The 55,507-nt window shown below is 67.5% G+C and carries 54 protein-coding genes (2 of these 54 only partly in view); 30 read left to right on the top strand and 24 right to left on the bottom strand.

Going from position 1 to position 55,507, the window contains the following annotated elements; translation table 11 throughout:
- Positions 1–2,159, bottom strand: the 5' portion of a protein-coding gene (locus DU478_RS06925; RefSeq protein WP_114510192.1) for a YhdP family protein. It extends 1,132 nt beyond the left edge of the window; the window shows 2,159 of its 3,291 coding nt (coding positions 1–2,159); the start codon lies at positions 2,157–2,159; the stop codon falls past the left edge of the window.
- Between the two features lie 84 nt (positions 2,160–2,243).
- On the opposite strand from DU478_RS06925, the gene DU478_RS06920 reads away from it, so the two are divergent.
- From DU478_RS06920 to DU478_RS06905, 4 genes are all read left to right on the top strand, one after another.
- Complete coding sequence (locus DU478_RS06920; protein WP_114510191.1) at positions 2,244–2,696, top strand: peroxiredoxin; 453 nt, start codon at positions 2,244–2,246, stop codon at positions 2,694–2,696.
- A gap of 23 nt (positions 2,697–2,719) precedes the next feature.
- Positions 2,720–3,511 carry a ferritin-like domain-containing protein gene (locus DU478_RS06915; protein WP_114510256.1) on the top strand — a complete coding sequence of 264 codons (792 nt, stop codon included), beginning with the start codon at positions 2,720–2,722 and terminating at the stop codon, positions 3,509–3,511.
- Between the two features lie 181 nt (positions 3,512–3,692).
- Positions 3,693–5,003 carry a M23 family metallopeptidase gene (locus DU478_RS06910; protein ID WP_114510190.1) on the top strand — a complete coding sequence of 437 codons (1,311 nt, stop codon included), beginning with the start codon at positions 3,693–3,695 and terminating at the stop codon, positions 5,001–5,003.
- Positions 4,993–5,526 carry a bactofilin family protein gene (locus DU478_RS06905; protein ID WP_114510189.1) on the top strand — a complete coding sequence of 178 codons (534 nt, stop codon included), beginning with the start codon at positions 4,993–4,995 and terminating at the stop codon, positions 5,524–5,526. The genes DU478_RS06910 and DU478_RS06905 overlap by 11 nt, the downstream gene beginning before the upstream one ends.
- Positions 5,527–5,708: 182 nt before the next feature.
- Here the strand turns inward: DU478_RS06905 and DU478_RS06900 are convergent, their stop codons facing one another.
- Positions 5,709–6,599, bottom strand: coding sequence for a DMT family transporter (locus DU478_RS06900; RefSeq protein WP_114510188.1), 891 nt, complete (start codon positions 6,597–6,599; stop codon positions 5,709–5,711).
- 178 nt (positions 6,600–6,777) lie between these two features.
- On the opposite strand from DU478_RS06900, the gene DU478_RS06895 reads away from it, so the two are divergent.
- Positions 6,778–7,800, top strand: a complete 1,023-nt coding sequence (locus DU478_RS06895) for a fatty acid desaturase (protein ID WP_114510187.1) — start codon at positions 6,778–6,780, stop codon at positions 7,798–7,800.
- Between the two features lie 35 nt (positions 7,801–7,835).
- On the opposite strand, the gene DU478_RS06890 is transcribed toward DU478_RS06895, so the two are convergent.
- Positions 7,836–8,420 (bottom strand): HNH endonuclease, encoded by a 585-nt coding sequence (locus DU478_RS06890; RefSeq protein ID WP_114510186.1) that lies wholly within the window; start codon positions 8,418–8,420, stop codon positions 7,836–7,838.
- 271 nt (positions 8,421–8,691) lie between these two features.
- On the opposite strand from DU478_RS06890, the gene DU478_RS06885 reads away from it, so the two are divergent.
- Positions 8,692–9,129, top strand: coding sequence for a VOC family protein (locus tag DU478_RS06885; protein WP_114510185.1), 438 nt, complete (start codon positions 8,692–8,694; stop codon positions 9,127–9,129).
- Between the two features lie 18 nt (positions 9,130–9,147).
- Here DU478_RS06885 and DU478_RS06880 read toward each other — a convergent pair whose 3' ends face one another.
- Genes DU478_RS06880 through DU478_RS06870 form a run of 3 tightly spaced genes read right to left on the bottom strand, consistent with a single transcriptional unit; the run spans position 9,148 to position 11,176 of the window.
- Positions 9,148–9,813, bottom strand: a complete 666-nt coding sequence (locus tag DU478_RS06880; protein WP_114510184.1) for an alpha/beta hydrolase — start codon at positions 9,811–9,813, stop codon at positions 9,148–9,150.
- Positions 9,810–10,448, bottom strand: a complete 639-nt coding sequence (locus DU478_RS06875; RefSeq protein ID WP_114510183.1) for a DNA-3-methyladenine glycosylase family protein — start codon at positions 10,446–10,448, stop codon at positions 9,810–9,812. Before DU478_RS06875 ends, DU478_RS06880 begins: the two co-directional genes overlap by 4 nt.
- Positions 10,424–11,176 carry a precorrin-6A/cobalt-precorrin-6A reductase gene (locus tag DU478_RS06870; protein WP_114510182.1) on the bottom strand — a complete coding sequence of 251 codons (753 nt, stop codon included), beginning with the start codon at positions 11,174–11,176 and terminating at the stop codon, positions 10,424–10,426. The genes DU478_RS06875 and DU478_RS06870 overlap by 25 nt, the downstream gene beginning before the upstream one ends.
- A 52-nt stretch (positions 11,177–11,228) precedes the next feature.
- Between DU478_RS06870 and DU478_RS06865 the strand changes: the two genes are divergently transcribed.
- The gene (locus tag DU478_RS06865; RefSeq protein ID WP_114510255.1) at positions 11,229–12,437 is read left to right on the top strand and encodes an MFS transporter; all 1,209 of its coding nucleotides are present in this window, start codon (positions 11,229–11,231) and stop codon (positions 12,435–12,437) included.
- Positions 12,438–12,730: 293 nt separating this feature from the next.
- Here DU478_RS06865 and DU478_RS06860 read toward each other — a convergent pair whose 3' ends face one another.
- The 5 genes from DU478_RS06860 to DU478_RS06840 form a co-directional block, all read right to left on the bottom strand.
- Complete coding sequence (locus DU478_RS06860; protein WP_233501140.1) at positions 12,731–13,513, bottom strand: squalene/phytoene synthase family protein; 783 nt, start codon at positions 13,511–13,513, stop codon at positions 12,731–12,733.
- Positions 13,510–14,232, bottom strand: a complete 723-nt coding sequence (locus DU478_RS06855; RefSeq protein ID WP_114510181.1) for a class I SAM-dependent methyltransferase — start codon at positions 14,230–14,232, stop codon at positions 13,510–13,512. The genes DU478_RS06860 and DU478_RS06855 overlap by 4 nt, the downstream gene beginning before the upstream one ends.
- On the bottom strand, positions 14,229–15,851 hold the full coding sequence (cimA, locus tag DU478_RS06850; protein ID WP_114510180.1) for a citramalate synthase: 1,623 nt from the start codon (positions 15,849–15,851) through the stop codon (positions 14,229–14,231). The genes DU478_RS06855 and cimA overlap by 4 nt, the downstream gene beginning before the upstream one ends.
- Positions 15,852–16,095: 244 nt before the next feature.
- Complete coding sequence (cysS, locus tag DU478_RS06845; RefSeq protein WP_114510179.1) at positions 16,096–17,562, bottom strand: cysteine--tRNA ligase; 1,467 nt, start codon at positions 17,560–17,562, stop codon at positions 16,096–16,098.
- Positions 17,563–17,750: 188 nt separating this feature from the next.
- The gene (locus tag DU478_RS06840; protein WP_114510178.1) at positions 17,751–18,137 is read right to left on the bottom strand and encodes a VOC family protein; all 387 of its coding nucleotides are present in this window, start codon (positions 18,135–18,137) and stop codon (positions 17,751–17,753) included.
- A gap of 340 nt (positions 18,138–18,477) precedes the next feature.
- On the opposite strand from DU478_RS06840, the gene DU478_RS06835 reads away from it, so the two are divergent.
- The 4 genes from DU478_RS06835 (at position 18,478) to DU478_RS06820 (ending at position 20,672) form a co-directional block, all read left to right on the top strand.
- A complete protein-coding gene (locus DU478_RS06835; protein WP_114510177.1) occupies positions 18,478–19,659 on the top strand; it encodes a pyridoxal phosphate-dependent aminotransferase in 1,182 nt (393 codons plus the stop codon).
- Between the two features lie 60 nt (positions 19,660–19,719).
- Positions 19,720–20,067: a TfoX/Sxy family protein gene (locus tag DU478_RS06830; protein ID WP_114510176.1), complete on the top strand. Its 348-nt coding sequence runs from the start codon at positions 19,720–19,722 to the stop codon at positions 20,065–20,067.
- A 66-nt stretch (positions 20,068–20,133) separates the two neighbouring features.
- Positions 20,134–20,307, top strand: coding sequence for a YqaE/Pmp3 family membrane protein (locus DU478_RS06825; protein WP_114510175.1), 174 nt, complete (start codon positions 20,134–20,136; stop codon positions 20,305–20,307).
- Positions 20,304–20,672 carry a DUF4112 domain-containing protein gene (locus DU478_RS06820; RefSeq protein WP_114510174.1) on the top strand — a complete coding sequence of 123 codons (369 nt, stop codon included), beginning with the start codon at positions 20,304–20,306 and terminating at the stop codon, positions 20,670–20,672. Before DU478_RS06825 ends, DU478_RS06820 begins: the two co-directional genes overlap by 4 nt.
- Before the next feature lie 329 nt (positions 20,673–21,001).
- Here DU478_RS06820 and ndk read toward each other — a convergent pair whose 3' ends face one another.
- The gene (gene ndk, locus DU478_RS06815; RefSeq protein ID WP_114510253.1) at positions 21,002–21,424 is read right to left on the bottom strand and encodes a nucleoside-diphosphate kinase; all 423 of its coding nucleotides are present in this window, start codon (positions 21,422–21,424) and stop codon (positions 21,002–21,004) included.
- Positions 21,425–21,576: 152 nt separating this feature from the next.
- Here ndk and DU478_RS06810 point away from each other — a divergent pair, with 152 nt between their 5' ends.
- From DU478_RS06810 to DU478_RS06800, 3 genes are all read left to right on the top strand, one after another.
- A complete protein-coding gene (locus DU478_RS06810) occupies positions 21,577–23,433 on the top strand; it encodes an ABC-F family ATP-binding cassette domain-containing protein (protein WP_114510173.1) in 1,857 nt (618 codons plus the stop codon).
- Positions 23,434–23,807: 374 nt separating this feature from the next.
- Complete coding sequence (locus tag DU478_RS06805) at positions 23,808–24,428, top strand: MarC family protein (protein ID WP_114510172.1); 621 nt, start codon at positions 23,808–23,810, stop codon at positions 24,426–24,428.
- A gap of 59 nt (positions 24,429–24,487) precedes the next feature.
- A complete protein-coding gene (locus tag DU478_RS06800; protein WP_114510171.1) occupies positions 24,488–25,069 on the top strand; it encodes a retropepsin-like aspartic protease family protein in 582 nt (193 codons plus the stop codon).
- A gap of 129 nt (positions 25,070–25,198) precedes the next feature.
- Here the strand turns inward: DU478_RS06800 and DU478_RS06795 are convergent, their stop codons facing one another.
- On the bottom strand, positions 25,199–25,657 hold the full coding sequence (locus DU478_RS06795; protein WP_114510170.1) for a DNA polymerase III subunit chi: 459 nt from the start codon (positions 25,655–25,657) through the stop codon (positions 25,199–25,201).
- 4 nt (positions 25,658–25,661) lie between these two features.
- The gene (locus tag DU478_RS06790) at positions 25,662–27,131 is read right to left on the bottom strand and encodes a leucyl aminopeptidase (RefSeq protein WP_114510169.1); all 1,470 of its coding nucleotides are present in this window, start codon (positions 27,129–27,131) and stop codon (positions 25,662–25,664) included.
- Between the two features lie 141 nt (positions 27,132–27,272).
- On the opposite strand from DU478_RS06790, the gene lptF reads away from it, so the two are divergent.
- The 6 genes from lptF to rsmA all read left to right on the top strand — a co-directional run bounded on the left by lptF (position 27,273) and on the right by rsmA (position 34,779).
- Positions 27,273–28,400: an LPS export ABC transporter permease LptF gene (lptF, locus tag DU478_RS06785; protein ID WP_114510168.1), complete on the top strand. Its 1,128-nt coding sequence runs from the start codon at positions 27,273–27,275 to the stop codon at positions 28,398–28,400.
- Positions 28,397–29,491 (top strand): LPS export ABC transporter permease LptG, encoded by a 1,095-nt coding sequence (gene lptG, locus DU478_RS06780; RefSeq protein WP_114510167.1) that lies wholly within the window; start codon positions 28,397–28,399, stop codon positions 29,489–29,491. Before lptF ends, lptG begins: the two co-directional genes overlap by 4 nt.
- On the top strand, positions 29,491–31,662 hold the full coding sequence (locus DU478_RS06775; RefSeq protein WP_114510166.1) for an LPS-assembly protein LptD: 2,172 nt from the start codon (positions 29,491–29,493) through the stop codon (positions 31,660–31,662). Before lptG ends, DU478_RS06775 begins: the two co-directional genes overlap by 1 nt.
- Positions 31,650–32,885: a peptidylprolyl isomerase gene (locus DU478_RS06770; RefSeq protein ID WP_114510165.1), complete on the top strand. Its 1,236-nt coding sequence runs from the start codon at positions 31,650–31,652 to the stop codon at positions 32,883–32,885. The genes DU478_RS06775 and DU478_RS06770 overlap by 13 nt, the downstream gene beginning before the upstream one ends.
- Positions 32,882–33,862: a 4-hydroxythreonine-4-phosphate dehydrogenase PdxA gene (pdxA, locus tag DU478_RS06765; RefSeq protein WP_114510164.1), complete on the top strand. Its 981-nt coding sequence runs from the start codon at positions 32,882–32,884 to the stop codon at positions 33,860–33,862. The genes DU478_RS06770 and pdxA overlap by 4 nt, the downstream gene beginning before the upstream one ends.
- Positions 33,863–33,936: 74 nt before the next feature.
- Positions 33,937–34,779 (top strand): 16S rRNA (adenine(1518)-N(6)/adenine(1519)-N(6))-dimethyltransferase RsmA, encoded by an 843-nt coding sequence (rsmA, locus tag DU478_RS06760; protein WP_114510163.1) that lies wholly within the window; start codon positions 33,937–33,939, stop codon positions 34,777–34,779.
- A gap of 11 nt (positions 34,780–34,790) precedes the next feature.
- On the opposite strand, the gene DU478_RS06755 is transcribed toward rsmA, so the two are convergent.
- The 6 genes from DU478_RS06755 to DU478_RS06730 all read right to left on the bottom strand — a co-directional run bounded on the left by DU478_RS06755 (position 34,791) and on the right by DU478_RS06730 (position 40,320).
- Positions 34,791–35,450 (bottom strand): DUF4167 domain-containing protein, encoded by a 660-nt coding sequence (locus DU478_RS06755; protein WP_114510162.1) that lies wholly within the window; start codon positions 35,448–35,450, stop codon positions 34,791–34,793.
- Positions 35,451–35,664: 214 nt separating this feature from the next.
- Complete coding sequence (gene prmC, locus DU478_RS06750; RefSeq protein WP_114510161.1) at positions 35,665–36,510, bottom strand: peptide chain release factor N(5)-glutamine methyltransferase; 846 nt, start codon at positions 36,508–36,510, stop codon at positions 35,665–35,667.
- Positions 36,507–37,556, bottom strand: a complete 1,050-nt coding sequence (prfA, locus tag DU478_RS06745; RefSeq protein WP_114510160.1) for a peptide chain release factor 1 — start codon at positions 37,554–37,556, stop codon at positions 36,507–36,509. The genes prmC and prfA overlap by 4 nt, the downstream gene beginning before the upstream one ends.
- A gap of 40 nt (positions 37,557–37,596) precedes the next feature.
- Complete coding sequence (locus tag DU478_RS06740; RefSeq protein WP_114510159.1) at positions 37,597–38,007, bottom strand: DUF1499 domain-containing protein; 411 nt, start codon at positions 38,005–38,007, stop codon at positions 37,597–37,599.
- A gap of 64 nt (positions 38,008–38,071) precedes the next feature.
- Positions 38,072–39,046, bottom strand: coding sequence for an agmatinase (gene speB, locus DU478_RS06735; RefSeq protein ID WP_114510158.1), 975 nt, complete (start codon positions 39,044–39,046; stop codon positions 38,072–38,074).
- 116 nt (positions 39,047–39,162) lie between these two features.
- A complete protein-coding gene (locus tag DU478_RS06730) occupies positions 39,163–40,320 on the bottom strand; it encodes a M20 aminoacylase family protein (protein ID WP_114510157.1) in 1,158 nt (385 codons plus the stop codon).
- 63 nt (positions 40,321–40,383) lie between these two features.
- Here DU478_RS06730 and mazG point away from each other — a divergent pair, with 63 nt between their 5' ends.
- Complete coding sequence (gene mazG, locus DU478_RS06725) at positions 40,384–41,190, top strand: nucleoside triphosphate pyrophosphohydrolase (protein ID WP_114510156.1); 807 nt, start codon at positions 40,384–40,386, stop codon at positions 41,188–41,190.
- Positions 41,191–41,528: 338 nt separating this feature from the next.
- Here the strand turns inward: mazG and DU478_RS06720 are convergent, their stop codons facing one another.
- On the bottom strand, positions 41,529–42,134 hold the full coding sequence (locus DU478_RS06720) for a biotin transporter BioY (RefSeq protein WP_114510155.1): 606 nt from the start codon (positions 42,132–42,134) through the stop codon (positions 41,529–41,531).
- Positions 42,135–42,200: 66 nt separating this feature from the next.
- A complete protein-coding gene (locus tag DU478_RS06715) occupies positions 42,201–42,656 on the bottom strand; it encodes a DUF6314 family protein (protein WP_114510154.1) in 456 nt (151 codons plus the stop codon).
- Between the two features lie 83 nt (positions 42,657–42,739).
- Here DU478_RS06715 and purB point away from each other — a divergent pair, with 83 nt between their 5' ends.
- Together purB and DU478_RS06705 are read left to right on the top strand one after the other, a co-directional pair.
- Positions 42,740–44,050 carry an adenylosuccinate lyase gene (gene purB, locus DU478_RS06710; RefSeq protein ID WP_114510153.1) on the top strand — a complete coding sequence of 437 codons (1,311 nt, stop codon included), beginning with the start codon at positions 42,740–42,742 and terminating at the stop codon, positions 44,048–44,050.
- Positions 44,051–44,133: 83 nt separating this feature from the next.
- Positions 44,134–44,292 carry a chitin-binding domain-containing protein gene (locus DU478_RS06705; RefSeq protein WP_114510152.1) on the top strand — a complete coding sequence of 53 codons (159 nt, stop codon included), beginning with the start codon at positions 44,134–44,136 and terminating at the stop codon, positions 44,290–44,292.
- Between the two features lie 531 nt (positions 44,293–44,823).
- Here the strand turns inward: DU478_RS06705 and DU478_RS06700 are convergent.
- A complete protein-coding gene (locus tag DU478_RS06700; protein ID WP_114510151.1) occupies positions 44,824–45,495 on the bottom strand; it encodes an SDR family oxidoreductase in 672 nt (223 codons plus the stop codon).
- Between the two features lie 156 nt (positions 45,496–45,651).
- Between DU478_RS06700 and DU478_RS06695 the strand changes: the two genes are divergently transcribed.
- Together DU478_RS06695 and DU478_RS06690 are read left to right on the top strand one after the other, a co-directional pair.
- Positions 45,652–46,734 (top strand): flagellar motor switch protein FliG, encoded by a 1,083-nt coding sequence (locus tag DU478_RS06695; RefSeq protein WP_114510150.1) that lies wholly within the window; start codon positions 45,652–45,654, stop codon positions 46,732–46,734.
- A gap of 381 nt (positions 46,735–47,115) precedes the next feature.
- The gene (locus tag DU478_RS06690; protein WP_114510149.1) at positions 47,116–48,054 is read left to right on the top strand and encodes a lysophospholipid acyltransferase family protein; all 939 of its coding nucleotides are present in this window, start codon (positions 47,116–47,118) and stop codon (positions 48,052–48,054) included.
- On the opposite strand, the gene DU478_RS06685 is transcribed toward DU478_RS06690, so the two are convergent.
- Positions 48,018–48,716, bottom strand: coding sequence for a DUF1223 domain-containing protein (locus tag DU478_RS06685; RefSeq protein ID WP_114510148.1), 699 nt, complete (start codon positions 48,714–48,716; stop codon positions 48,018–48,020). The genes DU478_RS06690 and DU478_RS06685 overlap by 37 nt on opposite strands.
- A gap of 255 nt (positions 48,717–48,971) precedes the next feature.
- Here DU478_RS06685 and acnA point away from each other — a divergent pair, with 255 nt between their 5' ends.
- The 5 genes from acnA to ppk2 all read left to right on the top strand — a co-directional run.
- Positions 48,972–51,746: an aconitate hydratase AcnA gene (gene acnA / locus DU478_RS06680; protein WP_114510147.1), complete on the top strand. Its 2,775-nt coding sequence runs from the start codon at positions 48,972–48,974 to the stop codon at positions 51,744–51,746.
- Positions 51,747–51,895: 149 nt separating this feature from the next.
- The gene (locus DU478_RS06675; protein WP_114510146.1) at positions 51,896–52,915 is read left to right on the top strand and encodes an endonuclease/exonuclease/phosphatase family protein; all 1,020 of its coding nucleotides are present in this window, start codon (positions 51,896–51,898) and stop codon (positions 52,913–52,915) included.
- Between the two features lie 74 nt (positions 52,916–52,989).
- A complete protein-coding gene (locus DU478_RS06670) occupies positions 52,990–53,910 on the top strand; it encodes a homoserine O-succinyltransferase (protein ID WP_114510145.1) in 921 nt (306 codons plus the stop codon).
- A 4-nt stretch (positions 53,911–53,914) separates the two neighbouring features.
- Positions 53,915–54,880, top strand: coding sequence for an alpha/beta fold hydrolase (locus DU478_RS06665; protein WP_233501138.1), 966 nt, complete (start codon positions 53,915–53,917; stop codon positions 54,878–54,880).
- A gap of 91 nt (positions 54,881–54,971) precedes the next feature.
- Positions 54,972–55,507, top strand: partial view of a polyphosphate kinase 2 gene (gene ppk2 / locus DU478_RS06660; RefSeq protein ID WP_114510143.1) — the 5' portion only. The gene runs 334 nt beyond the window's last position; 536 of the gene's 870 nt are visible here — the first part of the coding sequence; its start codon is at positions 54,972–54,974; the stop codon falls past the right edge of the window.

Genomic DNA, 55,507 nt, shown 5'->3' with positions numbered 1-55,507 from the left:
GCCAGATCGAGTGTCAGCTCCGCCGGCCCGCTGCCCGACACCAGGCCCGGCGGCAGGGCGATCCCCAACGCGGCAAGGCTCTGCGCGCTCAGCGTCACGGTGCCGTCGACCCGGCTGCCCGCGCCCGGCTGTCCCAGCGGGAGGGTCCAGCTGCCGCTCACCGGCACGCCGGAGAAATCCACCGGGCCCGATATCTGCAGCTGCGACGGCGTCACCGAAAGCGTCAGATTCTCGCCCGCAAGGCGGCGGCCCGGCACGACGGTGTCGCTGGAGACGTCCAGCAGCCGGCCGGCGAAGGCAAAGTCCATGTCCGGCAGGCGTATCCCCTTGCGAAGCGGCAGGGTCAGCCGGCCCGAGACCTCGGCGCGCCCCTCGGCAAGGTCCACCGGACGCCCGGCCTTGGTGAGGATCTCCAGCGGTTCCTGGTCGAGAAAGGACAGGGCCGCGGTGACAGGCCCCGCGGCGCGCAGGGCAAGCTCTCCGGTGGCGGGCTTCTGGCGGGTGTCGGGGATGGCAAAACTCGACCCCGCGATGTCAAGCGCGCCACCCTCGGGCGGGGTCACGATCCCTGCGTCGACCATCACCGACAGACGGTTGTCGATCAGGGTGAACTGTCCCGCGCCGCCTGTCACCTCCGGCAGGGTCCGCGCGTAGCGCAGCCGCGCGTCCCGGAACCCGAAATCGAGATAGAGCGACGGGCGCGCGCCCTCCTCGGCGCGCAGGGCCATCTGCACGTCGCGCGCCTCTCCGCCCAGCACGTTGCGGGTGAACCAGTCGCGCGTCCGCGGCGACAACGTGGGCGGCCAGTAGGCCGCAATCTGGTCCGGCGCGGCGCGGGCGACCGAACCGTCGAGCGCCACCTGCCAGCCCGCCTCTCCGGCGGTGAACGCGCCGCTCAGGTGCACCGGCAGGCTGGGGTCGTCGATCCGCAGCCGGCCCAGCGTCAGCCGGAACGGCGCCAGTTCCAGGCGAAAATCCATCTCGGCGCGGGCGAGGTCGATGTCGCGGGCCAGAAATCCGCCCGGATCGGCGGTGAGGCCGGACAGGGTGAACTGCCCCAGCAACGCCTCGGGCCAGCCGCCATCGTCGTTCTGAATCGTGGCACGGCCCTCGGCGCTGGCGGCCCCCAGCTCGCTGTCCACCGAAATCTCGGCAAAGCGCAGCTGATCCTGCGCCGGGTCGTAGGTGAAATAGGTGCGCGCGCCGCGGAACGGGATCGGCTTGGTGCGCAGGTTGGGTTGCAGCACGCCAGCGCCGATCTGAAGCGTCGCGTTCAGCGGACCCAGCCCACCACCCGCGTCGAGCCGCCCGCGCAGCGCACCCGAGATCGGCGCCCGGAGCGCGCGCAGCCACGACAGGCCCGGGCTTTGCGTCGCGATATCGCCCGAAGGCAGGTCGGACAGGTTCAAACCGAACTCGACCCAGGACTGGCCGATCGGGCTTTCGGCATTGACCGCCAGCGACGCCACCGATCCGCCGCCGCCCAACACCGACAGCGTCCCGTCAAAGCGCAGCGTGGCCCCGTCGCGCACCAGCCGCAGTTGTCCGCCATCGGCTGTCCAGCCACGCCGCGCGCGGTCGTCGTCGTAGCGCAAAGTGACCGCCTCGGCCTCGATCCGGCGCAGACCCGCAAGCCGCGGATCGGTGAGCAACCGGTCGAGCCCCGCCACCAGCGTCGGCACGTCCGGGCGTTCGCGCGTCGGATCGAAGGCCTGCCCCAGCGCCAGCCCGAGCCGGCCGTCGGCATCGCGCTGCATCGACAGGAACACCCCGGCCACCCGTGCGTCACGCAGCGATAACTGCCCGCGCAGCAGCGCGCCCAGGGACAACGCCACCTCAACGCTTTCCAGCGATGCGACCGGCGCCCCGGCCGGGGTGGCGACATCGACCTCGCCCAGACGGATGCGCGCGTTGCCGCCGGGTTGCACCACCACGCCAAGCTCTCCGAAGGTGACCGCCAGGTCCGGTACCGCTGCCGCCAGCCGGTCCGCGATCCTGTCGCGCAGCCACTCGGGCGCGCTCAGCGGTTTGCCGACCGCGGCCCAGACGCCGACCCCCAGGCCCGACACCACCAGCACGAAGCACAGCAGAACCCAAAGCCCCGCCCGGCGCCTGCGGCGCGGCGGCGCGATGGGGGCACGGCTTTCAGGGTCGGTCACTGGACGGGCTGCCTCTTCGTTTTATTCTTGGCCTCGGTTCTACTATGAACCGATACGGGAAAAAATGCATTACGGAGCGCCAGCATGACCGACACCGCCCCCGATTTCACCCTGCCCGTCACCGGCGGAGAGGACGTGACCCTCTCGGCACTGCGCCCGTCGCCGGTGGTGCTGTTCTTCTATCCGCGCGACGATACCTCGGGCTGCACCAAGGAAAACGAGGCCTTCACGCACCTGCTGCCAGCCTTCGAAGAGATCGGCGTCAAGGTCTACGGCATCTCGAAGGACAGCATCGCCAGTCACGAGAAGTTCATGGCCAAGAAGGACCTGACCGTGCCGCTGCTGTCGGACGAGAACAGCGATGTCTGCGAAGAATATGGCGTCTGGAAGGAAAAGAAGATGTACGGCAAGACCTTCATGGGGATCGAACGCACGACCGTGCTGATCGACGCTCACGGCGACATCGTGAAGCGCTGGGACAAGGTCAAGGTGCCGGGCCACGCGGAAGAGGTGCTCGAAGCCGCCAAGTCGCTCTGAGTCCCGTGCAGACGCTGTCCCAGATGGCGGTCGAGGTTCTGTCGACCGCCGACGGGCGTGACAAGACCGCCATGTCGCGCCGCCACGCCGCCGCGTGGTTCGCCGCGCGCGACGCAGGCCATGCGCCGCCCGTCGGCACCGCCGCGCCGCCGCCCCGTCCCGCCCGGCCCGAGACACCGGAACTGCTGGATCCGCGCGACGTGCCCAAGCGCAAGCCGGGCAGCCCGCAGGGCCGCATCGCCCTGCTGCACGCCGTGGCGCATATCGAGCTCAACGCCGTCGACCTGCACTGGGACCTGGTGGCGCGCTTCGCCCATGTCCCGATGCCGCCCGGCTATTACGACGATTGGGTCAAGGCGGCGGACGAGGAGTCGAAACACTTCAACCTGATGTGCGATTGCCTCGAAGAGTTGGGCAGCTTCTACGGTGCGCTGCCCGCCCATGCCGGCATGTGGCGCGCGGCAGAGGACACGGCGGAGGACCACATGGGCCGTCTCGCAGTGGTGCCCATGGTGCTCGAGGCGCGCGGCCTCGACGTCACGCCGGGCATGATCGACCTCTTCCGCAAGGCCGGGGCCGACAGCGCCGTCGCCGCCCTGGAATCGATCTATGCCGAGGAAGTCGGGCACGTCGCCTATGGGTCGAAATGGTTCCATTTCCTCTGCGGCCGCGATGGCCTAGACCCCAAGCCTGTGTTCCACGAATTGGTCAGAAAATATTTTCACGGTGTGCTCAAACCGCCATTCAACGACGAAAAGCGCGCCGAAGCAGGGCTTCCTCCGGATTTCTACTGGCCTCTGACCGAGCCGCAGTAAGGAGCAGGAAGCCTTTGGGATCGGCGGATTTTTGCCAAATGAGCACAAATGCGCCGCAAGAAACGAATCAGACGGTCAAAAATGTTGCGATAACGCGAATGTCTGGGTAAGTCCCTGACCCAAGGTGCTGGGTTGGGGGACCACGTGCCGCTGATTGGGGACGGGATAGAGGACAGTACAGGTGAGAACGCGTTTCGCGATCAAAACACATGCGCTCATGGAGCGTTACTTTCCCGAACGTCGACTGTTTTTGCGGTCTGACACGGACACACGGTTCATCAGACTGAAATCGGAAACCCAGCTTCTGGCCTGTGTGGGCGGCGCGCTGGTCCTGTCCTGGACGATCGTCGCGACGGCGATCCTGCTGATGGACAGCATCGGTGCCGGCAACTTCCGCGAACAGGCCAAACGCGATCAGATGACCTACCAGATGCGGCTCAACGACCTCAGCCGCGAACGTGACGCCCGCGCCGCCGAGGCGCAGTCGGCGCAGGAGCGGTTCAACACCGCGCTGGAACAGGTGTCGATCATGCAGTCCCAGCTGCTCGACTCCGAAACCCGCCGGCGCGAGATCGAGACCGGCATCGAGGTGATCCAGGCCACCCTGCGGGACACCATGAAACGCCGCGAGGAAGTCAGCGCCAAGCTGGCCAGCCTGCAGGCGCAGATCGATGGCGATCCCGATGCCATCGCGTCGGGCGGCGGCGACGATGCCACGCTGGAATTCCTCAACGCGGCGCTGGCCCGGACCGCGGCAGAGCGCGACCAGGTGGTCGCCGATGCCCAGGACGCGCTGCTGCGCGCCGACGAGATGGCCTCCGAGCTTCGCCTGATGGAAGAAAAGAACGACACCATCTTCCGGCAGCTCGAAGAGGCGATGACCGTGTCGGTCAAACCGCTCGACAAGATGTTCGAAGCCGCGGGCATGGACCCCGACCGCATCCTCAGCCAGGTGCGCCGCGGCTATTCCGGCCAGGGCGGCCCGCTCACCCCTCTGTCGCTGTCCACCCGCGGCGAAGAGCCCTCCGGCGACACCCTGCGCGCCAACCGCATCCTGGGCGAGATGGACCGACTGAACCTCTACCGCATCGCGGCTCAGAAGGCGCCCTTCGCCTCGCCGCTCAAGGATGCCTTCCGCTTTACCTCTGGCTTCGGCTACCGCTGGGGCCGCCTGCATGCGGGAACGGATTTCGCCGCACCGCACGGCACCCCGATCTACTCCACCGCCGACGGCGTCGTCGTCCATGCCGGGTGGCAGTCGGGCTATGGCCGGCTGGTGAAGATCCAGCACGAATTCGGCATCGAAACCCGCTACGCGCACCAGTCGAAAATCCACGTGAAGGTCGGCCAAAGGGTCTCGCGCGGGCAGCACATAGGTGATATGGGAAATACAGGACGGTCGACCGGCACGCATCTGCACTACGAAGTGCGCGTGGGCGGTGAGGCTGTAAACCCCATGATCTATATCAAGGCTGCAAACGATGTTTTCTAAAAGCAAGATCAACGAGCCCGGACCGAAGGCGGAAGATCCGAAGCCGGCCGCGCCCGAGATGCCGCGCCCTGCCCCGCAGGACTTCAAGGCCTCCGCACCCAAGGCAAAACCGCCCGCATCGGTTCTGTCCAACGATCTGCACATCACCGGCAACCTCAAGACCACCGGCGACATCCAGGTCGAGGGCACCGTCGAGGGTGACATTCGCGCGCACCTGCTGACCATCGGCGAAAGCGCCACGATCAAGGGCGAAGTGGTTGCCGACGACGTGGTGATCAACGGCCGCATTGTGGGCCGGGTCCGCGGTCTCAAGGTCCGCCTCACCGCCACCGCGCGGGTCGAGGGCGACATCATCCACAAGACCATCGCCATCGAGAGCGGCGCGCATTTCGAAGGTTCCGTGCAGCGCCAGGACGATCCGCTGTCGCCGAAAGGCAAGGCGCCCGCGGGCGCGCCCCAGCAGCAGCAGGGCGGCGGCCAAGCGGCAGCAGCTCCGGCCAAGCCGCAGGCCAGCAACAGCTGAGCCCGTCCTGATCCGAACGATATCGAGGCCGCCTCCGGGCGGCCTTTTTCATGGCTGCGGATGCCAAGCGCGCCCGGCTGACGCCGCCGGGCTCGATGAATCCCATCGCGGAAAAGCGATGACACGACAGCCTTGGTTCCGTGACGCCCTGCTCCCGGACATCGCATCGGATGCACGCCGCCCTACCCCCGCGGCTTGCGCACCGGCCAGACTTCGAACAGCCCGGCGCAAAGGACCAGCGCGCCACCTGCGAGCTCAACGCTGTTGAGCGTCTCTCCGGCAAGCCAGGCCGCCGAAACGGCCGCCACCAGCACTTCGGACATCAGCAGGATGCCGACCCGCGCCGGTTCCAGCCGCGCCGTGGCCCACATGAGTCCCGCCATGGACAACGCCCACCACAGCCCCGCCGCCGCCAGCGCCCAGCCGAAGGCCGACGGCAGCGCCTGCGTCAGCAGGCCCGGCGTCCAGGGTGCGAACAGCGGAGCCGCGATGGCGGCCATGACGCAGGCTCCGCAGGCAAAGATGAACGTCGCCTCGGGCGGGGCCATGGCGGGCCGCAGGCGGATACCAGTCGTCGCCAGCGACCAGAGCAGCCCCGACACGAGCCCGCACCATTCGCCCGTACTGCGCGGCCAGGGCACCGTCCCGCCCGCGCTCAGCATTACGGCAAGACCGCAGAGCCCAAGGCCGATCGCCATGAGCCGCAGCCGCGGCGTGTGCCAGCCCAGAACGAAACGCGCCAGCAGCACGCTCCAGACCGGCGTGAGGAAGAACAGCAGCACCACGATGGCAACCCGGCCATAGACCAGCCCCACCGAGTAAAGCACGAAGGCTCCGCCGCCAAGCGCCACCGCCGCCAACGCGCCGGGATCGGCCGATCGCAAATGCGCCCGCCGGGCAAACGCCACCGGCATCAGCAGCAGCGCCGCCAGCGCGACGATGACCAAAGAGCCCCAGGCGCCGGACAGCCCCGCCTCTTCCACGCGGCGCACCGGCAGCCAGTAAAAGCCCCAGAGCATCCCGGTGCCCGCGGTGATGAAACTGGCAAGAAAGGACAGGCGCGCATCGGTCATCCCGCGCCTATACCGGGCGCCGCGTGCAACGCCAAGCCGGTTGCCGCCGGCGCCGCAAAGCGCCCCGAGCCGGGCGGGCCATAGCGGAAAAAAGCCGTCGTTGCAGGACAGGTTCTGCTTCTTTCCAACGGCGAAGAGCGCTAGGGTGCATCACTTTTCACAAGAAACCGAGCAGTAGATGACAGAGACTTCCACGCCGCCCGAACCGCGGGCCGCGCGCGACTGGGTACGGATCCTGGCGCAGTACCGGGATCCCGACACCGCCCGCAGCACTTTCGAACTTGCTGTGAGCATCCTGCCCTTCCTCGGGCTCTGGGCCGTGGCGATCTGGCTTATGGACCACAGCCTTCTCGCGGCGGTGCTGGTGTCGGTTCTCAACGGCGGCTTCCTGATCCGGCTTTTCGGCATTCAGCACGATTGCGGCCATGGCTCGTTCTTCAACAATCGCCGGCTCAGTGACTGGGTCGGGCGGACCCTGGGCGTGCTGACGGTCACGCCCTATGACGTCTGGCGCCGCGCCCATGCGATCCACCACAGCCACGCGGGCGACCTGTCGCAGCGGGGTATCGGCGACATCACCACGCTGACGGTCGCGGAATACCGCAGCCGCGGCTGGCTGGGACGGCTGCAATACCGCGCCTACCGGCACCCGCTGGTGATGTTCGGGCTGGGGCCGGGCTACCAGTTCCTGCTGATGAACCGGGTGCCGATGGGCCTGATGAAGGACAAACGCTGCTGGGTCAGCGCGATGGGAACCAACCTTGCGCTTGCCGTGCTGCTGGGCCTCGTCGCCTGGCAATTCGGCTGGCAGGCGCTGGCCTTGGTCTTTCTGCCCAGCACCCTGACGGCCGCGTCGATCGGTGTTTGGCTGTTCTACGTCCAGCACCAGTTCGAAGAAACCCACTGGGACGACGGCGCCGATTGGCAGCTGCACGAAGCTGCGCTGCACGGCAGTTCGCATTACGACCTGCCGCCGGTGCTGCGCTGGTTCACGGTGAATATCGGCATCCACCACGTTCACCACCTTTACAGCCGCATACCTTTCTACCGGCTGCCGCAGGTGCTCAAGGACCATACCGAACTCGTGGACTGTTCACGCATGACGTTGCTGGACAGCTTCCGCTGCGCGCGGCTGCACCTCTGGGACGAACAGGCGCGCAAGCTGGTGAGTTTCGCCAGCGTGCGACAGGCCGTGGCCTGAGAGCCTTCAAGCCGTCCGGCTTCGGCCGGGCGGTGTTACGCCTCGAGCTCCGCATCCCAGTACAGGAAGTCCATCCAGCTTTCGTGCAGGTGGTTCGGCGGAAACTTCCGCCCCATGTTCAGCAGTTCCTGCGATCCCGGCCGCCGCGGCGGCTTGCGCAGCGACAGGCCGGACTGTCGCAGGCTCTTCGATCCCTTGCGCAGGTTGCAGGGCGCACAGGCGGCGACGACGTTCTCCCACGAGGTGATGCCGCCGCTGGCGCGGGGCACGACGTGATCGAAGGTCAGGTCGCCCTTGCTGCCGCAGTACTGGCAGAGGAATTCGTCCCTCAGAAAAAGATTGAAGCGCGTGAAGGCCACGCGCTTCTGGGGTTTGACGTAATCTTTCAGCACCACCACGCTGGGGATGCGCAGGCTGATCCTTGGACTGCGCACCACCTCGTCGTATTCCGACACGATGTCGACCCGGTCGAGGAAGGCCGCCTTGACCGCTTCCTGCCAGGGCCAGAGGCTCAGCGGATAGTAGGACAAGGGCCGGTAATCCGCGTTGAGCACAAGCGCCGGGTAATGCCGCAGCGCCCCCGGTTCGCGTACAAAAGCCGTTCTGAAATCGCCACTCATCTGGGACTCGTCTCCTGCCCTGCCTGCCGGTCCATTCCAAGCACCAGAGCGGGACACCCCGCCCCAGTCACGATCACTATATATCGCGGAAGCCTTCTGGCAAGCCCCGCAATATGCGGTGTCTGCCGCAGGGGTAACCCGGTCATGTAACGCTCATTTGACAGGCGATCGGACGGCGCGGCGCAGGCCGGGAGGCGGCGCAGGGTGGCGGGGTTCCGCCACATCCTCCGCAGGGGATGCACCGGCTTGCTCAAGGCTCTAGATTGGGCGCATGACACCGCCCGACCTGCCCCCCGCCCCACTGCCGCCGCATCTTCTCGAAGCGGCGATCTACTGCGACGATCTCGACCGTGCCGAAGCGTTCTACGGCGACGTGCTTGGGCTGCCCCGGATCCAGCGCGTCGGCGACCGGCACGTGTTCTTTCGCGTGGGCACCGGCACGCTGCTGGTCTTCAATCCCCACGAGACCGCGAAGCCGCCGGGCAATCCCAGGATGCCGGTGCCGCCGCATGGTGCGCATGGGCCCGGTCACGTCTGTTTCGCCATGCCCGCCGAAGCCATCGCCCGGTGGCGCGACCGCCTCACCGCCGCCGGGATCGACATCGAAACCGAATTCGCCTGGCCCAACGGCGCCCAGTCGCTCTATTTCCGCGACCCCTGCGGCAATTCCATCGAATTCGCGGAGCCTTGGCTCTGGGACGACGGCTAGGCCGCGCTCAGCCACAGATCACAGGTTGCACTTGTCCCGCATGAAGGCCAGCGCCACCGACAGCCCGTCCGGCGCGATGCCATGCGCCGTGCCCTTCATGATATGGGCAAAGACGTCCGTCCAACCGGCCTCCTGCAGCGCCTCCGCCGCCGCGGGCAGCGATTGCGGCGGCACAACGTCGTCTTGGTCGCCGTGCACCAGCAGGACCGGCGGACGGCTGATGGCCTGGTCCGCCAGCAGTTCGGGCTGCAAGAGCCGCCCGGAAAAGGCGACGATCCCCGCCACCGGATCCTCGCGGCGCGGCGCCACGTGCAGGCTCATCATCGTGCCCTGCGAAAAGCCGAAAAGCACCACCTGCTCGGGCAACAGGTCCTCGTCGACCATCAGCGCATCAAGGAAGGCGTCCAAATCCTCCGCCGCACGCAATAGCCCCGCCTCGGCCTCTTCCTCGCTCGATCCGTCGATCCAGGGGATCGGGAACCACTGGAAGCCGAAGGGCGCGCCCGCACAGGCCTCGGGCGCGTCGGGCGCCACGAACAGCGTGTCCGGCAAGTGCTCGCCCAGCGGGTCGGCCAGGCCCAGAAGGTCCGCGCCATTGGCCCCGTAGCCGTGCAGGAACACCACGCAGGACCTTGTCTCTCCCGAGACCGGCGCCCGCTTTTCCGCCTGCAAAACCCGTGTCATGCGATGCCCTCTCTCTGTTTTCTCACGTGGTAGTAGGCCCAGAGCGTGCGCGCCGCAACCGATCTCCACGGGCGCCAACCTTCGGCCATCTGCCGCAGCGCCCGATCCTTCGGTCGCTCGGGCAGATCGAAGAGCAGCCGCGCGCCCTCTTGCAAGGCCAGATCGCCCGGGGCAAAGACATCCGCCCGGCCGAGGCTGAACATCGCATAGATTTCCGCCGTCCAGACACCGATGCCAGTCACGGCGGTCAGCTTCTTGACAACGTCGTCGGTGGGTTCGCTGCGCAGCGCATCGTAGTCGATCCCGGCCTCGGCCAGCGCCCGCGCATAGCGCGCCTTCTGACGGCTGAGTCCGAGGCCGCGCAGGTCGTCGTCGGTGACCGCGAGGATCGCCTCCGGCGTCACCATCCCCGCCGCCTCAAGCTTGGCCCAGATCGCGCGGGCGCTGGCGACGCTGACCTGCTGCGAGCAGATCGCGCTCAGAAGCTGCGCAAACCCGTCCGGGCGCAGCCGCAGCGGCAGCGGCCCGGTCTCTTCCAGCGCGCGGGCAAAGCGCGGCTCGTGCCGCGCCAGCCAGGCCGCGCCTTCCGCGACGCAGGCGTCGCCCCGGATCACCCGACCTGTGACTTCGTCCATCTCAACGCCTCTTCCACCGTCCCAACCCGCGGTCCCGGAGGCCGCGCGGGCCGCGCCACCATCGCAACTGGCAGGCCGAGCGCCCGTGCCGCGGCCAGCTTGGGCCAGCCCCCCGGCCCGCCGGCGTTGCGCAGCACCAGCCAGTCGATCCGCAGACCCCGCAGCAGCCGGATTTCATCGTCCAAGCTAAAAGGTCCGTCGCCGGGAATAAACCGCCCGTGCCGCAGCGGAAACGGCCGCTCCGCCTCGCCGATCACCCGCGCCAGCACCGTCGCGTCGAGCCGGCGCAGCTCCGGCAGCAAGCCCCGTCCCAGCGTGGCAAAGACCCGCGCGCCGGCCGGGATCACCGCAGCCACGTCCCGCGCCCGCCGGACCGGCACCCAGCGGTCGCGGCGGCCCGACCGCCAGGCCGGACGCACCAGTTGCAGATGCGGGAGACCCAGCTCCGCGCAGACCCGCGCCGCGTGCCACGCCAGCGCCACGTCGCAGGGATGCGCCGCCTCGATCACCGCGCGGACCCCCATCAGGGTCGTGGCATCCAAGGAGCCGGTGACCGGCGGCACCGGCCAGTGCCCCGCCTGCCGCTCCGGCACGCCCAGCCGCACCTGCGCCCCCGGCAGCGCACGGGCGAGCCGCCGCGCCTCGGCCGAGCCGCCGACGATCAGAACCCCGCTGTGATCCGTCCGTGCCATGCGCCGGTCATAGCCGCCCGGGCGCGCGCCCGCCATGACAATCACGTCGCCTCTTGCAGCCCTGCGCGCCGCGGTCTACGCCAGCGTCATGCAAGCCTCAGATACCCGCGCCCGGCGCAATGTGATCGTACTCGTGATGGCCCAGGCGCTGCTGGGCTCGCAGATGCCGATGATCTTCACCATCGGCGGGCTGGCCGGCCAGTCGCTGGCCTCCAACATCTGTTTCGCGACGCTGCCGATCTCGCTGATCGTGCTGGGGTCGATGCTGACCGCGACGCCGATTTCCTGGTTCATGCAGCGCTTCGGCCGCCGCGCCGGGTTCTTCGTCGGCGCGTTGGGCGGCGCGCTCGGGGGCGCCGTGGGCGCCTGGGGCCTGTACCTCGCCTCCTTCCCGGTCTTCCTCGCGGGCAGCTTCCTCACCGGCATCTACATGTCGGCACAGGGCTTCTACCGCTTCGCCGCCGCCGACACCGCGTCGGAGGATTTCCGGCCCAAGGCGATCTCCTACGTGCTGGCGGGCGGGCTCGTGTCGGCCATCATCGGCCCGCAGATGGTCAAGCTGACCGCCGATGCCTATGTGGTGCCCTTCATCGGCACCTACATCGCGGTGATCGCCGTCAACCTCGTGGGCGCGCTGCTGTTTCTCTTCCTCGACATCCCGAAACCGCCCGTCCCGGCCGAGGATGCCCCCAGGGGCCGCTCCCGGTGGGAGCTTCTCACCACCCCGCGCATCGCCGTGGCGGTGATCTGCGCCATGGTCAGCTACGCGCTGATGAACCTGGTGATGACCTCGACGCCGCTGGCGGTCGTCGGCTGCGGCTTCGACAAATCCGACGCCGCCGACGTGGTGACCGGCCACGTGCTGGCGATGTTCGCGCCGTCGTTCTTCACCGGCCACCTGATCGCCCGTTTCGGCACCGAACGCATCGTCGCCGCGGGCCTCGTGATCCTCGCCGCCGCCGGAGCCGTGGCGCTCAGCGGCGTAGCGCTCGAGAATTTCTTCGTGGCTCTCATCCTGCTGGGGTTGGGCTGGAACTTCGGCTTCATCGGCGCCACCACGATGCTGGCCGAAGCCCACGCACCACATGAGCGCGGCCGGATGCAGGGCATGAACGACCTGCTGGTCTTCGGCGGCGTGACGATTGCATCGCTCGCAAGCGGCGGGCTGATGAACTGCTCCGGCGGCTCGGCCGAGGCTGGCTGGACCGCCGTCAACCTCGCCATGGCGCCATTCCTCGCCTTGGCGGGCGGCGCGCTCATCTGGCTGCTGATGCGGCCCAGGGCGCAGCAGGCCTGACCCCGCGCCGCGACGCTCGCGCCCGACCCGCCCTCGACCCATTGTCCCGGAACCGGCCGCGCCGTCGCGACGCAATCGAGTCAAACCCGGTGCCCGCGCCGGCCAGTGACCTGCACAACGCCCCGACCACACGGATCGACGCGCAGCACAGGCAGCCCGATCCCGCTTCATCTTGCCATTAAACCTCCGGGGGGTCTGGGGGGCCGGCCCCCCAGCTTTACGACGGTCTGGGCGCGCCCCCAGTGTCCGATAGCGCCGCCCGGCAGAAGGATCCCACACTTCGACACAGACGGTCACACCCGTCCCGTCGCCGCCACCCGCAGCAACCGCAGCCGCTTGCCCAGTTCGGAAAGTCCGAGCGTCCCTTGCGACACGCGGCGCGGATCCCGAACCGCCTGGCGCAGCACCGGCCGCGCCGCCCAGGCTGACAGCAACGCGGGCCGTGCGGCCTGCGGCACCGGCACGCGCATCGCGCGGTCGAGGCGCATCAGCCCATCCTGTGCCAGCACCGCCACCGCCTCGGTCCGTCCGTCGACCAGCGGCACCCGGCCCTTGGATTCGAGCTCGGGCACCGCGCGCAGGAAGCCCGCCAGTCCCAGCGCATAGCCCGCATCCATCGCCTGCTCCGGCACATCCTCTCCCAGCGCCGCGACGGCCACCTGCATCAGGATGCCGCCGGTCCGTTCGAGGTACTGCGCGAAATGCCCCGCATCCTCGAAGGCATCGCGATACAAATCCCAGCGCCGCGCCGCGATCAGCGCATCGAGCCGCTCGGCAGTCCCGGGCGTCAGCACCCGCGCCAGAGGCGTGACCACCTCGTGCCGGCGCACCGTGCGCCCCTCGCGGATCTCGTCCAGCGCGTCGCGCCACCATTGCAGGCGCATCTCCCCGATCATCGGCTCCGAGGTCACCCAGGGCGCCCGCGCCACTTCGAGGTTGAAGGCATAGATCGGGAACAGCACCGCCCGCGCCGCCACAGGCCCGGCCATGACACTGGCAAAGCGCTCGGGATCGCCGCGCTCGACCAGGGCCGCGCAGGCGGTCACGTCGGCGTCGAAGGACGGCGTCGTGGTCACTCAGGCTGCACCAGCATCAGCGCATAGGCGATCTCGTCGCGGGCGGCCTCCCAGCGCGCGATTTCCGTCTCCGCGCCTTCGATGGCCGGGGCCAGTACCGCTGCCCGTCCGGTCGCCCGGGCCTCGGAGATGGCCGCGCGCAGGGCGTCGTAATAGGCTTTCCATGGCGCGCCGACGAGCATCCGTTCGCCCCGCAGGGCATAGCCCGCCCCGGCCACCCGCGCCCGCAGATCCTCGACCGTTCCGATCTCGCCTTCGCCCTGCCAAAAGGCCCGCGCCGCGGCGCTCGGGCTGTCCGACAGGTGCACGGGATGCGAAAACGCCACCCAGCCGCCCGGCTCCAGCGCCTCGCGCCAGGCGCGCAGCCCCTCGGTCACGCCGAGGAAATAGAGCGCCCCGGCACACCAGATCAGATCATACGGTCCCGGCGCACCGGCCATGTCGCCCTCCCGCACCGTGACCTGCGGACCGAAGGCGCGCAGCCGCGCTTGTGCCGCCTCCACGAAGGGCGCCGCCGTGTCGACGGCCTCGATCTGCGCCTCGGGCAGCGCCTGGGCCAGGGTCCAGCTGTCCGCCCCGGTGCCGCAGCCGGCGTCCAGCACCTTGATCCGGCCCGACAGCCCGCTTTCGTTCAGCGCCCAGACGACATCCGAGGTGGTGCCCGGCCCCTGTCGGTCGGCACCGGCGTAAAGCTCGAGGAATCCTTCGGGCAGGCTCATGGGGTCTCTCCTACATCGCGTATCAGTTTCCAGCGCACCGCCTCCAGCAGCGCCTCGAAGGACGCGTCGACGATGTTGGCGCTGACACCCACGGTGGACCAGCGCCGCCCGGCCCCATCTTCGCTGTCGATGATGACCCGGGTGACCGCTTCGGTGCCGCCTTGGGTGATCCGGACCTTGAAGTCAACCAGACGCATGTCCTCGATCGCGGTCTGGTAGCGCCCCAGGTCCTTGGCCAAGGCCTTCGACAGGGCGTTCACGGGCCCGCGATCCGACCCGGTCTCGTCCATCGACTCGCTCACCGACAGCTTCTTCTCGCCGTCGACCTTGACCACGACGACCGCTTCGGACAGCGACACCATGCGGTTGCGCTTGTTCTTGCGCCGCTCCACCGTCACACGGTAGCGCTTGACCTCGAAGAACTCCGGCAGGCGGCCCAGCTCGGCCCGCGCCAGCAGTTCGAAACTGGCCTCGGCGGTGTCGTAGCTGTAGCCCTCGGCCTCGCGCGCCTTCACCGCCTCGAGGATGCGGCCCAGCGCCGGATCGCCCGGATCGACCTCCAGCCCCGCCTCGGCCAGGCGGCGGCGCAGGTTCGACTGCCCGGCCTGGTTCGACATCGGCACGAAGCGGCGGTTGCCCACCAGCGCGGGATCGATGTGTTCGTAGGTCGCGGGGTTCTTGAGGATGGCGCTGGCGTGCAGACCCGCCTTGTGGGCAAAGGCCGACCCGCCGACATAGGCCAGCTGCTTCAGCGGCACGCGGTTGAGGATGTCGTCGAGCATCCGGCTGAGCCGCGTCAGCCCCTCCAGCGCCTCCGCCGTCACCCCGATCTCGAATTGATCCCGGTAGGGCGGCTTCAGCATCAGCGTCGGGATGAGCGACACGAGGTTGGCATTGCCGCAGCGCTCGCCCAGCCCGTTGAGCGTGCCCTGGATCTGCCGCACCCCGGCCTCGACCGCCGCGAGCGATGCGGCGACGGCGGTTTCGGTGTCGTTGTGGGTGTGGATGCCCAACCGGTTGCCGGGAATGCCCGCGGCGATCACCTCGGTGACGATGCGGTGAACCTCGGCGGGCAGCGTGCCGCCGTTGGTGTCGCAGAGCACCAGCCACCGCGCCCCAGCCTCGAGCGCCGCGCGCAGGCAGTCGAGCGCGTAGGCCGGATTGGCGCGGTAGCCGTCAAAGAAATGCTCCGCGTCGAACAGCGCCTCGCGCCCCTGCGCGACCAGATGCGCGACACTGTCGCGAATGGTCTCCAGATTCTCGTCCAGCCCGATGCCCAGCGCCGTCTCCACGTGGAACTCATGCGTCTTGCCGACGATACAGACCGCCCCGGTGCCGGCGTTCAGCACCGCCGCCAGCACATCGTCATTCGCCGCCGACCGCCCGGCGCGCTTGGTCATGCCGAAGGCGGTCAGCGTCGCCCGCGTCGCGGGCACGGTGTCGAAAAAGGCGCTGTCGGTGGGGTTGGCTCCCGGCCAGCCACCCTCGATGTAATCCACGCCCAGCGCATCCAGCGCCGCCGCGATCTTCAGCTTCTCGGCGGTGGAGAACTGCACGCCTTGCGTCTGCTGTCCGTCCCGCAAGGTGGTGTCGTAGAGATAAAGGCGCTCCCGGCTCATCCCATCCCCTCCTTCATCTTGCCACCCGCAAGTTTTGCCATGCAAAACTCGCGGTTAAACCTCCGGGGGTGTGGGGGCTGGCCCCCACTTCGGCGCAGCAACCGGCGCTCAGCTCGGGCCCAGAGCACATCGCACCGCACCCACCCCGTCCGCGGCCCTGCCGCGGACAGCGCCCGACCGCCCCCCCGGGCGGGCGCTTCACGCCCCCCCGGCGGCCGGACGCTGGTGTCTTGACCCATGACACTCACGCCAAGTCCTCCAGCTTGGACGGGTCGAAGTCCGGTCCCTCGACAAGTTCAACGTCGGTTTTGGACATGCGAACCTCGACACCCGCCGCAGTCAGAGCAGCCTTTAGTCGATCTACCTCGGAAAAATCCTTGCTCTGCATCGCCTCCGCTCGGGCCTCGATCAGGCTATGCTGATGCGCCTTCAAAACAGCTTTCTCGTGTGCCGTCTCGATTGCGCTTCGGCGCTGCAATCTTTCAACGTCCAAGTTCTTGAAACCGAGAAATTCAAGGGTCGCGAAAAAGGATCTCAGCTGGCGCGAGTCCAGCTCGGAAGTTTTAGCGGCAGCCGCCATCTCGAAAAGCCGATTGATCGCGCCGGATGTATTTAGATCATCACAGAGCGCGTCGATAACATTTTCATCCACCAACTCGGCTAACTGCAGCGCGCTCAACTCCTGTGAAAGGCCATGACGCTTTAGCCGATCCCATGCCGCGAGATGCCCGCGCGCCTCCTTCGCCTTCTTCTCCGTCCAGTCCATCGGCTTGCGGTAATGCGTCGACAGCATCACGAAACGGATCACCTCGCCCGGCACTCCCTGGTCCAGCAAATCCCGCACCGTGAAGAAATTCCCGAGGCTCTTGGACATCTTCTTGCCCTCGACCTGCAGCATCTCGTTGTGCAGCCAGACCTGCGCCATCTTCTCCGTACCGTTGGCGCAGCAGCTCTGGGCGATCTCGTTCTCGTGGTGCGGGAACATCAGGTCGTTGCCGCCGCCGTGGATGTCGAAGGTCTTGCCCAGCAGCGCCTCGGCCATGGCGGAGCACTCGATATGCCATCCGGGCCGCCCGCGACCCCAAGGGCTCTCCCACCCCGGCAGATCCACCGAAGACGGCTTCCACAGCACGAAATCCATCGGGTTGCGCTTGTAGGGCGCGACCTCGACCCGGGCGCCGGCGATCATGTCGTCCACCGACCGGCCCGACAGGCGGCCGTAGCCGTCGGTCCAGCTGTCCACGGCAAAGAGCACATGCCCCTCGGCGGCATAGGCATGTCCCTTGTCGATCAGCGCCTCGATCATCGCCACCATCTGCGCGATGTACTGCGTGGCGCGCGGCATTGCGCGTTCGTGATCGGCCCCGTTTCGGATCGACGGCTCCAGCGCCCCCAGCGCGCCCATGTCGTCCAGGAACCACTGCGTCGTCTCGGCGGTGATCTCGCCGATGGCGCGCCCGCTCTCCGCCGCCCGTGCGTTGATCTTGTCGTCGACGTCGGTGAAGTTGCGCACGTAGGTCACGTGCTCGGGCCCGTAGACATGCCGCAGCAGCCGGTAGAGCACGTCGAACACCACCACGGGCCGGGCGTTGCCCAGATGCGCCCGGTCATAGACCGTGGGGCCGCAGACATACATCCGCACGTTGCCGGGATCGAGCGGCGTGAACCGCTCCTTCTTCCGGGTGGCGGAGTTGGTGAGAGAGATATCCATAAGTCCGTCCTCGCGCGGGGTCGCGGCGGGCTTAGCAACTCTGTCCATGTTTGGGAATAGAAGACCGGCCCGCCAGAAGGGTTAGCGGGTAATGCAGCGAATGAGGGTGGCCACAGCGGTCATGGCCATGTCCTAGCACTCCCCGCCCGCCCCCACAAGCGAGGAGTGTCCGGCCAGGACACGAAGAGCTACGCCCCGTAGGCCACCACCTCGTATTCGACCCCGTCCGGCCCGTCGAAGTAGAACCGCCGGCCGGGTTCGTACGCGGCGTGACCGTGGGTCTCGTACCCCTCGGCCCGGACGCGCGCCTCGGCCTGATCGAGGTCGGAGACAACGACGCCCACGTGGTTCAGCCCCGCCCAGCGCCGATACCGCCCCGGGTCGGCCGCCTGCATCCCGTGGCCGGGCCGGTAGAGCGCCACATAGCCCTCCGTATCGCCCACATGTATCGAATAGCCATCCCCGGGCGATACGCCTTCCCAGCGGATGTGCCAATCGAACAGTCGCTCCAGCACCGCAGCGGTTGCCACCGGATCGGGGACGCAGATGTTCACATGTTCCAGTCGTGCGGGCATCGGTCCGCCTCCTTTTCAAAGCTTCGACGCGACTCACGCTAATTCCTCAAGCGCACTTCAGGTCAAGCCGTCTTTCCAAAGGCACATCCAAGCCGTCCGGAAAGGGCCCACCGGGCCCGCACCGAAGCAGCGGTGCCGCACCGTCCATGTGACGGCGCGCGGATGCAGCCTGTGAGACGCTCTGGCCCGGCCTGCACATCTCTTGCGTACTCCGCAGCCGACCGATCCGCAGGCCTACGCACCGAAATCCGGCAGCCCTGTCCGGTCCCGCCCTTGCCGAGCCCGCCCGGCCTCTGGCACAAGCGCAGTGTCAGCCCGCGCCGAATGCCAGAGGTCCCTCATGCCGCACCTGTCTCACCGCATCACCTCGATCAACGGCGGCGGCTCCGACGGCTGGGATGTGTTCTACCGGGCCCGCACCATGGTCGCCGCCGGAACCCAGGTGACCGAACTCACCATCGGCGAGCACGATATCGGCACCGACCCCGCCATCCTGGGCGCGATGCACCGCTCGGCCCTTGCGGGCCGCACCGGCTATGCCATGGTGCCCGGCATTTCCGCCTTGCGCGACGCGGTGGCGGCGCGGGTCCAGGCGCGCACCGGCGTGCCCACGACGCGCGACAACGTTCTGATCACGCCCGGCGGGCAGGCGGCAATCTTTGCCGCCCATATGGCGGTCTGCGATCCTGGGGACACGGCGCTCTACATCGACCCCTATTACGCCACCTACCCCGGCTCCATCCGCGCGGCGAGCGCCCGGCCCCGCGCGGTGCTCACCCGGGCCGAACACGCCTTTCTGCCGCAGCAGGAGGCGCTGGACACCGCCGCCCCCGGCGCGCGGTCGCTGCTGGTCAACACCCCGAACAACCCCACCGGCATGGTCTACGGCCGCGAGACGCTCGACCGCATCGCCCGGACGGCGCAGGCGCACGATCTCTGGATCGTCTCGGACGAGGTCTATGACACCCAGGTCTGGGAGGGCGCCCATCTCAGCCCCCGTGCCCTGCCGGGCATGGCAGAGCGGACGCTGGTCATCGGGTCGATGTCGAAGAGCCATGCCATGACCGGCAGCCGCATCGGCTGGATCGTGGGGCCCGCGGCGGTGATCGAACGGCTGGTGGAACTGGCAACCAACACCACCTACGGCGTACCGGGCTACATCCAGGAGGCCGCGCTCTTCGCCCTGAACCAGGGGGCGGAGGTCGAAACGCAGGTCGCCGCCCCCTTCTCCCGCCGCCGGGCGCTGGCCATGGACATCCTGGCCGGGTCCGACACCGTGCGCGCCATCCCCAGCCAGGGCGCGATGTACATCATGCTCGACATCCGCGCCACCGGCCTCAGCGGCGAGGCCTTCGCCAACGCCCTGCTCGACACGCACCGTATCGCGGTGATGCCCGGCGAAAGTTTCGGCCTGTCGGCAGCGGGCCATGTCCGCGTCGCGATGACGATCGAGGACGACCGCTTTGCCGCCGCGCTGCGCACGCTCTGCGCCTTTGCCGACGCGCGACGCTCCGCCGCCTGAAGCGCTTTTCCTGCTTCGCGGCACGCGGCATACTGCGGAAAATCCCTGCCCGAGCGCGCCATGACCCAGACCCCCGTGTCCACCATTCGCAATCTCGGCCCCGCCGTGGAGGCCGCCTGCACCCGCGCGGGCATCCACAGCGCCGAGGACCTGCGCGCACTGGGAGCGGACGCCGCCTACCGGCGCATGGTCGCCGCCGGCACACGCCCGCATTTCATCGGCTACTACGTGCTGCACATGGCGCTGCAGGGCCGCCCCTGGAACGACTGCAAAGGCGCCGAGAAAGCCGCGCTCCGCGACGCCTTCGACCGGATCAAGGCGGACCGCGCGGCGGACCCCGACCAGCCCTCGGACGCGCTTGCGGCCTTTCTCGACGACATCGGCCTTGGTCCAGCGCGGCGGGGTTGAGCGGGAACATATCGCACGGGGTCCGCGTTGTTAGCGCAAATAGACGCAACACGAAGGACCTCAACCATGGACCTCATTCGAATTATCCTGGCCATCATCCTGCCACCGCTCGGCGTGTTCCTGCAGGTCGGCATCGGCAAGCATTTCTGGATCAACATCCTGCTGACGATCCTCGGGTACATCCCCGGCATTGTTCACGCCGTCTGGATCATCGCCCGCACCGGCCCTGCTCGCGCATGACGCAGGAGCGTGACCTCAAACGGGTCGAAAAAGCAGAGGCGCTGGCCCATCGTATGGACAGCGCCTTTCGCCTGCCCCTGACCCGAATCCGGCTGGGCTGGGATTCTATCCTCGGCCTCGTGCCGGGCGTCGGCGACACCCTGGCGCTGATGCCTGCTGCCTACATCATCTGGACGGCGCATGACATGGGCGTGCCCATGCATCGCAAAACGGTCATGGCCTGGAACGTCTTCCTCGACTGGTTTCTGGGCCTCGTGCCGCTGGTCGGCGACATCTTCGACGTCGGTTTCAAGGCCAATCGCAAGAACGCCGCGATCCTGCGACGGCACTTTGAAGAGAAGCACGCGACAGCGATGGCCGCCTGACAGCGCAGCGGTGCGTTTTGCCAGAGCAGAGGTGCTGCCAGCCTGAAGCGGGTTTGCCAGGCAATGCTGTATTGCGATCGGGCCGAACTGAGGGCCACACCTGATACATCTGCGCCTTCGCCGGACATGCCGCGGATGCGGGCAGCTTCGCTCCGAAAGCCGCGCCTAGCGCGGCTACGAGAGACGCTGTCTCTCGTGCTCTCTGGAGTTTATCGGCAAGATGAAGCCGGGGGTGGCGCTTCGCGGCCGCCATGTCTTTCTGGCCCCCAGACAGCAAAACGGGGGACCGTAAGGCCCCCCGCACGCTTGAAACCCATCGAGTTGTCGGCTCAGCCGACCAGTTCGAGACCCGAGAAATAGTAGGCGATCTCTTCAGCAGCCGTTTCGGGCGCGTCGGAGCCGTGCACCGAATTCTCGCCCACGGATTCGGCGAATTCCGCGCGGATCGTGCCGGGGGCCGCGTCGGCGGGGTTGGTGGCGCCCATGACTTCGCGGTTCTTGGCAATGGCGCCCTCGCCCTCGAGCACCTGCACGACCACCGGGGCCGAGGCCATGAATTCGCACAGTTCGTCGTAGAACGGACGCTCCGCATGCACCTTGTAGAACTCGCCCGCCTGCGCCTTGGTCAGGTGGATGCGTTTCTGCGCCACGATGCGCAGGCCCGCTTCTTCGAACTTGGCGTTGATCTTGCCGGTCAGGTTGCGCTTGGTGGCGTCGGGCTTGATGATGCTCAGCGTGCGTTCGGTGGCCATTTTCGTCTGCTCCATGGTCAGCACCGGACCCGCGGCCCGGCTGCAATTACAATTGGCGCGGGCCATAGCATGGCGCGTCTGGCTTGGAAAGACCGCGCGGCGGCGCGGCGCGCCACATTGACAGTACCCCGCCGCTGGGGCATTGCGCGGCCATGCTGCAGATCAAGGACATCTCCTATTCCGTCGAAGGCCGGCCGCTTCTGGTCGAGGCCTCGGCGACGATTCCCGAGGGCCACAAGGTCGGCCTGGTCGGCGCCAACGGCGCGGGCAAGACCACCCTGTTCAAGCTGATCCGCGGCGAGCTGGTGCTGGACACCGGCAGCATCTCCCTGCCCAGCCGCGCCCGTATCGGCGGCGTCGCGCAGGAGGTGCCGGCCTCCGAGACCTCGCTGCTCGACACGGTGCTGGCCGCCGATACCGAACGCGCGCGGCTGATGGCCGAGGCCGAGACCGCGACCGACGCGCACCGCATCGCCGAGGTGCAGACCCGGCTTGCCGATATCGACGCCTGGTCGGCCGAGGCGCGCGCCGCGTCGATCCTCAAGGGTCTCGGTTTCGACGACGACGAACAGCAGCAGCCCTGCTCTGCCTTCTCGGGCGGCTGGCGGATGCGCGTGGCGCTAGCGGGCGTGCTCTTTGCCCAGCCCGACCTGCTGCTCCTCGACGAGCCTACGAACTACCTCGACCTCGAAGGCGCGCTCTGGCTCGAGGCCTATCTCGCGCGCTATCCCCATACGGTCATCATCATCAGTCACGACCGCGGCCTGCTGAACCGCGCCGTCGCCGGCATCCTGCACCTTGACGAGAAAAAGCTGACCTATTGGACCGGGCCTTACGACCAGTTCGCCCGCCAGCGCGCCGAACAGCGCGCGGTGCTGACCTCGATGGCGAAGAAGCAGCAGGCCCGAAAGGAGCACCTGCAGAAGTTCGTCGATCGTTTCAAAGCCAAGGCGTCCAAGGCCAAGCAGGCCCAGGCGCGGGTCAAGATGATCGAGAAGATGGACACGATCACGCCGCCCGAAGAGGCGGCCAAGCGCGTCTTCACCTTCCCGCAGCCCGACGAGCTGTCGCCGCCGATCATCCATATCGAGGGCGGCGAGACCGGCTACGGCGACACCCGTGTGCTGGGCCGGCTAAACCTGCGCATCGACCAGGACGATCGCATCGCGCTTTTGGGCAAGAACGGCCAGGGCAAGTCGACCCTGTCGAAACTGCTGTCGGACCGGCTGCCGCTGATGGCGGGCAAGATGACCCGGTCGACCAAGCTGCGCATCGGTTACTTCGCGCAGCACCAGGTGGACGAGTTGCACATCGACGAAAGTCCGCTCACCCACCTGCAACGGCTGCGCCCGGACACGCCGCCCAGCAAATTACGCGCCCGGCTCGCGGGCTTCGGCCTTGGCGCCGACCAGGCGGATACCGAGGTCGGGCGGCTCTCGGGCGGGCAGAAGGCACGTCTGTCGCTGCTGCTGGCGACACTCGACGCACCGCACCTGCTCATTCTCGACGAGCCCACCAACCACCTCGACATCGAAAGCCGCGAGGCGCTGGTCGAGGCGCTGACCGCCTATTCCGGCGCGGTGATTTTGGTCAGCCACGACATGCACCTGCTGGGCATGGTCGCGGACCGGCTGTGGCTGGTCAAGGACGGCACCGTGGCGCCCTACGACGACGACCTAGAGGCCTATCGCAAGATGCTTCTGTCGTCCGACAAGCCCGCGAAACCGCAGAAAAAGCCCGAGGCCGCCAAACCCGCGCGCCCCTCCCGCGATGCGATTCTCGCCCTGCGCGCCGAGGCCCGAAAATGCGAAGAGCGCGTGACCAAGCTCAACGACATGCGCGACAAGCTGGCGAAGAAACTCGCCAATCCCGAGCTCTACGAGGACAGCCGCAAGGGAGAGCTCGAAACCTGGAACAGGAAATACGCCGAGGTCATGGAGGGGCTGGGCCGCGCCGAAGGGCTCTGGATGGCCGCGCTGGAAAAACTCGACGCCGCCGAAACGGTCTGAGCCCGCCGGCGGCCAAGGCCGTGCCGCGCTTCATGTGGCGTCACGAGCTAAAAGACCACCACACGGTTGCCCACTGAAGGCGCCATCGGTTCGGGTGCGGTGGCGGCTCCCGCGTCAAGACGTGATGCAACGCGCCGATCCGACCGGTGTCCCGCTTGTCCTCGCCGGACCGCTTCGGCACGCGGCAAGAAGACCGTACGGAAAACACCAACGCTGCTCCCTCCCCGCGATCCCTCCGCCGCGGTCGCACCCCCCGCTTCATCTTGCCGATAAACTCCAGAGAGCACGAGAGACAGCGTCTCTCGTAGCCGCGCCACGCGCGGCTTTCCTGGACGTCTCTTGCTTCGCAGAGCGCCGCCCCCTAAAGCGGACCCATGGACAGTGCCTTCCTGATCTCTGCCTTCGTCACGTTGTTCGTGGTGATGGACCCGATCGGCCTTACCCCGGTCTTCATCGCGCTGACCTCGGGCGCCACTGCGCGCCATCGCCGTGCGGTGGCCCTGCGTGCCTGTGCCATCGCCGCGGCGCTGCTGTGTCTCTTCGCCTTTTTCGGCGAACAGGTGCTGGGCTTCATCGGCATCTCCATGCCAGCCTTCCGTATCGCAGGTGGCATCCTGCTGTTCCTGACGGCGCTCGACATGCTCTTCGAACGGCGCACCAGGCGGCGCGAGAACACCGCGGAGGCCGAAGAGGACTTTCCCGATCCCTCCGTCTTCCCGCTGGCGATCCCGCTGTTGGCGGGTCCGGGCGCGATCACCTCGGTGATCCTGCTGATGGGCCAGGCCGATGACGCGACCGGCATCGTGTCGGTGCTGGGGACGATGGTGGGCGTGCTGTTGATCGCACTCGCGTTCTTCCTGATGGCGGGCGTGATCGAACGCGCCCTCGGCAAGACCGGCATCACCGTGGTCACCCGGCTTCTGGGCATGCTGCTGGCGGCGCTTTCGGTGCAATTCGTGCTCGACGGGCTGCGCGCGGTGGGCGTCGTGGGCTGACGCCGCCCTTTTCCGCAAGCCTCCGGCACCCTAGATACCCCCTGAAGAGGAGGGATCACATGTCGTCGATGGAATATGGAAATCTGGCCTATCTGGGGCTCTTGGGCGCGGTGCTGGTGTTCTGGGTCTTCGTGCAGAACCGCGAATCCCTGGGTAAGAAGCTTCAGCAGATGGCGGCCTGGGGTCTGATCTTCCTGGGCACCGTGGCGGCCATCGGGCTTTGGGACGACATCCGCCAGACCGTGCGCCCGCAGCAGTCGGTCTTTGCCGAGGAAGGCAAGATCGAATTGCCGCGCGCGCCCGACGGGCATTATTACGTGACCCTCGACATCAACGGCGCGCCCACGTTTTTCGTGGTCGATACCGGCGCCACGGGCATGGTGCTGACCGAAGAGGATGCCGAAAAGGCCGGTCTGCGCACCCGCGACCTGAGCTATCTGTCCGAGGCGATGACCGCCAACGGGCTTGTGCGCACGGCCTCGGTGACGCTCGACCGGGTGTCGATCGGCCCCTTCACCGACCGCGATGTGCGCGCCTTTGTGAATTCCGGCGAAATGCAGCAGAGCCTGTTGGGCATGTCCTATCTCCAGCGCTTCGACCGGCTGGAGATCTCGGGCGGAAAACTTGTGCTCGAACGCTGACCCGGCATCGGTTTTCTCGAGAAAACCGGTGCGAAAATCTCGAGATTTTCGCTGCACCACAGGCCGGCCTCTTCGCAAGAGATGCGTTTTTCTCGAGAAAAACGTGCCGGACATCTCGAGATGTCCGGCTCACGCCTCCGCCTTCTTCTCCCAGCGCCCCGATTCCTCGGACCAGTATTGTGCCGAGCAGCCCGCGCCGGTCAGCGCCTTCCATTGGCCGCGCGCCACCTGTACCGCCTGCGCATCGTTGCCGTCGAAAAGGATGCACACCCGTTCCAGCCGCCTGACCTCTTCGGCACTCACCTCGGCGCCGTCGATGGCCATGACGCAGGCCGGATCGTTGCCGGCCTCGGCACGGTCGGTCAGCAACACCGGCTGCGCCGCATCATGCGGCCCGCCCGCCCGGCCGTGCGGCAGGAACCCGTCCTCGGGACCGAGCCAGAGCTTTTCGTCCAGCCAGTCGAGCCGCGCCGCGTCGGTGCCGCGCACCGCCACCCGCCAGCCGGCACCGCGCGCGCGGTCCAGAAGCTGCGGCAAGGTCGCCTCCAGCGGGCGGCGGGTCAGGTGGTAGAAATAGGCCGCGCCCATCGGGTCACCCTTCGAACCGCTCCGCCACCAGCCGGTTCAGCGACAGCACGCCCCAGCCGCTGGCGCCCTTGGGCGACAGCGTGAGGTCGCGCGGCACCTGTGCGACCCCGGCGATGTCGAGGTGGATCCACGGCACCTCCGGTTTCACGAAGCGGTGCAGGAACTCCGCCGCGGTGATCGAGCTGGCGGGCCGGCCGCCGGAATTCTTGATGTCGGCGATGGGCGATTTGATGAGGTCGGCATAGGGCTTGGCCAGCGGCATCCGCCAGGCGCCCTCCTGCTCGGCCTCGGCGGCCTTGAGGAACTGCGCGCAGAAATCGTCGTTGTTGGAGAAGACCGCCGCCTTGTCATGCCCCAGCGCCACGATGCAGGCGCCGGTCAGCGTCGCGAGGTTGATCATCGCCCTGGGCTTGTAGGTCTCCTGCGCGTACCAGAGCACATCGCAAAGCACGAGGCGTCCTTCGGCATCGGTCGAGATGATCTCGATCGTGTCGCCCTTCATCGACCGCAGCACGTCGCCCGGGCGCATGGCGGCAGCGTCGGGCATGTTCTCCACCAGCCCCACGAGGCCCACCACGTTGGCCTTGGCGCCGCGCCTGGCCAGCGCGTGCATCGTGCCCGCCACGACCCCGGCGCCGCCCATGTCCATGGTCATCGATTCCATGCCCGCAGAGGGCTTGAGGGAAATGCCGCCGGTGTCGAAGACCACGCCCTTGCCCACCAGCGCCAGCGGGGCGGCGTCCTTGTCGCCGCCGTTCCAGCGCATGACCACCAGCTTCGTCGGCGTGACCGAGCCCTTGCCCACGGCGAGGAAGGCGCGCATGCCCAATTCCTCGAGCCGGTCTTCCTCGATCACCTCGACCTCGACACCGACGTCCCGCAGACCCTCCAGCCGGCGGGCGAATTCGGTGGTCGAGAGCACGTTGGCCGGCTCGTTCACCAGGTCGCGGGTCATCACGATGCCCTCGGCCAGCGCAAGCGATGTCTGCGCCGCGGCCTCGGCCTCTTCGGGCTTCGCGCAGTGGAACACAGCCGCGGCGGGCGTGTCGCCCTTGTCGGTCTTGTGATCGGTGAAGCGGTAGCCGCGCAGCGCCAGCCCCAGCGCCATCTCCTCGGCCCGCTGGGTGCTTTCGGCCAGCACCAGCAGCGCCGAGGTCCCCGCGCGCCGCGCCAGCATCGCGCCCGCCTTGCGCGCCTCTTCCACCGCAGGGCGGCGCGACAGCTTCACCACCTGCACCGCCTCCGCGGCCATGCCGGTGGGCCAGCCGATGCTCAGCCCGTCGCCCTCGCCCAGTTTTTCCCAGGCGGCCCCCTGCACCGCGCGGTCCAGCGCGCCCTTGGTCAGGCGGTTGATCCGCCGCGCGCCGGGCGACAGCTTGCCGTCCGGCGTGACGCAGACGGCGACATGGCCCTCCGCCGCCGGCAGGTCGTCGAGGGTCACGGAGGTGAAGGAGATCGGGCGCAGGTCGGTCATGGCAGGTCCTTTCTGTTGCCCCAGAGGTAATGGCGCCGCGCGGCAAAGGCCAGAGCCACCTTTTCCCCGTGAACCCGATCCGCTAGGGTCCGGCAAGGTTCGATGTTTGGGGGGACCGTGTTGGCCAGATTCGACAGGTACATGCTGTCGCAACTCATGGTGCTGTTCGGCTTTTTCGCCCTGGTGCTGGTGTCAGTCTACTGGGTGAACCGCGCCGTGATCCTGTTCGACAGGCTGATCGCCGACGGCCATTCCGCCGGCGTGTTCCTCGAGTTCACTGCGCTCAGCCTGCCCAACGTGATCGCGCTGGTGCTGCCGCTGGCGGCTTTTGCCGCCGCGGTCTACGTCACAAACCGCCTGAGCTCCGAATCCGAGCTGACGGTGGTCCAGGCCACCGGCTATTCTCCGTGGCGGCTGGCCCGTCCGGTGCTGGTTTTCGGGTTGATCGCGGCGCTGATGATGACGGTGCTCACGCATTTCCTCGTGCCCGACTCGAACGCCCAGCTGCGCGAGCGCGAGGTCGAGATCTCGGGATCGGTCAGCGCGCGGCTGCTGCGCGAGGGCATGTTCCTGCATCCGGCGGACCGCGTCACATTCTACATCCGCGAAATCACGCCCGAGGGCGAATTGCGCGACGTCTTCCTGTCGGACAGGCGCCAGGACGGCCGGACGGTCAGCTACACCGCCGAACGCGCCTTCCTGATCAGTGACGCCGAAGGCGCCAAGCTGGTGATGCAGAGCGGGCTGGCGCAGACCTACCAGGCCGGGGACGACACGCTGTCGACCACCAATTTCACCGACCTCACCTACAACGTGAATTCGCTGATCGCGGCAGAGGGCAACAAGCGCCGCAAGATCGAGGACATCCCGACCAGGGAACTGATCGCCGACCCCGCGGCCATCGCGGAAGAAGCCGACGACACGCTAGGCGAGGTGCTGGAAGAGCTGCATTCGAGGTTCCAGCAGCCGCTCCTGAGCGTGGTGGCGGCGCTCATCGGGTTCTCGACGCTGATGCTCGGCGGGTTCAGCCGCTTCGGCGTCGGCAAGCAGATCGTCGGCGCGATCTTCCTTCTGGTGGTGGTCAAGCTGGTGGAATCGGCGGTGACCGACCCGGTGCGGGGCAACGCGGCGCTCTGGCCGCTGATCTACCTGCCGACGGTGGTCGGTCTGGGCCTGGCGATCGGCATGCTGCACCATGCCAGCCGCCCGTTCCGCCCGGCCCGCGCGGCGCCGCCCTCCGGCGGCCCGGACCGGGAGGCGGCGGCGTGATCCTGCACTACTACTTTGCCCGCCGCTTCCTGTGGGTGTTCCTCGGCATGTTCGCCGTCTTCTTCCTGTTCGTGGCGCTGCTGGACCTGGTCGAGCAGTTGCGCATGTTCGACGAGACGGTCAGCTTCGGGCAGGTTCTGCAACTGACCCTGCTGAACGCGCCGCAGTCGCTGTACCAGCTGCTGCCGCTGGTGGTGATCCTGTCGGCCATCGCGCTTTTCCTGGGCCTTGCGCGGTCGTCCGAACTGGTGGTGACGCGGGCGGCCGGGCGGCCCGGCCTCGCGGCGCTGATCGGGCCGGTGGGCGTGGCGCTGGTGGTCGGGGCGTTGTCGGTGGCGATGTTCAACCCCATCGTCGCCGCCACCTCGAAGCGCTACAGCGACCTGGCCGAAAGCTACGACAACGGCGGCGCGAGCACGCTGTCGATCGGGGCCGACGGGCTGTGGCTGCGGCAGGGCGATGGCGGCGCGCAGACGGTCATCCGCGCCTCGCGGGCCAACCCGTCGGCCACGGAATTCTACGAGGTCACCTTCGTCGCCTATGCCCCCGGCGGCGGCCCCATCCGCCGGATCGAGGCGGCGGAGGCGCGGCTGGACGACGGCGCTTGGATGCTGCGCGACGCGAAATCCTGGCCGCTGGGCAGCGGCGGCAATCCCGAAACCCAGGCAGAGACCTACGGGTTGCTGCGCCTTCCCTCGACCCTGACGCAGGACAGCATTCGAGACCGGTTCGGCAACCCGTCGTCGGTGTCGATCTGGGATCTGCCGGCCTTCATCTCGGACCTCGAGATCGCCGGGTTCTCGGCACGCAGGCATCAGGTCTGGCTGCAGATGGAACTGGCGCGACCGCTGTTCCTTGTGGCTCTGGTGCTGGTCGGCGCCGGCTTTACGATGCGGCACAGCCGGCTGGGGCGCACCGGCGTGGCGGTACTGGCGGCGATCCTGCTGGGTTTCGGGCTTTACTACATCCGCAACTTCGCGCAAATCCTCGGCGAGAACGGCCAGATCACTCCGGTCATGGCTGCCTGGGTCCCGCCCCTGTCGTCCTTGCTGCTGGCGCTGGGGCTGATCCTGCATATGGAGGACGGCTGATGCGGCCTTGGTCCCGGACGGCGCTTGCCACCCTGATCCTGACCGCCCTGGCCAGCCTGCCGCTGCGCGCGCAGGACACGGCGGCCCAGACCGAGGATGCCGCCCTGCTGGTCGCCGACAGCGTGCTGATCGAGGGCGAGAGCCGCCTGATCGCCGAAGGCAATGTCGAGGCGCTCTACGACGGCACGCGTCTGACCGCCACGCGCATCGTCTATGACCAGAGCACCGACAGCCTGTCGCTGGACGGCCCGGTGCGCGTTACCGATCCGCAGGGCAACGTACTGCTGGCCGACGGCGGCGAACTGGGCTCCGACCTCGAGGACGGGCTGCTGCGCGGCGCGCGGATGGTGCTCGACGAACAGCTGCAGCTCGCCTCGGTCGAGGCGCGGCGGGTCGAGGGCCGCTATACGCAGCTGTCGCGCGTGGCGGTCACCTCCTGCCAGGTCTGCGGCACCAAGGCCCCGCTCTGGCAGATCCGCGCGTCCCGCGTCGTCCACGACCAGGAGGAACGGCAACTCTATTTCGAGAATGCCAGCCTGCGCGTCGGCCGCGTGCCCATCTTCTGGGTGCCCTACATGCGCCTGCCCGACCCGACGCTGGAGCGCGCCCGCGGCTTCCTGATTCCGTCGGTGCGCTCGACGTCTCTGTTGGGGTTCGGGATCAAGGTGCCCTACTTCATCCCCATCGGCGATCACCGCGACGTGACGATCACGCCGTACTTTTCACCGGTGACACAGACATTCGAAGGCCGCTACCGACAGGCCTTCCGCAACGGGCGCATTACCCTCACCGGCGCGCTGTCGCGGGACACGCTGCTGCGGGACGAGATGCGCGGCTATCTCTTTGCCGAAGGCGAATTCGACCTCGGCCGGGACTTCAAGCTCGACTTCTCGCTGCAATCCACCACCGACGATTCCTATCTCAGCGATTACGGCTACGGCGACAGCGACCGGCTTTATTCCACCGTCACGCTCAGCCGGGTGCGCTGGAACGAACTGCTGTCCGCCGGGATCACCAATTCCGAATCCCTGCGCGACGACGAACCCGACGTCAGCCAGCCGTCGATCATCACCGACCTGCGCGCCGAACGGCGGTTCTTCTTTCCGCGCATCCCCGGCGAATTCCGCATCGGCGCCGTGGCGCACAACCACTACCGGCCCTCGGACCTGGATGTCGACGGGACGGATGACGACCTCATCGTCGACGGCCGCGACGTCACCCGCACCACCGCAGAGCTCAGCTGGCGCAACCGCTGGACCCTCGCGGGCGGGCTGCGGCTCGGGGCCGAGGGTTACATCTGGGCCGATGCCTTCTGGACCGACCAGGACAGCACCACACCGGAGCGGGTAAGCCAGATCACCCCCGCCGCGTCGCTGGAACTGCGCTGGCCGCTGATCCGGCAGGGGTACGGCGGCACCCGCTACCTGCTGGAACCGGTGGCGCAGCTGGGCTGGGTCGGGGGCGAGCGCTTGGGCCAGGCCAACGACGAAAGCACCGGGGTGGAGCTGGACCAGGGCAACCTGCTGTCGCTGTCGCGCTTTCCCGCCGCCGATCGCCGCGAGCGCGGGCGCATCGGCGCCGTGGGCCTGCGGTTCCTGCGCGACGCGCCCGCGGGCTGGAGCGCCGGGCTGACCCTGGGCCGGGTCTGGCGCGAAGAGGACGAGCCCGACTTCACCCGCTCCTCGGGCATGGACAGCCGCGTCTCGGACTACCTGATCGCCGGCTATATCCAGAACGCCGCGGGCCTCAACTTTTCAACCCGCGGGCTGCTCGACCTGGAGGATCTGCGCTTTTCCAAGGCCGAGGCCCGGGCGGGCTGGGTTGCCGACCGGTTCGATTTCTCGGCTTCCTACCTGCTGCTGGTCAACGACCCCGAAGAGAACCGGCAGGGCAGCGTGTCGGAATGGAGCTTTGACGGCCGCTACGACCTCAACCGGCACTGGACCGGCGAGGCAAGCTGGCAATACGACCTGTCGGACCGGCGTTTCGCCAAGGCGGCGCTGGGGCTTGAATACCAGAACGAATGCGCGCAGGTGAACTTTTCGGTCTCGCGCCGCTTTGCCTCATCGACTAACCTTGAACCATCCACAGATTTCGGCCTGACCGTCGCGCTGAAAGGCTTCAGCACCGGCGGCAGCGCCAAGGAGTACCGCCGCTCATGCAGCTACTGATCGCCCTCCTCATCCGCCTGCCCCTGGTCCTCTTCGTGGCTCTGGCCACGACGGTGCTGCCCGGTGCCGCATCGGCGCAGAACCTGTTTTCCCCGGCGATCGTCGTAAACGATTCGGTGGTCACCTATTACGAGCTCGATCAGCGCACGCGCATGAACCAGGTGCTGAACGCGCCCGGCAATCCCGCCGAAGCGGCACGCGAACAGCTGATCGACGACCGCATCCGCCTGCAGGCGGTGCAGCAGGCGGGCATCGTGCTGTCCGAAGAGGACGTTCTGGACGGCATGTCGGAATTCGCCGGCCGCGCCAACCTGACGCGCGAGGAATTCGTGCAGGCGCTGGAGGGGGCCGGCGTCGCCGAACAGACCTTCCGCGATTTCGTCCGGGCCGGTCTTGGCTGGCGCGAACTGGTGCAGGCGCGCTTTGTCGGCCAGGTGAACATCACCGACACCGAGATCGACCGCGCCCTGTCGTCGGGCGCCGGATCGAGCAATGTGCGCGTCCTGCTGTCCGAAATCATCATGCCGGCGCCGCCGCAGGAGGCCGAAGCGGTACGCGCCCGGGCCGAACGGATCTCGCAGATCACCTCCGAAGCGGCGTTCTCCGCCGAAGCGCGGCGGTATTCGGCCACCCAGTCGCGCGCCAACGGCGGACGGCTGCCCTGGCAGGACCTGAGCGAGCTGCCGCCGCAGCTGCGCCCGATCCTGCTGGGCCTGGCACCGGGCGAGGTCACCGATCCGCTGCCGCTGAACAACGCCGTGGCGCTGTTCCAGCTGCGCGCCATCGAGGAAGCCGACTATAGCGGCCCCGAGGTCGCAGCGGTGGAATACGCTGCCTACTACATGCCCGGCGGGCGCTCGCCCGAGACGCTGGCGCGGGCGCGGGTGCTGGCCTCTCAGGTGGACCGTTGCGACGACCTCTATGCCGTCGCCCAGGGCCAGCCACCCGAGGTGCTGGACCGCGGGTCGCTGCCGCCGTCGGAGATCCCCACCGACATCGCCTTCGAGCTTTCCAAGCTCGATCCCGGCGAGGTGTCGACGGCGCTGACCCGCTCGAACGGGCAGACGCTGGTGTTCCTGATGCTCTGCGGGCGGACCAACGCCATCGCCGAGGACGCCTCGCGCGAGGATCTGCTGATGGGTCTGCGCAACGAACGGCTGTCGGCCCTGGCCGACGGATACCTCGCGCAGCTCCGCGCCGACGCCCGCATCGTCGAGCAATGACAGCCGGCGCACCGGCGCCCATCGCGCTGACCTGCGGCGAACCTGCGGGCATCGGCCCGGAACTGGCCGAGGCCTGCTGGAAGGCATTGGGTGCCTCGGTGCCGTTCTTCTTTCTGGGCGATCCCGACCACCTGCCCGGCACCGTGCCGCAGGTGCGCATCGACCGTCCCGAAGAGGCGCGGACACGGGCCGAGGAGGGGCTGCCGGTCCTGCCCTACCCCTTTCCCGGCGCCCGCACCCCCGGCGTGCCGCAGCCCGCCCAGGCCCAGGCGGTGATCGACGTCATCGCCCGCGCGGTGGACATGGCGCAGACCGGCGCGGTCTCCGCCGTCTGCACGCTACCGATCCACAAGCAGGCCCTGCAGGACGGCGCGGGCTTCGCCTTTCCCGGCCATACGGAATACCTCGCCCATCTGGCCCGGGTGCCCGAGGTGGTGATGATGCTGGCCTCGGACCAGCTGCGCGTGGTGCCGGCGACCATTCACATCCCGCTGGCCGAGGTGCCCGCCGCGCTCACGCCCGAACTGCTCGAGGCGCGCATCCGCATCACCCATGCGGCGCTGATCGCGCAATTCGGCCTGCCCGCGCCACGGCTGGCCGTGGCGGGGCTGAACCCGCATGCGGGCGAAGGCGGCAAGATCGGCCGCGAGGAAATCGAGGTGATCGTTCCGGTGCTGGACCGGCTGCGCGGCGAAGGCATGGACCTGCGCGGACCGCTGTCGGCCGACACGATGTTCCACGCCGCCGCGCGCAGCCGGTACGACGCCGCGATCTGCATGTACCACGACCAGGCGCTGATCCCGATCAAGACGCTGGATTTCGACCGCGGCGTGAACGTCACGCTGGGCCTGCCGTTCCTCCGCACCTCGCCCGATCACGGCACCGCCTTCGACATCGCCGGCACCGGCAGCGCCAACCCGGCCTCGACCATCGAGGCGCTGAGGCTGGCCTGGCGGCTGGCGCAGGGCGCTGCGTGACCGGCCGCGCGGGCGGCGGCGCCGGACCGGGGCGCTGCCCCGGACCCCGAGGGTTATTGTAAACCGGAGAAGACATGAGCGGCATCGACGACCTGCCCCCGCTGCGCCAGGTGATCGCGGATCACGATCTGCGCGCAAAGAAGGCGTTGGGGCAAAACTTCCTGCTCGACCTGAACCTGACGGCCAAGATCGCGCGGCAGGCGGGCGACCTCACCGGGCTGGATGTGCTCGAGATCGGTCCCGGCCCCGGCGGGCTGACCCGCGGGCTCCTGGCCGAAGGCGCGCGGCGGGTGCTGGCGATCGAGAAGGACGCGCGCTGCCTGCCGGCGCTGGCCGAGATCGCGGCGGCTTACCCGGGGCGGCTGGAGGTGATCGAGGGCGACGCGCTGAAGGTCGACCCGCTGGCGCATCTGACGCCGCCCATCGCGATCTGCGCCAACCTGCCATACAATGTCGGCACCGAGCTTCTTGTGCGCTGGCTCACGCCCGCGGACTGGCCGCCGTTCTGGTCATCGCTGACGCTGATGTTCCAGCGCGAGGTGGCGGAGCGCATCGTTGCGCAGCCCGGATCCAAGGCCTATGGCCGCCTGGCGCTGCTGGTGCAGTGGCGCGCGGAGGCGCGGATCGTGCTGTCGCTGCCGCCCGAGGCCTTCACCCCGCCGCCCAAGGTCAGTTCGGCCGTGGTGCGCCTGACCGCCCTGCCAGAGCCGCGCTTCGAGGCGGATGCACAGGTTCTGGAGCGGGTGGTGGCCATGGCCTTCAACCAGCGTCGCAAGATGCTGCGCGCGGCCTTGCGCGGGCTGCATCCCGAAATCGAGGAGATTCTCGTCTCCGTCGGCATCGCCCCGACGGAACGGGCCGAGCGGCTGTCGCTGGAGCAGTTCTGCGCACTGGCCCGGGCGGTCAAGGCCGCCTGAGCCCGAGGCGCCTATTCCGCCGCGCTGGTGGTGGTGTCGCCACCGCCCGAGCCGGAGTCCTTGTCGGACGTGTCAGATTTCTTGGTGCGCGGCTTGCGCGCGCGCTTGGGCTTGGGCGCGCTTTCCGCGGCGCTCTCGGGCGTCTCGACCAGGGTGCTTTCCTCGGTGCCGTCCGACAGGTCGACCACGTCGTCCTGGCCGCCGAACCGGTTGCCGGACTGGGGCTGACCGTGATTGCCGGAGGGCTGGTCGCCGGACCCGGCGTCATGGCCGCCCTGTCCGTGGCCGTTGCCGTCGCTGTTGTTCTGGCCGCCCTGCTGGCCGCCGTTGTTTTGCTGGCTCTCGTTGCGGTCGCGGTCGCGCTGCGCCTGGCGTTCGCGGTTCTCGCGCTCCTGCTGTTCGCGGCGCTGGTCCATTTCGCGCTGCGCGTCGCTCAGCAGGCGCAGGTAGTGTTCCGCATGCTGCTGGAAATTCTCGGTCGCGACGCGGTCGTTGGCCAGTTGCGCATCGCGCGCCAGCTGGTTGTACTTGTCGATGATCTGCTGCGGCGTGCCGCGCACCTTGCCGTCCGGGCCGGAGCTGTCGAACACGCGGTTGACGACGTTCGCACCCGAATTGTTGGAACGGTTGCGGTTGTTCTTCGACCGCGAGCGGGATTTTGATGATCTCATGTTTCGAGCTTCAGCCTTGTCTTTTGACTGCCTTGCGATCCCGGGCGGTGCTGACGGGCACCTGCAAATTCGGGATCACGTCGATGTGTGGCTTGATGTCAGGCGGGACCACCGGGCGGTATCCACCGGCCTGACACCCTCGAATAACCACGTCCGGGCAGCGCACACAAGCAAAAATCGTCCGAAAATGCGCAAAATTGCCTCAATTCGGCGTTCAGCCGCCGGGCAAGACGGCCTGAAGCACCCGATCGCGACCGTCAAGGTCGGGAATGACGCGCAGCTTGTGCAACCCCTGTGCTGCCAGAATCGCCGTCACCTCGGTGGCCTGGGTCGGCCCGATCTCGACAAGCAGCCGCCCGCCGGGCAGCAGATGCGCCGCCGCACCCGCCGCGATGGCGCGATAGGCCGAGAGCCCGTCGGCGCCATCGGTGAGCGCCAGGGCCGGTTCGTGATCGCGCACTTCGGGCGCCAGGTCCGGCATTTCGACGCGGGCGATATAGGGCGGGTTCGACACGACCAGGTCGAAGCGGCTGCCGGGCGGATCGACCGCCTCGTACCAGTGACCAGTGGCCAGCCGCACCCGGTCCTCGAGCCGCAGCGCGTTGCGGTTCCAGTAGGCGACGTTCAGCGCCTCGGGGCTGATATCGACGCCCATACCGCGGCTGCCAGGGGTCTCGGCCACCAGCGTCAGCACGATGCAGCCCGACCCGGTCCCGAGATCGAGCACATTGGCGAAGGGTGCCGCCAGCGCCGCCTCGATCAGGGTTTCGGTTTCGGGCCGCGGGTCCAGCACCTCGGGGGTGACGAGGAAGTCGCGGCCGTAGAACAGCCGCCGCCCGGTCAGGTGCGACACCGGCACACGTTCGCAGCGCCGTTCGATCAGCACGTTGTAGATGACGCCGAGGTCCGGCGGCACCGGTTCGGGCAGGAATAGCGTCAGCCGTCCGGCAGGCACCTTGAGCACATGCGCCAGCAGGCGCCGGGCGTCGCGGCCCGCGTCCGGGATGCCCGCCGCGGTCAGGGCGCGGGTGGCGGCGGCCAGAGCCTCGGATCCGGTCATGCGCCCATCTCGGCCAGCAGCGTCGCCTGGGCATCGGCGGTGAGCGCATCGATCAGCTCGTCGAGGTCGCCCTGCATCACCTGGTCGAGCTTGTAGAGCGTCAGGTTGATGCGATGATCCGACAGCCGCCCCTGCGGGAAGTTGTAGGTGCGGATGCGTTCGGAGCGGTCGCCGCTGCCCACTTGCGCCTTGCGGCTGGCCGAACGTGCGCTGTCGGCCTTCTGTCGCTCGGCATCGAAGAGCCGGGCGCGCAGCACCTGCATGGCGATCTCGCGGTTGCGGTGCTGGGATTTCTCGGAACTGGTGACGACGATCCCGGTGGGAATATGGGTGATCCGCACGGCGGAATCGGTGGTGTTCACATGCTGCCCGCCCGCGCCGGAACTGCGCATGGTGTCGATGCGCAGGTCGTTCGGGTCGATCTGCACGTCGACCTCCTCGGCCTCGGGCAGCACCGCCACGGTGGCGGCCGAGGTGTGGATGCGCCCGCCGCTTTCGGTCGCGGGCACACGCTGCACCCGATGCACGCCGGATTCGAACTTGAGCCGGGCAAAGACGTCCTGGCCGGTGATATGGGCCACCAGCTCCTTGATGCCGCCCAGTTCGGTCATCTGCTCCTCGACGATCTCGAACTGCCAGCCGCGGGTTTCGGCATAGCGCTGGTACATCCGCAGAAGATCGCCGGCGAACAGCGCCGCTTCCTCGCCGCCGGTGCCGGGACGGATTTCCAGCATCGCGGGACGGGCGTCGGCGGCATCCTTGGGCAACAGCGCCAGTTGCAGCGCCTCTTCGGCGGCGGGAAGACGGGCGCGCAGGTCTTCGAGCTCGTCCTCGGCCAGCGCGCGCATCTCGGGATCCTCGAGCATCGCCTCGGCCTCGGCGATGTCGTCGGTCAGGCGCCGCCAGGCGGCGATCTGGTCCACGACGGGGCGCAGTTCGGCATATTCGCGGCCCAGGGCGGCAATGTCGCCGCCGCCCTCGGCCATGCGGGCCTCGAGGTACTCGAAACGCTGGGTGATCTGGACAAGTCGGGCAGAGGGAACCATGCCCGTCTGTCCCTTATCGCGCATGGCGCGTCAAGATCGCTCAGCTTTCGGGAGCGGCCTCAAGCTGCGACAGCCAGCCTTCGACGCGGGCCTTGTTGACCCCCATGTCGGCCATGCCGAACCGCTGGCGGGCATAGAGCTCGAGGTGGTCGTCGCTCAGTTGCACCGTGGTGTAGTCGGGGAAGCCCATCCATTTCGTCCGGGTGATATAGGTCATGCGCCCCTCTTCGACGCTGCCGGCCAGAAGCTCGGTGCGCGGGGTAGCAAGGATGATGCGGTCGAGCGCCTGCATGACCGGTGCGCCGCCGTCGATCCGCCGCCGCACGCCGCTGGCGAGGTCTTGGTCGGCGGTCACCATCGGATCCACGTTCCAGACGGCAGGGTCCGACGGGGCCAAGCGGATCCAGGCCAGACCCGCGACGACAGCCAGAACGATGAGCCAGAAAATCATCCGCACGCAAACCTTCCCTTCGATTTCGGGCCCATCGATCTCGGGGCGTCCGGCCCGGCCCTCCTTAGCTGGGGGCGCCGGGGCGCCGGGTCCAGCCCCAGAGGCACAATATTTCCATCGCCACATGGGCCGCGGCCACGGCCGTCGCGCCTGTCGTATCGAACGGCGGGCTGACTTCAACCACATCGCCGCCCAGCAGGGTCAGACCGGCGATTTCCCGCAGGATGATTGCCGCCTGGGCCGAGGTGAGCCCGCCCCAGACCGGCGTGCCGGTGCCCGGGGCATAGGCGGGATCCAGCGCATCGATGTCGAAGGTGAGGTAACATGGGGTGTCGCCGATGATCTGCCTGATCTTCGCGGCCACCGCGTCGGGGCCGCTGCGGTGCACCTCGAACGAATCGATGATCTGCACGCCCAGGGTGTCGGGATTGTCGGTGCGGATGCCGACGGCGACGGATTTCTCCGGCAGGATCAGCCCCTCTTTCACCGCCTTGTAGACAAAGGTGCCGTGGTCGATCCGGTCGGCATCGTCGTCGACCCAGCTGTCGGAATGGGCGTCGAATTGCAGCAGCGCAACCGGCCCGTACTTCTCCACGTAGGCGCGCAGGATCGGCAGGGTGATGAAGTGATCGCCGCCAATGGTGATTGTCGCGGCCCCGGCATCGAGGATGCCACGGATGTGCTGCGTCACCGCCGCGGGAAAGGCGCGGGTGTTGGCATAGTCGAAGGCCATGTCGCCGTAGTCGGCGACCGCGAAGGTGCCCAGCGGATCATAGCCCCAGCCATAGGGCGGATCGTAGGGCTGCAAGGTGCTTGCCTCGCGCACGGCGCGCGGGCCGAGCCGGGTGCCGGGACGGTTGGTCACCGCCTGGTCAAAGGGGATGCCGGTGATCGCCACATCGACGCCGCTCAGGTCCTTGGTATAGCGCCGGCGCAGGAAGGACGTCGCCCCGCCAAAGGCGTTCTCGTAGCTCAGACCGCGCAGATCGTTTCGGGTAAAAGCCTGATCGACTTGAGATTTCGCGTCTTCGAGTGCCATGGCGGGGATGCCCTTTCGGTGCCGGGGTGGGCGGGCGGGAGGCACCGAAAGGGCATCCCGCAGCGCGCGCATCGCGGGCACTCAACCACTCTGCGCGCGTCGCCGCAAGCCCGGCCTCAGCCGCGCGGCTGGCGGGTTTCGATCAGCCGGGCGAAGAAGGACGCGCCGAAGGGCGCCGCGGCATCGTTGAAATCGAACTCCGGGTGATGCACCGATGCGCCGATCCCCTGCCCCAGGAACAGGAACGCCCCGGGCCGCGCCTCGAGCATGTAGGAAAAATCCTCGGCCCCCATCTCGGGCGCCAGATCGTCCACCACCTGCCCGCTCACGCCGCGCGCCACGTCAGCGGCAAAGGCGGTCTGGTCGGCGTGATTCACCGTCGGCGGGTAGGAGCGGTGGTAGTCCACCTGCGCCGCCACGCCGTAGCTCACCGCCTGCCCCTCCACGATGGCGCGCAGCCGCGCCTCGGCATGGTCGCGCAAGTCCGCGTCGAAGCTGCGCACCGTGCCGGCCATGTAGACCTCGCCTGGGATGATGTTCATCGCCGATCCGCCATGTACCTGCGTCAGCGACACCACCAGCGACGCCAGCGGATCGGCGTCGCGCGACACGATGGTCTGCAGCGCCTGCCCGATCGCCAGCGCGCAGGGCATCGGGTCGCGGCAGGCCTGGGGATAGGCGGCGTGGCCGCCCTGCCCGGTCACCCGGATCTCGAAATCGTCCACCGCTGCCATAATCGGTCCGGGGCGGGTGCGGAATTCGCCCAGCGGGCCAAAGGGATCGGTGTGCAGCGCGTAGACCTCGGAGATGCCGAAGCGGTCCATCATCCCCTCGTCGACCATGATCCGGCCGCCGCCGATGGCCTCTTCGGCGGGCTGGAAGATCAGTGCGACGGAGCCCGAGAAATTGCGCGTCTCGGCGAGGTATTTCGCCGCCCCGAGCAGCATCGTGGTGTGGCCGTCGTGGCCGCAGGCATGCATCCGCCCCGGCACGGTCGAGGCATACGGCAGCCCCGTCGCCTCGTCCATCGGCAGCGCATCCATGTCGGCGCGCAGGCCGGTGACCGGCCCCGGCCCCTGACCGTGCACGATGCCCACGACGCCGCTGCGCGCCAGCCCCTCGTGCACCTCGTCGACGCCGAAGGCGCGCAGATGCTCGACGACGAAGGCCGCGGTCTGGTGGCAGTCGAGCGCCAGTTCCGGATGCTGGTGCAGATGCCGGCGCCAGCCGGTCATCTCTTCGGCGAATTCCGCGATCCTGTTCACCACCGGCATGTCTGGACTCCCGCCCTGTCCTGTTTCATCCCTGCACATGACGCCAAAACCGGAGCCTTCGCAATGTCCGACGACCTGATCCACAACCCCGTGGGCGGCATGCCGCGCCTGATCGAGATCATGCGCCGCCTGCGCGATCCCGAGACCGGTTGCCCCTGGGATATCGAACAGGATTTTGCCAGCATCGCGCCCTACACCATCGAAGAAGCCTACGAGGTCGCCGACGCGATCGAGCGCGAGGCCTGGGACGAGCTGCGCGGCGAGCTGGGCGATCTGCTGCTGCAATCAGTCTATCACACGCAGATGGCCTCCGAGGCGGGGCTTTTCGATTTCGACGACGTGGCCAACGGCATCGCCGACAAGATGGTGGCGCGGCATCCGCATGTCTTCGGCGACGAGAGCCGCGACAAGAGCGCCGAACAGCAGGTGCAGGACTGGGAGCGGATCAAGGCCGCCGAACGCGCGGCCAAGGCCGAGAAAGGCGTTCTGGACGGTGTTGCGATGGGGCTTCCGGCGCTGATGCGCGCGGTCAAGCTGCAGAAGCGCGCGGCGCGGGTGGGCTTCGACTGGCCCTCGACGGACGAGGTGATCGACAAGATCGTCGAAGAGGCGCAGGAGCTGCGCGAGGCGCGGGACGCGGCGCACCGGGCCGAAGAATTCGGCGATCTGCTGTTCGTGATGGCCAACCTGGCGCGGCACATGGAGATCGACCCGGAGGATGCATTGCGGGCAACCAATGCGAAATTCACCCGGCGGTTCAAGGCGATAGAGGCCGCTCTTGCAGCGGAGGGCCGGACACCGAAGGACAGCGATCTGGCGGAGATGGATGCGCTCTGGGATGCGGCGAAGGATGCGGAGAAGCGGGGGTGAGCGCGCAGGATTAGATCAAATTAAATTTCTTAAAATCAATGTCTTGCGCAGAACATCTCACCTCAAATGAAGAAAGGCGCTCTTTTGGTTCCTGCGCGGAATAAAGGTCGCTTGCGACCGCCGCGCATCGCCGGGCCGCCCCCCGGCACGGCGATTTGGCGGGGCTTGGTGGCACGCGGCCCGGCCGCGCGGATTTGGCTGGCATAAAACGCACAGCGGCAGCGCCGGATCGCCGTACCGCGGCCCGTCGATGCGCGGCACTCCGTTCCACAAGCAAAACGCCCCCGCAGAGGACTGCCGGGGCGTCGGAATTTCGAACGCTCGGAAGACCCGAAGCCTCAGCCGCGGGCGCGGCCCACGGCCTTCCACGCCAGCGGCAGCAGCAGCGCCGCGAGCGCCAGTTTGATCGCGTCGCCCAGCAGGAAGGGCGTCAGACCCCAGGCCAGGATCGGCTCGTTCCAGCCGTAGAGCGTACCGAGCCAGATCAGACCCGGCACGTAGATCAGGATGTTGCCGAGAAGCATCGCACCCGCCATCTTGGGCGCGCTGCGGTCCCAGCCGGCGCGCGCCAGCATGCCCAGCAGAACGGTCGCAAGGACGTAGCCGACGAGGTAGCCGCCGGTGCTGCCGGTCATGTAGGCGATGCCGCGCAGTTCGGCGGTCGAGCTCTGGAAGACGTCGAAGCCCAGTGCGCCGACCAGCATGTAGGCCAGGATCGTGGTCAGGCCAAGCCGCGGGCCATAAGCCGCGCCGATGGTGAGGACGGCAAAGGTGCCGAGGTTCATCGCCACGGGCGATCCGGGCACCGGAACCTTGATCTGCGCCATCACCGTCAGCAGCGCGATGCCGGCCACGACCAGCGCCGCCTGCTTGACCCGCAGGCCAGCACCTTCGGTCGCGCCAAAGGTGTCGACCAGGACGTTACGATTCAATGCCAGGTTCATAGGCCTGTCCCCTTGTTGAGAAATTGCTGTATCGTTTCTGCCCGATGCCCCGCGATGCTGCAAGTGCTAAGCGCCGGGTACTTTTGTCGGTGCATAGCGGGTGAGCATCCGGTAGTCCTTCGCGGGCCCCGCCACGCACCAGAGGCTCGTCCAGCGCGGCCAGCCCGAGAAATCGTAGTGCACGTCGTACTGGTCCGGATCACACCAATGGGCGCTTTCGGCGTGCCCGGTGCCAAGAGCGAAGTCGTGGAACGGACGGCCATCCTCGAAAGACACCGCCACGCCATGCAGACCCGGCCGCCAGAGATAGCGCCGCGTGCCGGTCACCGGGCGCTGCCCCGGCAGCACCAGCCGAACCTCTTCGGCATAGACCAGCCCCGCCGCGTCGCGGCGCATCTCGGCCTCGCCCTCAGCCCGCGCCACGTGCCCGGCGCGGCGGTCGTCGATCTCGCGCGACAGGCTCCAGTGTCCTTCGAAGGACCAGAGGTCGCGGGGATCGTCCTGTGCGGCACCAGGGGTCATCCCGGCCTCCCTTGTCGCGGCTGCGGGCGCAGTCTATGACCGGCGGCGACCTCGCCACAACCCGACAGAAAGGATCGTGCCCGATGATCCCCCGCTATTCCCGCCCCGAAATGACCGCCATCTGGGAGCCCGCCACCAAGTTCCGCATCTGGTTCGAGATCGAGGCGCATGCCTGCGACGCCATGGCCGATCTGGGCGTGATCCCGAAAGAGAATGCCGCGGCCGTGTGGAAGGCCAAGGACGTCGAGTTCGACGTGGCCCGCATCGACGAGATCGAGGCCGTGACCAAGCACGATGTCATCGCCTTCCTCACCCACCTGGCCGAGCATGTGGGCAGTGACGAGGCGCGCTTCGTGCATCAGGGCATGACCTCTTCGGACGTGCTCGACACCTGTCTCAACGTGCAGCTGGTGCGCGCCGCGGATCTGCTTCTGGCCGGGGTGGACCGGGTGCTCGCGGCGCTCAAAACCCGGGCGCTGGAGCACAAGATGACCGTGCGCGTCGGCCGCAGCCACGGCATCCACGCCGAACCCACCACCATGGGCCTCACCTTCGCGCGCTTCTATGCGGAGATGGACCGCAACCGCGCGCGCCTGCAGGCGGCGCGGGCCGAGGTCGCCACCGGTGCCATTTCCGGCGCGGTCGGCACCTTCGCCAATATCGACCCCAGGGTCGAAGAGCATGTCTGCGCGCAGCTTGGCCTCGAGCCCGAGCCGATCAGCACGCAGGTGATCCCGCGCGACCGGCACGCGATGTTCTTCGCCACGCTGGGCGTCATCGCCTCGTCGATCGAGAACGTCGCCGTCGAGATCCGGCACATGCAGCGCACCGAGGTGCTGGAGGGGGCCGAGTTCTTCTCGATGGGCCAGAAGGGCTCGAGCGCCATGCCGCACAAGAAGAACCCGGTGCTGACCGAGAACCTGACGGGCCTCGCGCGGCTGGTGCGCATGGCGGTGATCCCGGCGATGGAGAACGTGGCGCTCTGGCACGAACGCGACATCTCGCATTCCTCGGTCGAGCGCGCCATCGGCCCCGATGCCACGATCACCCTAGACTTCGCCCTGCACCGGCTGGCGGGCGTGGTGGAAAAGATGATCATTTTCCCGGATAACATGCTGGAGAACATGAACAAGTTCCCCGGCCTCGTGATGAGCCAGCGGGTGCTGCTGGCACTGACTCAGGCCGGTGTCAGCCGCGAGGACGCCTATGCCATGGTCCAGCGCAACGCGCTCAAGGTCTGGGAGGAGCGGGTCGATTTCCAGGAACAGCTTCTGGCCGATCCGGAGGTCGTCGCGGCCCTGGGCGAGGACGGCATCCGCGAAAAGTTCGACCTAGGCTACCATACCAAGCACGTGGACACGATCTTTGCCCGCGTTTTCGGCAGGGACGGCTGATTTCGGCTCCGGTCACGCCTGCGTGTTTTGACGCAGGGTCAATCCGTGATAACCTTTCCTGGTGTTCAACAGGAGGACGATCCATGAAGACCAAGACACTTCTGACCGCCCTGGCGCTCTCGCTCGCATCCACCGTGTCCGCTTACGCGGCCTGCTCGGGCCATTCGAAGCAGGCAATGACCTGCGCCGACGGAATGATGTACGACGCTGAATCCGGCAGCTGCAAGGTCGTGAGCAGCTGAGGCAAGTCCTTGATGGAATTGAGAAAGGCGGTCCGCGCGGGCCGCCTTTTATCTTTCCGGAAAGCGGTCGACCGGGTGACGCGGGTCATGCTTCGATGAAAGAGCATCGTGGTCACTCCGAAGCATCGCGCCCGCCGCATGAGATTGGTTCAGGTTCACGCGGAAAGTCTGCTCTGCGGGACAATGCGGAAATTGCTGTGTCGTGCCAGCGCCGGACCGGGGGACGGCGCACGTGAGGGCCGAGCTGATGCGCTTTATGGTCGCCAAGTCCGTCTTAGCGAAGAGCTAGGAGCTTGGGTCAGACAAAGCGCCGGCCCATGGGGCCGGTCCGGCGCTGGCACGGCGGCCGCCTTTGGCGGCCTCGATTCCGTGCCGGGAGACGAGCGGCGCAGTTCACCCAGGGCTCTTTCCGGACCTTTGGCAGCCCAGCTCCATCGGCGGGAAAGCAGACACGGCAAAAAGCGAACCTTCCGGCGGAAACATCCGGCAGGGGCACATGACCCCTGCCGGATGTTGAAAAAGAGAGCTAGGTCAGCCCGTCGGCATCACGTGGATCTCCCGCAGCTCGGCGCGCGGGTTCTGGTTGAGGGCGAAGACCACCGCGTCCGCGATATCCTCGGGCTGGATCTTGTCGGGCTTGGGAGTATCGAAGAAAGGCGTGTCGACCATCCCCGGCGAGATCACCGTGCAGCGCCCGCCCCAGTCGCGCATCTCGTCGGACATGTTGCCGCCATAGCCGTGCACGAACCACTTGGTGGCGCCGTAGATCGACCCCTTGATGTGGTTGCGCCCCGCGGCCGAGCCGGTGAGCAGCAGGTGGCCCTTGGTCTTGCGCAGTTCGGGCAGGGTCGCGCGGGCGGTGTAGAGCAGCCCCATGATGTTGAGATCGACAAGCTGGCGCCATTCCTCGGGATCTCCGTTCTCGGTCCCCGGCGTGTCCAGCCCCTTGCCGGCATTGGCAAAGGCCGCGTCGATGCCGCCGAAATGCGCGGCGGCCTTGGCCACGGCATCCTCGACCTGCGGCAGGTCGGTGACGTCGCCCGGCAGCGCCAGGGCGGCGTCGCCGATCTCGTCGACCAGCGCGGTCAGCTTGTCTTCGGACCGCGCCATGAGGGCCACGCTCCAGCCGCTGGCGACGGCCGCACGGGCGGTGGCGGCGCCGATCCCGGTGGAGGCGCCTGTGATGAAAAGCGTCTTGGACATGAAGTTCTCCTGAAGTCGATGAAAAATGCCGCGGCGAGCCGCGGCGTCAACGACCGAACGGCATGCCGCGCACAAATGTTCCGACCGCGGGCTGCGCTTCGCGCTTCCTTAACCAATCGGCACTAACACCGGAGCGATCCTCAAGGAGCGTTCCTGATGACCAAAGCGTCAGCTCTCGCCGCCCTGCCCGGCCCGTCCTTTCCGCAAGCCACCGGCAGCGGGCCGCTGCAGCTGAGCCGCCGGGCCAAGGCGGCGATCATCGTGCAGTTCATCCTGAACGAGGGCGCCGACGTGCCGCTTTCGTCGCTGCCCGAGGCTCTGCAGACGCAGCTCACCCAGCAGCTGGGCGCGATGCGCTACGTCGACCGCAAGACGCTGAACGCCGTGGTGCAGGAATTCGCCGACGAACTCGATTCGGTCGGTCTGTCCTTTCCCGGCGACATCGCCGGGGCGCTTTCGGCGCTCGACGGCAAGATCAGCCCGCAAACCGCGCGCCGCCTGCGCAAGGAGGCCGGCGTGCGGCAGGTCGGCGACCCCTGGGCGCGGATCGCGGCGCTGGACCTGCCGACGCTGGAACGGCTGATCGCCTCCGAAAGCATCGAGGTGGCGGCGGTGATGATGTCCAAGCTCGACGTGACCAAGGCGGCGGCGCTGCTGGGCCGCCTGCCCGGCGAAAAGGCCCGGCGCATCACCTACGCGGTGTCGCTGACAGCCCGCGTCACCCCGGAGGCTGTGGACCGCATCGGTCTGAGCCTTGCCAGCCAGATCGAAGCCGAACCGCCCAAGGCCTTTGCCGCCGCCCCCGTTGACCGCGTGGGTGCGATCCTCAACTATTCCAACGCCGCGATCCGCGACGACGTCCTGACCGGACTGGAGGAGACCGACCAGGATTTCGCCGATGCCGTGCGCCGCGCGATCTTTACCTTCGCCAACATCCCGCAGCGGCTGAACCCGGTCGACGTGCCGAAGATCACCCGCGACGTCGAGGCGGCGGTGCTGGTCACCGCCGTTGCCGCCGCCACCACCGACGAGACCCGCAAGGCAGTGGATTTCCTCACCGAGAACATGTCGAAGCGCATGGCCACCTCCCTGCGGGAAGAGGCGGCGGAGCGTGGCAAGGTCAAGGCCAAGGTCGGCGAGGAGGCGATGAACGCCATCGTCGCCGCGATCCGCGACCTCGTCGCCTCGGGCGAGATCACCCTGCGCGAACCCGACGAGGACGAAGAGGACGGGGACTGATGCCGGCCAACGGCCGCGGCGATTTCGCAGATGGCACGCGCGCGGTTGGCGCAGAGATGACGGGCGCGGGACGACCGGCCTGACGGCTATGGGCGCAGCGGCAGGGGACAGATATGAGCCTGACAGAGGCGGACAGCGCGGACGCACTCTGGCGTCGTTCCTTCCGGCAACCGGCAGTCTGACAACCGGCTCCGCGGGGAACTGGTCAGCCGGTGGCGGCGAGACGGGTATCGACCCGAGCGGCGCGCGCTCCGAACGCACCGCCATGGCGCTGACGGGTCCGCCGTGCTCGGGGACGCGCCGTTCCGACCCCTAGGTCTTGAGGCGCGCGCCGCGGCCCCGTATGTCTGGCGCATCCGAAACCGCCGAAGGCGCCTCCCAGTGTCCGACACAGATCCCGACACCGGCCCGCAGGGCACCCGCGCCGACTGGATCACCGACCGGGTGTTGCGCGGGCTGATCTGGGCGGCATTGCGCCTGCCCTTGCGGACGCGACTGTGGCTGGTGGCCGGGCTGGTCAAGCGCGTGATCGCGCCTCTGGCGGGCTACCGCAAGCGCGCCATGGCGAACCTCGCGCATGTGTTCCCCGACATGCCCCCGGCCGAGCAGCGGCGCATCGCCGACGCTGTCGCCGACAATGCCGGGCGCACGCTGATCGAGAATTACGACGTCCACGGCCTGCGCGACCGCATGGCCGACGTGCCGCTGTCGGGTCCGGGCGTGGCCGAGATCGAAAAGGCCCGGGCCGAGGGCCGCCCCGTGCTCTTCGTCACCGGGCATTTCGGCAATTTCGAAGCGCCGCGCGCCGCGCTCGTCGCCCGCGGCTACGAGATCGGCGGGCTTTACCGGCCCATGAGCAACGCCTTCTTCAACGACCATTACGCGCAGAACATGCATGCTCTGTCCGGCCCGGTCTTCGAGCAGGGGCGCCGCGGCACCATGGGGCTGCTCCGTCACATCAAGGACGGTGGCATGGGCGTTCTGCTCTTCGATGTCTACGACAGCGCCGGGGTGCCCATCGACTTCATGGACCAGCCCGCGCCGACCCTGACTTCGGCTGCGGACATAGCATTGCGGACGGGCGCACTGATGGTGCCGTTCTTCGGCACCCGGCAGGCGGATGGCATCAGCTTCGAGGCCTGGTTCGACGCGCCCGTGCCGCATGGCGACCCGGTCGAGATGATGCGCGCCGCGACGCAAGCGCTCGAGGCGCGGGTGCGCGAAAGACCCGAGCAGTGGTTCTGGATCCATCGCCGCTGGAAACCGCGGCGGCAGGAAAAGCGTCAGCGCAAGCGGGCGGCGGCCAGAACCTCGCCATAGCGTTCCTTCTGCACCAGCACGACCACCGGCTTGCCCGCCGCAACAGGCGCACGTGTCGCGAAATCGCCCTGCCCGGTCCAGTGCCCCGCGACCGACCAGTCGGTGACGATATGCGAATAGTCCAGGGTGCGCCCGGCGTTTTCGCCACGCCCGATGTCGACCGATTTCTCGGGCTCGTACTGCACCACGTGGATGTCGCTGGCCCCCACCGGGCGCTGGGTGCTGACCTCGATCACCACCATGTCGCCCATGCGCCGCGCGCTCAGGGTGACGGGCGTGACAGACCCGCGGTGCTTTTCGATGATCTCGGCCACGTCCATCGCCCGGTTGCCCACCACGTCATGTTCGCCGTTGACGATCATCTGCGGCGTGTAGATGCGGCTGCGGCCATTGGCGCTGGCATAGCCCTTCTGGCGCGCGGTGAAGGCGGGGCTGGCGAACTTGTCCTTCCAGCCGATGTAATCCCAGTAATCCACGTGCAGGGCCAGTGCGATCACGTCCTCGCGCTGCGCGAGCTTTGCCAGCAGCGCATCGGCGGGCGGGCAGGACGAACAGCCCTGCGAGGTGAACAGCTCGATCACCACCGGCCGCTCGGACTGCGCGGCAGCGGCCCCGGCCAGGGCGATCCAGAAACCTGCGAAGCACGTGAAGAAAAGGCGCATGGATCAAGGGTCCCGAAGTGGTTGCCGGTTGTTGGTATCCGCCACCGATTGTAATAACCAATCAAGGTTTTGCGAGACAGGGTGAGGTTCACCCCCTGCCCGATTGCGCGGCAGCGCCGCTGCAACCGCCACTTGCGCCATCTTTTGTGTGCGATGGTATACCAAAAAAGCGTCCGCCCCCTTGAACGGCGGCATGGCTTCGGGCATTTAGACGGCAAGGCTCAAAATTCACCAGAATTGCAAGTGAGGATCTTCATGCCCATCACAGTTGGTCAGGACAGCGCCAAGGCGCGCAAGACACTGAGCGCCGGCAACCAGTCTTTCGCATATTACTCCATTCCCGCCGCCGAGGCCGCGGGCCTGGGCGATTTCTCCAAGCTGCCCGCCGCACTCAAGGTGGTGCTGGAGAACATGTTGCGCTTCGAGGACGGCAAGACCGTCACGCTCGATGACATCAAGGCCTTCGCGGCCTGGGCGCAGGACGGCGGCAAGTCCACGCGCGAGATCGCCTACCGGCCCGCCCGCGTGCTGATGCAGGATTTCACCGGCGTTCCCGCCGTGGTGGACCTGGCCGCGATGCGCGACGGGATCAAGGCGCTGGGAGGCGACCCGCAGAAGATCAATCCGCTGAACCCCGTCGACCTCGTGATCGACCACTCCGTGATGATCGACGAATTCGGCAACCCGCGCGCGTTCCAGATGAATGTCGACCGCGAATACGAGCGCAACCTCGAACGCTACACCTTCCTCAAGTGGGGCCAGAAGGCGTTCAACAACTTCCGCGTGGTGCCGCCGGGCACCGGCATCTGCCACCAGGTGAACCTGGAATACCTGGCCCAGACCGTCTGGACCGACGAGGACCAGAATGGCGAAGAGGTGGCCTATCCCGACACGCTGGTGGGCACCGACAGCCACACCACCATGGTCAACGGCGCCGCCGTCCTGGGCTGGGGCGTCGGCGGCATCGAGGCCGAGGCGGCGATGCTGGGCCAGCCGATTTCGATGCTGATCCCCGAGGTCGTGGGCTTCAAGCTGACCGGCAAAATGGTCGAAGGCACCACCGGCACCGACCTCGTGCTCAAGGTCGTGGAAATGCTGCGCGAAAAGGGCGTGGTCAGCAAGTTCGTCGAATTCTACGGCGACGGGCTCGACAACCTGCCGCTGGCCGACCGGGCAACGATCGCCAACATGGCGCCCGAATATGGCGCGACCTGCGGTTTCTTCCCGATCGACGCGGAAACCCTGCGCTATCTCGAGATGACCGGCCGCGACACCGACCGCATTGCGCTGGTCGAGCAGTACGCCAAGGACAACGGCATGTGGCGCGACGGCTCTTACGATCCCGTCTACACCGATACACTGGAGCTTGACATGGGCACCATCGTGCCCGCCATCTCCGGCCCCAAGCGTCCGCAGGATTACATCGCGCTCGACAAGGCCGCGACCGCCTTCGGCGACTACATCAAGGGCGTGCGCGAAGGCAAGGACGCCTCCGCCAGGGAAGAGGTCCGCTGGGAAGGCGAAGGCGGCGCGCCGGAACCGCACGACATCCCCGGCGACGAAGGCCACCACAAGCGCGGCTATGCCCAGGTGGGCGACGACAAGTTCCAGATGCATGACGGGTCCATCGTGATCGCCTCGATCACTTCCTGCACCAACACGTCGAACCCCTACGTGATGATCGGCGCGGGCCTCGTGGCACGCAAGGCGCGCGAACTGGGGCTGAACCGCAAGCCCTGGGTCAAGACCTCGCTGGCGCCCGGCTCGCAGGTCGTGTCCGCCTATCTCGAGGCGGCAGAGTTGCAAGAGGACCTGGACGCCATCGGCTTCAACCTCGTGGGCTATGGCTGCACCACCTGCATCGGCAACTCGGGCCCGCTGGCGCCGGAAATTTCCAAGTGCATCAGCGACAACGACCTGATCGCCACCTCGGTGCTGTCGGGCAACCGCAACTTCGAAGGCCGGATCAGCCCCGACGTGCGCGCCAACTATCTGGCCTCGCCGCCGCTGGTGGTGGCCTATGCGCTGGTGGGCGACATGAACGTCGACATCACCCGCGAGAGCCTCGGCAAGGACAAGGACGGCAACGACGTCTTCCTCAAGGACATCTGGCCGTCCTCCAAGGAGATCGCGGACCTTGTCGAACGCACCGTGACCCGCGCAAGCTTCCAGGAGAAATACGCCGACGTCTTCAAGGGCGACGAGAAATGGCGCGAAGTCGAGACCACCGACGCCCAGACCTACGACTGGCCGCCGACCTCGACCTACGTGCAGAACCCGCCGTATTTCCAGGACATGAGCCCCGAGCCCGGCACCATCACCAATATCGAGGATGCCGGCATCCTGGCGCTTCTGGGCGACATGATCACCACCGACCACATCTCGCCCGCGGGGTCCTTCAAGGAATCCACCCCCGCCGGTCAGTACCTGGTCGAACGTCAGGTGCCGGTACGTGAGTTCAACTCTTACGGCAGCCGCCGCGGCAACCATGAGGTGATGATGCGCGGCACCTTCGCCAACATCCGCATCAAGAACGAGATGCTGGACGGGGTCGAGGGCGGCTACACCAAGGGTCCGGACGGCGAACAGACCTCGATCTTCGACGCCGCCATGGCCTACCAGGAGCAGGGCAAGCCGCTGGTGATCTTCGGCGGCGAGCAGTACGGCGCGGGTTCCAGCCGCGACTGGGCGGCCAAGGGCACGGCACTTCTGGGTGTGAAAGCGGTGATCGCCGAGAGCTTCGAGCGCATCCACCGCTCGAACCTCGTCGGCATGGGCGTGATCCCGTTCGAATTCACCGGCGGCGAAACGCGCAAGTCGCTGAAGCTGACCGGCGACGAAAGCGTGACCATCACCGGGCTGGACGAGATCAAGCCTCAGCAGGAAGTGCCTTGCACGATCAAGTATGCCGACGGCACCGAGAAGACGATCCAGATCAAGTGCCGGATCGATACGGCGATCGAGATCGAATACGTCGAACACGGCGGCGTGCTGCACTACGTGCTGCGCAACCTCGCCAAGGCCGCCTGACAGCGTTTCACAGGCAAACGGCAGAGGCCGCGGGTACCCCCCGCGGCCTTTTTCGTGCGGGCGCCGGGCGATTCCGGCGCGCACAAACAACCAGAACGTGTTATCCTGCAATTGATTTTTTGCCAGCCGATATTTCAGGAGCTTTTTTGATGCGCTTTGCCACCTTCAATATCGAAAATCTCGACGATGCCCCGCCAGAGTCGCAATTCGACCCAAGCTTCGCCGACCGCGTGCGCATCCTGCGTCCGATGCTCGAACGGCTGCGCGCCGATGTGATCTGTTTCCAGGAGGTGCATGGCCAAGATGCACCCGACGACGCCCCGGCCCCGCGCGGTCTGCGGGCCCTGCGCACGCTGCTCGAGGGCACCCGCTATGCCGACTTCTCGCTGTCCTCGACCACGCTCAAGAACAAGCCCGACGTGGAGCGCTACCGCAACCTCGTCGTTGCCTCCGCCCCCGGCTTTGCCGTCGAAGAGGTGCGCGAGGTGCAGAACACGCTGGTCAATCCGCCGGAATATTCACGCGTGACAGCCGCCGGCGACCAGGACCCGATGCGCGTGCGCTGGGAGCGGCCGACGCTCTACGTGCGCCTGCGCCGCCGCGCCGAAGACCCGATCCATATCCTCAACATCCACTTCAAGTCCAAGAACCCGACCCCGGTGCCGGGCCAGCAGGTCAACACCTACACCTGGAAAAGCGCCTCTGGCTGGGCCGAGGGCTTCTTCCTGTCGTCGATGAAACGCGTCGGCGCGGCGCTGGAGGTGCGGCTGTTCGTCGACAGCCTCTTTGACACCGATCCGAACGCGCAGATCCTGATCTGCGGCGATTTCAACGCCGAACCCGACGAGGTGCCGGCCCTCGCGATCCGTGGCCAGACCGAGGATACCGGCAACCCCGCGCTCAACGACCGGGTGATGCATCCTGTGGCGCTGTCGATCGCCGAAAGCCGCCGCTTCACCCTTTATCATCACGGGCGCGGCAACCTGCTCGACCATATGCTGGTGTCGCGGCGGATGATGGCGAGTTTCGTCGGCGCCGAGATCCACAACGAGATGATCCACGACGAAAGCATCCGCTATGCCAGCGATGCCAAACACCCCGAATCCGATCACGCGCCGATGGTGGCGGAATTCGACGAGGGCGCGATGGCGATGACACCGGCCGGCTGAACTGGCGCGGGGCGCTTGCGAGCCGGCCCGGCCTGCCCTATCTGTCCCGGGCCTAAGCCACGGAAGCCTGCGCGATGCCGATCAAACTGCCCTCCGAATTGCCCGCCTATGCCGTCCTCGACCGCGAGGGCGTCATGGTCATGGCCGAGGACGCGGCGAGCAAGCAGGACATCCGCCCGCTGCGCATCGGGCTGCTGAATCTGATGCCGAAGAAGATCCAGACCGAGAACCAGTTCGCGCGCCTCATCGGGGCTACGCCGCTGCAGATCGAGCTGAGCCTCATCCGCATGACCGAACATCAGACCCGCAACACCGCCGCGGAGCATATGGAGACCTTCTATCGCCCGTTCTCGGACGTGGCGGCGACGGGCGAGAAATTCGACGGGCTGATCATCACCGGCGCGCCGATCGAGCATCTGCCCTACGAGGATGTCACCTATTGGGATGAGCTGTGCCAGGTCTTCGACTGGACGCAAAGCCACGTGCATTCGACCTTCGGCGTCTGCTGGGGCGGCATGGCGATGATCCACCATTTCCACGGTGTGCCCAAGCATATCCTCGAGGCCAAGGCCTTCGGCTGCATCCGCCACAACAACCTCGCCCCCGCCTCGCCCTACCTGCGCGGCTTTTCGGACGACATGGTGATGCCGGTCAGCCGCTGGACCGAGCTGCGCCGCGAAGAGATCGCCGCCGCCGGCCTGCCGATCCTGATCGACAGCGACCTGACAGGTCCGGCCCTGGTCGAGGATCCGGGGCACCGGGCGCTCTATATCTTCAACCACCTGGAGTACGACAGCGACACGCTGAAACAGGAATATGACCGCGACGTCGCCGCGGGCAATCCGATCAACGTGCCCGCGAACTACTATCCCGGCGACGATCCCTCGCAAAAGCCGCAGAACCGGTGGCGCAGCCATGCGCATCTTCTCTATGGCAACTGGATCAACGAGATTTACCAGTCCACATCGTACGAGTTGCAGAACATTGGCCGCTAAGACCTTGATCGCCCTCGCGGCCGCCGCCGCCTTCCTTGCCGGCTGCACGGCGCTGGTCGACCGCCGCGCCGACACGAAAGAAGCCGCTGCCAGGGCCGAGTACCCGCCGCTGGGCCAATTCGTCGAGGTCGACGGGCGCCGTGTGCATGCGCTGGTGACAGGCTCCGGGCCGGACCTCGTTCTGATCCACGGCGCCAGCGGCAACATGCGCGATTTCACCTTCCGCTTCGTCGACCGGGTCAAGGACCGCTACCGGGTCATCGTCTTCGACCGTCCGGGGCTGGGCTATACCGACCACGCCGCCGACCGCTATGCCGGCGCGTTTGCGCGCCAGGGCGAAAGCCCTGCGGAGCAGGCCGCGATGCTGAACGCCGCGGCAGAGAAACTGGGCGTGCGCAATCCCATAGTGCTGGGCCATTCCTATGGCGGATCGGTGGCCATGGCCTGGGGGCTGGACCATCCGGCGGCGGCGCTGGTGATCGTCTCCGGCGCCACCATGCCCTGGCCCGGCAGCCTCGGCACCTCCTACAAGGTGCTGGGCACCAGCCTCGGCGGCGCGGTGGTGCCGCCCTTCGTCACCGCCTTTGCCGGGGAGGACACGATCGCGGACGCGGTGGCGGGCATCTTCGCCCCGCAATCCGCACCCGACGGCTATATCGACTACGTCGGCACCGGGCTGACCCTGCGCCGCGCCTCCCTTCGCGCAAACGCCCGGCAGGTGAACACCCTGCGCCCGCACGTGGTCGAGATGTCGAAGCGCTATCCGACGCTCGATCTGCCGGTCGAACTGGTGCACGGCGACACGGACGACACCGTGCCTCTCGACATCCACTCGCAGCCGCTTTCCGCACTGCTGCCCGATGCCAATCTGACCGTGCTGCCCGGCATCGGCCACATGCCGCACCACGTTGCACCCGAGGCCGTCACCGCCGCCATCGACCGCGCCGCGCGCCGCGCCGGGGTGCGATAGGCCTCGGGCCATGCGGGGACCATCCGCGATTGCGTTAATCCCCTTAACATCCCATATTGCCTGAAAACGAGCAGACTGCCGGAGGCCGCCCTTGTCCCTGCCCTTCGACGGCGCCATCAGCGCCTTTTTCGAGAATGACGCCCCGAAACCGATCCGCGACGCGATCAAGCGCGCCGACAAGGACGATGTGCTCGACCCCGCCTACCCCTATTCCGAACGGATGCCGCGTAAGGCCTACGAAAAGGAGCTCACGCAGCTGCAGATCGAGCTGGTCAAGATGCAGGCCTGGGTCAAGGAGACCGGCCAGCGCGTCGCCATCGTCTTCGAAGGCCGCGACGCCGCCGGCAAGGGTGGCACGATCAAGCGCTTCCGCGAGAACCTGAACCCGCGCGGCGCACGTAACGTCGCCCTGCCCAAGCCCTCGGACACCGAGGCGACGCAGTGGTATTTCCAGCGCTATATCTCGCATCTGCCCGCGGGCGGCGAGATCGCCTTCTTCGACCGGTCCTGGTACAACCGCGGCGTGGTCGAACATGTCTTCGACTTCTGCACGCCCGAACAGCGGCAGCATTTCTTTGCGCAGGTGCCGGATTTCGAGAAGATGCTGGTCGAGGATGGCATCCACCT

It is taken from the genome of Thalassococcus profundi, assembly GCF_003344785.1.
Lineage (GTDB): Bacteria > Pseudomonadota > Alphaproteobacteria > Rhodobacterales > Rhodobacteraceae > Puniceibacterium > Puniceibacterium profundi.
The sequence above is the reverse complement of the archived record's forward strand: the minus strand, read 5'-3'. Positions and strand labels throughout refer to the sequence as shown.

What these genes read in the sequence shown, in the direction of transcription:
- DU478_RS06920 (WP_114510191.1), top strand. Translation starts at nt 2,244, where the DNA reads ATGACCGACACCGCCCCCGATTTCACCCTGCCCGTCACCGGCGGAGAG.
- DU478_RS06915 (WP_114510256.1), top strand. Translation starts at nt 2,720, where the DNA reads ATGGCGGTCGAGGTTCTGTCGACCGCCGACGGGCGTGACAAGACCGCC.
- DU478_RS06905 (WP_114510189.1), top strand. Translation starts at nt 4,993, where the DNA reads ATGTTTTCTAAAAGCAAGATCAACGAGCCCGGACCGAAGGCGGAAGAT.
- DU478_RS06900 (WP_114510188.1), bottom strand. Translation starts at nt 6,599, where the DNA reads ATGACCGATGCGCGCCTGTCCTTTCTTGCCAGTTTCATCACCGCGGGC.
- DU478_RS06895 (WP_114510187.1), top strand. Translation starts at nt 6,778, where the DNA reads ATGACAGAGACTTCCACGCCGCCCGAACCGCGGGCCGCGCGCGACTGG.
- DU478_RS06890 (WP_114510186.1), bottom strand. Translation starts at nt 8,420, where the DNA reads ATGAGTGGCGATTTCAGAACGGCTTTTGTACGCGAACCGGGGGCGCTG.
- DU478_RS06885 (WP_114510185.1), top strand. Translation starts at nt 8,692, where the DNA reads ATGACACCGCCCGACCTGCCCCCCGCCCCACTGCCGCCGCATCTTCTC.
- DU478_RS06880 (WP_114510184.1), bottom strand. Translation starts at nt 9,813, where the DNA reads ATGACACGGGTTTTGCAGGCGGAAAAGCGGGCGCCGGTCTCGGGAGAG.
- DU478_RS06875 (WP_114510183.1), bottom strand. Translation starts at nt 10,448, where the DNA reads ATGGACGAAGTCACAGGTCGGGTGATCCGGGGCGACGCCTGCGTCGCG.
- DU478_RS06870 (WP_114510182.1), bottom strand. Translation starts at nt 11,176, where the DNA reads ATGGCGGGCGCGCGCCCGGGCGGCTATGACCGGCGCATGGCACGGACG.
- DU478_RS06865 (WP_114510255.1), top strand. Translation starts at nt 11,229, where the DNA reads ATGCAAGCCTCAGATACCCGCGCCCGGCGCAATGTGATCGTACTCGTG.
- DU478_RS06855 (WP_114510181.1), bottom strand. Translation starts at nt 14,232, where the DNA reads ATGAGCCTGCCCGAAGGATTCCTCGAGCTTTACGCCGGTGCCGACCGA.
- cimA (WP_114510180.1), bottom strand. Translation starts at nt 15,851, where the DNA reads ATGAGCCGGGAGCGCCTTTATCTCTACGACACCACCTTGCGGGACGGA.
- cysS (WP_114510179.1), bottom strand. Translation starts at nt 17,562, where the DNA reads ATGGATATCTCTCTCACCAACTCCGCCACCCGGAAGAAGGAGCGGTTC.
- DU478_RS06840 (WP_114510178.1), bottom strand. Translation starts at nt 18,137, where the DNA reads ATGCCCGCACGACTGGAACATGTGAACATCTGCGTCCCCGATCCGGTG.
- DU478_RS06835 (WP_114510177.1), top strand. Translation starts at nt 18,478, where the DNA reads ATGCCGCACCTGTCTCACCGCATCACCTCGATCAACGGCGGCGGCTCC.
- DU478_RS06830 (WP_114510176.1), top strand. Translation starts at nt 19,720, where the DNA reads ATGACCCAGACCCCCGTGTCCACCATTCGCAATCTCGGCCCCGCCGTG.
- DU478_RS06825 (WP_114510175.1), top strand. Translation starts at nt 20,134, where the DNA reads ATGGACCTCATTCGAATTATCCTGGCCATCATCCTGCCACCGCTCGGC.
- DU478_RS06820 (WP_114510174.1), top strand. Translation starts at nt 20,304, where the DNA reads ATGACGCAGGAGCGTGACCTCAAACGGGTCGAAAAAGCAGAGGCGCTG.
- ndk (WP_114510253.1), bottom strand. Translation starts at nt 21,424, where the DNA reads ATGGCCACCGAACGCACGCTGAGCATCATCAAGCCCGACGCCACCAAG.
- DU478_RS06810 (WP_114510173.1), top strand. Translation starts at nt 21,577, where the DNA reads ATGCTGCAGATCAAGGACATCTCCTATTCCGTCGAAGGCCGGCCGCTT.
- DU478_RS06805 (WP_114510172.1), top strand. Translation starts at nt 23,808, where the DNA reads ATGGACAGTGCCTTCCTGATCTCTGCCTTCGTCACGTTGTTCGTGGTG.
- DU478_RS06800 (WP_114510171.1), top strand. Translation starts at nt 24,488, where the DNA reads ATGTCGTCGATGGAATATGGAAATCTGGCCTATCTGGGGCTCTTGGGC.
- DU478_RS06795 (WP_114510170.1), bottom strand. Translation starts at nt 25,657, where the DNA reads ATGGGCGCGGCCTATTTCTACCACCTGACCCGCCGCCCGCTGGAGGCG.
- DU478_RS06790 (WP_114510169.1), bottom strand. Translation starts at nt 27,131, where the DNA reads ATGACCGACCTGCGCCCGATCTCCTTCACCTCCGTGACCCTCGACGAC.
- lptF (WP_114510168.1), top strand. Translation starts at nt 27,273, where the DNA reads ATGCTGTCGCAACTCATGGTGCTGTTCGGCTTTTTCGCCCTGGTGCTG.
- DU478_RS06775 (WP_114510166.1), top strand. Translation starts at nt 29,491, where the DNA reads ATGCGGCCTTGGTCCCGGACGGCGCTTGCCACCCTGATCCTGACCGCC.
- DU478_RS06770 (WP_114510165.1), top strand. Translation starts at nt 31,650, where the DNA reads ATGCAGCTACTGATCGCCCTCCTCATCCGCCTGCCCCTGGTCCTCTTC.
- pdxA (WP_114510164.1), top strand. Translation starts at nt 32,882, where the DNA reads ATGACAGCCGGCGCACCGGCGCCCATCGCGCTGACCTGCGGCGAACCT.
- rsmA (WP_114510163.1), top strand. Translation starts at nt 33,937, where the DNA reads ATGAGCGGCATCGACGACCTGCCCCCGCTGCGCCAGGTGATCGCGGAT.
- DU478_RS06755 (WP_114510162.1), bottom strand. Translation starts at nt 35,450, where the DNA reads ATGAGATCATCAAAATCCCGCTCGCGGTCGAAGAACAACCGCAACCGT.
- prmC (WP_114510161.1), bottom strand. Translation starts at nt 36,510, where the DNA reads ATGACCGGATCCGAGGCTCTGGCCGCCGCCACCCGCGCCCTGACCGCG.
- prfA (WP_114510160.1), bottom strand. Translation starts at nt 37,556, where the DNA reads ATGGTTCCCTCTGCCCGACTTGTCCAGATCACCCAGCGTTTCGAGTAC.
- DU478_RS06740 (WP_114510159.1), bottom strand. Translation starts at nt 38,007, where the DNA reads ATGATTTTCTGGCTCATCGTTCTGGCTGTCGTCGCGGGTCTGGCCTGG.
- speB (WP_114510158.1), bottom strand. Translation starts at nt 39,046, where the DNA reads ATGGCACTCGAAGACGCGAAATCTCAAGTCGATCAGGCTTTTACCCGA.
- DU478_RS06730 (WP_114510157.1), bottom strand. Translation starts at nt 40,320, where the DNA reads ATGCCGGTGGTGAACAGGATCGCGGAATTCGCCGAAGAGATGACCGGC.
- mazG (WP_114510156.1), top strand. Translation starts at nt 40,384, where the DNA reads ATGTCCGACGACCTGATCCACAACCCCGTGGGCGGCATGCCGCGCCTG.
- DU478_RS06720 (WP_114510155.1), bottom strand. Translation starts at nt 42,134, where the DNA reads ATGAACCTGGCATTGAATCGTAACGTCCTGGTCGACACCTTTGGCGCG.
- DU478_RS06715 (WP_114510154.1), bottom strand. Translation starts at nt 42,656, where the DNA reads ATGACCCCTGGTGCCGCACAGGACGATCCCCGCGACCTCTGGTCCTTC.
- purB (WP_114510153.1), top strand. Translation starts at nt 42,740, where the DNA reads ATGATCCCCCGCTATTCCCGCCCCGAAATGACCGCCATCTGGGAGCCC.
- DU478_RS06705 (WP_114510152.1), top strand. Translation starts at nt 44,134, where the DNA reads ATGAAGACCAAGACACTTCTGACCGCCCTGGCGCTCTCGCTCGCATCC.
- DU478_RS06700 (WP_114510151.1), bottom strand. Translation starts at nt 45,495, where the DNA reads ATGTCCAAGACGCTTTTCATCACAGGCGCCTCCACCGGGATCGGCGCC.
- DU478_RS06695 (WP_114510150.1), top strand. Translation starts at nt 45,652, where the DNA reads ATGACCAAAGCGTCAGCTCTCGCCGCCCTGCCCGGCCCGTCCTTTCCG.
- DU478_RS06685 (WP_114510148.1), bottom strand. Translation starts at nt 48,716, where the DNA reads ATGCGCCTTTTCTTCACGTGCTTCGCAGGTTTCTGGATCGCCCTGGCC.
- acnA (WP_114510147.1), top strand. Translation starts at nt 48,972, where the DNA reads ATGCCCATCACAGTTGGTCAGGACAGCGCCAAGGCGCGCAAGACACTG.
- DU478_RS06675 (WP_114510146.1), top strand. Translation starts at nt 51,896, where the DNA reads ATGCGCTTTGCCACCTTCAATATCGAAAATCTCGACGATGCCCCGCCA.
- DU478_RS06670 (WP_114510145.1), top strand. Translation starts at nt 52,990, where the DNA reads ATGCCGATCAAACTGCCCTCCGAATTGCCCGCCTATGCCGTCCTCGAC.